The sequence below is a fragment of the Cellulosimicrobium sp. NPDC057862 genome (assembly GCF_042797035.1).
Taxonomy (GTDB): domain Bacteria; phylum Actinomycetota; class Actinomycetes; order Actinomycetales; family Cellulomonadaceae; genus Cellulosimicrobium.
Genome location: NZ_JBHVMH010000015.1, coordinates 56,432 through 107,311 on the forward strand (window position 1 = coordinate 56,432; position 50,880 = coordinate 107,311).

Below are 50,880 nucleotides of genomic sequence, written 5' to 3' on the forward strand. Positions count from 1 at the left end.
GGTCCGCGCCCTCCTGCGCGTCGAGCCACGGGACCGCCACGAGCTGGGGGTTCTGCAGCCCGTCGAGGATGACGATCTCCTCGTCGGTGAGGGTCACGACGTGCGTGACCTCGCCGGCGGCGGCCCGTGCCAGCGTGCGCTCGGCCGCGGCGATGTCCGACGTGGACCACCGCATGGTCTGCTGGGTCACGAGAAGAGCCCTCCGACGAAGTCACCGGCGGCGGAGAGCCCGTCGCCGATCGCGTCCCCGACGTCGGACGCGACGTCCCCGATCGTATCGACCGCGTCGCCCGCGAAGTCGGTCACGTTGTTCCACCCGTCCGCGAGGTACGGGCCGGGGTTGGTGGCGAAGCCCGAGATCGCGTCCCAGTTGTCGACGACGAGGTTGCCCAGCGCCCAGGCGCCCGCGACGACGCCGGCGCCGACCACGATCCCGATGCCCACCGGGTTGGTGAGCATGCCCGCCATCATGAGCATCGTCCCCGCGCCGCCCACGACGGACAGGCCGCCCATGACGCGGTCGACGCCGCCCCGGACGCCGTCGTACTCGGTGTTGAACATCTGGTTGACGCCGCCGATGACGCCGAACAGGCCGCCGACGCCGCCCGCGAGCCGGCCCGCCGTCCCGAGGCCGCCCAGCAGCCCCATGGCGTCGTCGAGGACCATGCCGCGCGCGAAGACCGACGCGCTCGCGGCGGCGTCGGACAGGTCGGCGAGGCGGCTGGCCTGCAGGAACGCGGTGAGCGACTGGCCCACCTTCCAGGTCTTCCACCCGGCGAGGCCGAACGAGATCGCGCCCCACGCCGTCTCGCCGACGTCCCAGATCGACCCGTCGAGCGGGGTGCCGCCGCCGAGCGGCCCGCCGCCGGGACCCGTGGGCACGCCCGGTCCGGGCACGCCGGGGGACGGGATCGCGCCGCCTTCGGTGCTCGTCAGGTACTGCTCGTCGGCGTTGCGCAGGACCGCCTGCGACGCCTCGGCGAGCGTCTGGCTCACCCCCCGCAGCAGCGCCACCGAGGACCCGGTCCACTCGCCCCGGAACTGGTCGGCGTCGCCCCCCTGCCACCTGCCGGCGGCCTCCACGAGGCCGCTGACCTCGGACGTCGTGCTCACGAGCTGGTCGGAGGCGGAGCGCAGCGACTGCGCGAGCCTCCTCAGCTCCGTGACGTCGGCGCCCCACATCCCGCTCACGTCGTCCTCGTCCCCTCGTCGGTCGGTAGGTCGCCCGTCGCGGGCCCCGGGGTCCCGGAGCGCACGAAACGGGCATCCGGGAGGCTATCGCCTGCACCCGCCCTGAGGCGATGGGGAGGACTCCCCGTCTCCTCGGCGCAGGCTCGGCGCGCGTGTTCGGTGACGGCGTCCCCGCGGGTGACAATCGACGCATGCCTGCCGCGGTACCCGACTCCCCTGCCACCCCCGACCGGGCCACCGACGTGCCCGTCCCCGTCCGGGACGCCTCGTTCGAGGAGCACGTGGCGTGGGCCCGCACCGTGCCCGTGGTCGGGTTCGACCTCTCGCCCGTGGCCGACCGTGTCGTCGAGGACGCGCTGCCGTGGGACTACGCCGCGCTCGCGCGCGAGCTGGTCGGCAGCGGCCGCGGCGCCGTGCTCGACCTGGGGACGGGCGGCGGGGAGCTCCTCTCCACGTTCGGACCGTTCCCCGCCGGGTCCGCGGCGACGGAGGGCTGGGCGCCCAACCTTCCCGTGGCCCGACGCCGGCTCGAGCCCCTGGGCGTCGACGTGCGGTCCGTGGAGAGCGACGAGGAGCAGCTCCTGCCGTTCCTCGACGGCCAGTTCGCGGTCGTGCTGGACCGGCACGAGGAGTTCGACCCCGACGAGGTGCTGCGCGTGCTCGAGCCGGGCGGGGTGTTCCTCACCCAGCAGGTCGACACGCGCGACGGCCTGCGGCTCAACACGGCGCTCGGCACCGAGCTGCCATGGGACCCGGACTCGGTGACCCTCGAGGCCGCGGTGGAGGTGCTGCGGGACGCGGGATTCGTCGTCGATGTCGCGCGCGAGCACGAGGGCCTGCGCCGGTTCCGCGACCTGTCGTCCGTGCTCTGGTACCTCAAGATCATCGCGTGGCAGGTGCCCGACCTCGCCTCGCTGTCCCCCGAGGCGATCGCCCGGTACGAGGCGCCGCTGCGCGCGCTGCACCTGCACCTCGCCGCGGGCCACGAGTTCGTCGACGAGGCTCCGCGCTTCCTCGTCGTGGCCCGCAAGCCCTTCTGACCCGCTCCCACCCCATCGCTGTGGGCATGGAAAGGGCCCGGTTCTCGCCGCAGAACCGGGCCCATCTCATGCCCACAGCGGGCCGGGGCGCGGTGGGGCCGCGGAGTCGCGGACGACGAGCACGTGGTCGGTGCGCTTGCGGCGCGGGCGGCCCGACGGCGGCCGGAGCGCCAGCTCGAACGCCGTCGCCCCCATCTCGCTCATCGGTAGCCGCACCGTGGTCAGGGCGGGCGCGAGGTCCTGGGCGACCTGGATGTCGTCGAACCCGGTGACGGACATGTCGCGCGGCACGACGACGCCGCGCTCGCGCAGGAGCGACAGCACCCCGGTGGCCATGGCGTCGTTGAGCGCGAGGATCGCCGTGGTGTCCGGGCGCTGGGCGAGGATGCGCTGCGTCGCGTCACGGCCGCCCTCGCGCGTGAACGGCGCGTGCACGACGAACAGGTCGTCGGGGTCGAGGCCGCGGGCCGCGACGGCGCTCCGGATCCCGGCGGTGCGGTCGGCGACGGTCGTGAGCCGCTCGGGCCCGGCGGCGATGGCGATCCGGCGGTGCCCCAGGTCGAGCACGTGGTCGGTGAGGCTCGCCGCGGCGGCCTCGCTGTCCGGCAGCACGGCGTCGCTGTGCAGGTGGTGGCGACCGATAACGACGACCCGGCCCCCGGCCTCCTGGAACGCCGCGAGCTCGCGCGCGGCGTCGGCCTCCATCGCGGGGTCGACGTAGCCGGAGCCGGCGACGAGGATCGCGCCGACGCGGTGCGCACGCATGAGCCGGATCTGCGTGACCTCGGCGCTGGGCTCGCGCTCGGTGTGGCTGATCTGGACGCTCCACCCGTGCTCGGTCGCGACCCGGACGACGCCGCTCGCGATCTCGGAGAAGTACGGGTCGCCGATCTCGTAGACGAGCAGGCCGGCGACGGAGGTCGTGCCCCCGGCGAGCGTGCGCGCGTGCGGGTTGGCGATGTAGCCCATCTCCGTCGCGACCTCGCGGACGTGCTCTGCGAGCACCTCGGAGACGCCGTCGCTGCCCGACAGCGCGCGCGACGCGGTGGCGAGCGACACGCCCGCCCGCTCGGCGACGTCGACCAGCCGCAGCGCGCTACGACCCTTCGTGGTCCGACCCTCTCGACGCACCCCTGCTCCGCTCGTCCGTGCGTCGTCCGGTCGGTGGCCGAAGGGCCCTCCCCGACGTGACGCTTGCCACATCCGCTGTCCGCACCGTACTCTAGCGGAAGCGCTTACGAAAGCGCTTTCGTAAACATGCGGTCTCGTACGGAGCAGTACGGCCTCAGGTCTTCACTACGACGAAGTAGGGAGAGTCACGTCCATGCATTCTCGGTCGACTCCACGGATGTCCACCCGCACCCGCTCGCAGCGCGCCCTCGCCCTCGCGGCCGGTGCGACCGCGACGGCGCTCGTCCTCACGGCGTGCTCCGGCGGGTCCGACGGCGAGGGCGGAGGCGGCGGGTCCGACGACCCGATCGTCATCGGTATCTCCCTCCCGCTCACCGGCGACTTCTCCGAGCCCGGCAAGGGCGTCCAGCGCGGCTACGAGGCCTGGGCGCAGTTCGTCAACGAGGACGGGGGCCTCCTCGGGCGACAGGTCGAGCTCAAGATCCTCGACGACCAGTCCAACGCGGACCGTGTGGTCCAGGACTACGAGGCGCTCATCGCCCAGGACGAGGTCGACCTCGTGTTCGGGCCGTTCTCGACGCGCCTCGTCGTCCCCAGCGCCCGCGTCGCCGAGGAGTACGGGATGCTCTTCGTCGAGCCGGCGGGCGCCGCGGCCGAGGTGTTCGAGCAGGGCTTCGAGAACCTGTTCTACGCCGCCCCGGCCGTCGCCGACGACCACTACAACTACCTCGCGGACCACATCCTCGACATGCCCGAGGGCGAGCGCCCGCAGACGGTCGCCGTGGCGTCGATGGACGACCCGTTCGCCCAGGGCACGGCCTACGGCCTGCGCGACAAGCTCGCCGACGCCGGGCTCGAGATCGTCGTCGACGAGGTCTACCCGCCCAACACGACCGACTTCTCGTCGATCGCCGCGAAGATCAACGACTCCGGCGCGGACATGGTCATCGGCGGCACGCAGTACCAGGACGCGGTGAACCTCATCGTGGCGCTGCAGCAGCTCAACTACCAGCCCACGCTCGCGGCGTTCTCCACCGCGCCGACCAACCCCGAGTTCTCGGCCGCGATCGGCGCCAAGACCGAGGGCATCCTCTCGCCCACCGGCTACACGGAGACCGCGAGCTGGCCGTCCAACGTCGACTTCGTCGAGCGGTACACGGAGCTGCACGGCAACCCGCCCGGCGAGGACGAGGCCAACGCGTACACGACCGGCCAGGTCGTCGCCGCCGCGGTCGAGGCCGTCGGGTGCGCCGAGCAGGGCGAGTGCCAGCAGGAGCTCATCTCGTGGCTGCGCAGCAACGAGGTCGAGACCGTCGTCGGGCCGCTGACCTGGGACGAGACGGGCAAGCCGCAGGGCGCCCACCTCATCCAGCAGTACGTGGACGGCGAGATCCAGATCGTCCTGCCGCAGGACGCCAAGGAAGCCGACTTCGTCTTCCCCAAGCCGGCCTGGTGATCACCTCGTGACAGGAACGCTCCTCTTCCAGAGCCTCGTGCTCGGCGTGCTGCTGGGAGGGCTCTACGCCCTCCTGGCAGCGGGCCTCACCCTGTACTTCGGCGTGATGCGCGTCGTGATGATCGCCCACTCGGCGTTCCTCATCCTCGCCGCGTACCTCGCCTGGTTCTTCAACCAGCAGACCGGCATGGACCCGCTGCTGTCGCTCGTCATCACGGTGCCGCTGTTCTTCCTCGTCGGCGTGGGCATGCAGCGCCTGCTCATCACGCGCCTGCGGCCCGCGACGCTCACGATGATGTCCGTCCTCCTCACGTTCGCCGTCGCGCTCTTCATCGAGGGCATGATCGGCTTCGTCTGGAGCGGTACCCAGCGGCGCATCCAGCTCCCGTACTCGGGCGCGAGCATCGAGTTCTTCGGGGCGCGGATCGCCGTCGTGAAGCTCGTGGCCTTCGGGCTCGCGGCGCTCTCCCTCGCGCTGCTGTACCTGCTCATGAAGCACAGCCGGTTCGGCCAGGCGCTGCGCGCGACCATCCAGCACCGCGAGGCCGCGCAGCTCGTCGGCATCAAGACCGACCGCGTCGCGGGCTACGGCTTCGGCCTCGGCCTCGCGACCGCCGCGATCGGCGGGACCGCGCTGTCGCTCGACGCGACGATCTACCCGTCGCTGCACTGGCACTGGATCGGCCCGCTCATGGCGATCATCGTCGTCGGCGGCCTGGGGTCCATCCCGGGCGCGGCGATCGCCGCCATGGTGCTCGGCATCGGCCAGAGCCTGCTCCAGGTGCCGCTCGGCACCACGTGGGCGCAGACCATCTTCTACGTCGCGCTGTTCGCGACGCTGATGCTGCGGCCCCAGGGATTCTTCGGAGGTCGCCTTGCCCAACGCTTCTGACACCCGTCCCGCGAGCCGCCGCGGTGCGGCCGCCCGCCCGGTGCCCGACGGCGCCGGCACGGCCTCGGCCGTCGTCGCACCCCCCGCGCGCCGCCCCTGGGGCCGCGTCGTCCGCCTCGCCGCGCTCGTCGTCCTCGCCGTGCTCGTCCTGGCCTTCCCGACGATGGCGCCCAACGCGTACATCCTGTCGGCCGGCATCGTCGTCCTCAGCTACGCGTGCACCGCGACCGCCTGGAACTTCATGGGGGGCTTCACGGGGTACGTCTCGCTCGGGCATGCCGCGTTCTTCGGGCTCGGTGCCTACGGCACGGGCCTGCTGATCCGCGACCTCGGGCTCCCGAGCTTCGTCGCCTGGCTCGTCGCGGGCGCGCTCGTCCTGCTCATCACCATCCCCGTAGGGATCGCGGCGCTGCGCGTGCGCGGCGCGTCGTTCGTCATCGTGTCGATCTCGTTCGTGCTCATCCTGCTGCTGGTCTTCCAGGCGTGGGGGTCCTTCACCGGCGGGTCCGACGGCCTCGTCGTCCCGCGCCCGTTCCCGGACCTGCTGCGGCCCGAGCACCACCGCACGTTCTTCTACCTGTTCGCGGCGCTGCTCGTCGTCATGCTCGTCGCGTGGTGGGCGATCGACCGCTCGCGCTTCGGCACCGGGCTCAAGGCGATCCGCGAGGACGAGGACAAGGCCCAGGCCCTCGGCGTCCCGACGCGCAACTACAAGCTCGTCGCCTACGTCGTCTCCGCGACGTTCACCGGCCTCGCGGGCGGCATGTACGCCCTGTGGTTCGGCGACCTCGACCCGATCTTCCAGTTCTCCATCATGCTCGGCTCCTACATGGTGCTCATGGCGCTGTTCGGCGGCGTCCGGCACCTCTTCGGCCCGCTCCTCGGCGCCGTCGTCGTCGGCACGGGCCTGGAGTACTTCAAGCTCGAGTTTGGCGACACCCAGTTCCACCTCGTCGCCACCGCCCTGCTGCTCGGCGTCGTCGTCCTCTTCATGCCGGACGGGATCATCCCCGCGGCCCAGGCCCTCTTCAAGCGCTTCGGCCCGCAGGACTCCTCGATCCGCGAGATGACCGCGGCCGAGCTTCTCGAGCGCAACCGCGCCGCGGCCGAGCCGGCCGCCGCCGTCGCGCAGCAGGGACAGCACGCGGAGGGTGAGCCGACCGCGGAGGGCACGGGAGAGGAGAAGGACCGATGACGACGACCGCACCCCCGACGACCCGCAACCTCGAGACCGTCGGCCTCACCAAGTCGTTCGGCGGCGTCCACGCCGTCCGCGACGCGACGGTCACGTTCCACCACGGCAAGATCAACGCGCTCATCGGCCCGAACGGGTCCGGCAAGACGACGTTCTTCAACTGCGTGACGGGCATGATCAAGCCGGACTCCGGCACGGTCACCTTCCGCGGCGAGGACATCACGCGGCGCGCGCCGCACAAGATCGCGCGTGCCGGGATCGGGCGCAGCTTCCAGCTCTGCCGCGTGTTCCCGCGCATGACCGTCCTCGAGAACATGCTCGTCGCAGTCCGCCGCACGAAGGTGCGCGAGCTGCTCGCCGGGGCGCGCAACCCCGAGGAGATCGACAAGGCGCGCGCGCTGCTCGTGCGCGTCGGCATCGACCACCTGGAGAACGTCGAGGCGCGCAACCTGTCCTACGGGCAGCAGAAGCTGCTCGAGCTCGCGGGCGTCCTCATGGGCGACCCCGACACGATCATGCTCGACGAGCCGGCCGGCGGCGTGAACCCGGCGCTCATCGGCCGCATCGGGACGCTCGTGCAGGAGCTCAACGCCGAGGGCAAGACGTTCCTCGTCGTCGAGCACAACATGGACATGGTCATGAGCCTGTCCCACCACGTCATCGTGTTCGACCGGGGCCGGCCGATCGCCGAGGGCACCCCCGCCGTCGTGCAAGCCGACCCGCGAGTGCTGGAGGCCTACCTTGGTGTCTGACCCGACCCCCGGGACGGGGGCGAAGCAGGAGTACCTCCTCGAGCTGGACGACATCCAGGCCGGGTACGGCCGCGCGGCGATGGTGCTGCGCGGGCTGACCATCAAGGTCCCCGCGGCGACGGTCGTGTGCCTCGTGGGGCCCAACGGCGCGGGCAAGTCGACGGTGCTCAAGGTCGCGAGCGGGCTGCTCAAGCCGCGCTCGGGGCGCATCCTCGTCGCCGGCCGCGACGTCACGGGCCAGGGACCGCAGGAGATGCTGCAGTCCGGCCTGGCGCACGTGCTCCAGGGCCACAGCGTGTTCCGCGAGATGACGGTCGCCGAGAACGTGCTGCTCGGCGCGTACACCCTGCGCGACAAGCAGAAGATCGCGGAGCGCGTGGCGTTCGTGCAGAACCTCTTCCCCATCGTGGGCGAGCGGTGGAAGCAGCTCGCGGGCCTGCTGTCCGGCGGGCAGCAGAAGCAGGTCGAGTTCGCGCGGTCGCTCATGGTGAGCCCGGAGGTGGTGCTGCTCGACGAGCCGTCGATGGGCCTCGACCCGAAGACGACGTCGACGGTGTTCGAGCAGGTCGTGCGCATGCGCGACGCCGGGGTCGCGGTGCTGCTCGTCGAGCAGAACGCGCGCCGCGCGCTCGAGACGGCCGACATCGGGTGCGTGCTCGACCTCGGCCGCGTGCACATCACCGGCCCCGCGCCCGAGCTCCTCGCCGACCCCCAGCTCTCCGAGCTCTACCTCGGCGGCCGGCCCGCCGAGCGCTCGCTCTCGCAGAACGGATGACCGCCAGCATGACCAGCCAGACCACGGACGCCGCAGGGGGCGACCGACCGACCACCCGCACCGTGCGCATCGTCATGAACGGCGTGACCGGGCGCATGGGGTACCGCCAGCACCTCGTGCGCTCGATCCTCGCGATCCGGGACGACGGCGGCGTCGAGCTCGACGACGGCACCCGCCTCCAGGTGGAGCCCGTGCTCGTGGGCCGCAACCGTGCCAAGCTCGCGGAGCTCGCCGCGCGCCACGGCGTCGCCGAGTACACGACCGACCTCGACGCGGCGCTCGCGGACCCGACGGCCACGATCTACTTCGACGCGCAGGTCACGTCGGAGCGGACCAAGGCGATCCTCAAGGCGCTCGCGGCGGGCAAGCACGTGTACACGGAGAAGCCGATCGCGGAGTCGGTCGCCGAGGGCGAGGAGCTCGCCGAGGCGGCACGAGCGGCCGGGGTGATCCACGGCGTCGTGCACGACAAGCTGTACCTGCCCGGCCTGCTCAAGCTCAAGCGGCTCATCGACGGCGGGTTCTTCGGCCGCATCCTGTCCGTCCGCGGCGAGTTCGGGTACTGGGTGTTCGAGGGCGACTGGCAGCCCGCGCAGCGCCCGAGCTGGAACTACCGTGCCGAGGACGGCGGCGGGATGGTCCTCGACATGTTCTGCCACTGGAACTACGTGCTGGAGAACCTGTTCGGGCCGGTCGAGGCGGTCATGGCGAAGGCCGTGACCCACATCCCCGAGCGCTGGGACGAGCACGGCGAGCCCTACGCCGCGACGGCCGACGACGCGGCGTACGGGATCTTCGAGCTCGCCGGGGCGGACGGCCCGATCCTCGCGCAGGTGAACTCGTCGTGGGCCGTGCGCGTGGACCGGGGGGAGCTCGTGGAGTTCCAGGTCGACGGGACGCACGGGTCCGCGGTCGCGGGCCTGTTCGGGTGCCGCATCCAGTCGCGCGCCCGCACGCCCAAGCCGGTGTGGAATCCAGACCTGCCCACCGACCAGGACTTCCGCGCCCAGTGGGAGCAGATCCCGGACAACCAGGAGTTCGTCAACGGGTTCCGCGCGCAGTGGGAGGAGTTCCTGCGCGACGTCCACGCCGGGCGCCCGCACCCCTACGACTTCGACGCCGGCGTGCGCGGCCTGCGCCTCGTCGACGCGGGGTACACCTCGTCGCGCGAGGGACGACGGGTCGAGCTCGGCGCCTCGCCGTACCCCGGGCCCGAGGCCCTGGGGGGCTCGGCGTCCGGGGCGGGGGCGTGAGCGGGGTGCGGATCCCGTTGCCCGACGGCGGCACGCGGCTCGTCGAGCTGCGCGCGCCGCGGGAGTGGGCGGACCACCCGGGCCCGTACGCGTCGCGCGTCGCGTTCGCCGCGGCGCACGTCGTCGCGGACCCGCGGGGCGAGAACGTGCCGGGCGCGCCGGCCGTCGTCGACTGGGACTCGACGCTCGCGTTCCGGCGGCACCTCTTCCGCTACGGCCTGGGCGTCGCCGAGGCGATGGACACCGCGCAGCGGAACATGGGTCTCGACTGGCCCGCGGTCCAGGAGCTCGTGTCGCGCAGCGCGGCCCAGGCTCACGAGCTGGGCGCACGGATCGCGTCCGGCGCTGGGACGGACCACCGCGCACCCGACGCGCTGCGGACCGTGGACGACGTGATCGGGGCGTACGCCGAGCAGGTCGAGTTCGTCGAGGGCACGGGCTCGCAGGTCATCCTCATGGCGTCGCGACACCTCGCGCGCGTCGCGACGTCGGCCGACGACTACGTGCGCGTGTACGACGCGATCCTGTCCCAGGTGCGCGAGCCGGTCGTGCTGCACTGGCTCGGCGAGGCGTTCGACCCGAACCTGCGCGGGTACTGGGGCTCCGGCGACGTCGACACCGCGACCGCGACGTTCGTCGACCTCGTGCGGGCGCACGCCGACCGGGTCGACGGGGTCAAGGTGTCGCTGCTCTCGGCGGCGCACGAGGTCGGGCTGCGCGCCGTACTTCCCGAGGGCGTCCGGTTGTACACGGGCGACGACTTCCACTATCCCGAGCTGATCCGGGGCGACGGGGAGCGGCACTCCGACGCGCTGCTCGGCGCGTTCGCGGCGGTCGCCCCCGCGGCGTCGGCGGCGCTCGCCGCCCTCGACGACGGTGACCTCGACCGCTACGACGCCGAGATGGCCCCGACGCTCGCGCTCTCGCGGCACGTGTTCGAGTCGCCGACGTACTACTACAAGACCGGGATCGCGTTCCTCGCGTGGCTGTCGGGACACCAGCCCGGCTTCACGATGGTGGGCGGGCTCCAATCGGCCCGGAGCGTCGTGCACCTCGCGCGTGCGTTCGAGCTCGCCAACGAGGCTCAGCTCCTGCCGGACCCGGACCTCGCCGCGCACCGCCTCGGCCTGGTCCTCGCGGCTGCCGGGATCGAGGCGGGCGCCCGTGCCGGTGTCGTGGAGGTGGTCGCATGAGCACCGAGATCTCGGAGTTCCCGTCCACCGGCCCCCGGACCTCCGCCGACCATGCGGTCGTGCCCGCCGAGCATGCGCTCGCATCCCGTCAGGGGGCCGAACCGGGCGACACCAGCATGCTCGGCGGGGAGGTGAGGGCCCTCGACGTGCCGAGCGGGGTGGCGGCGCGGGTGTCGACGCCGTCGCCCGGCGATCCTCGGCTCGCTCGGCTGTCGCTCAACCAGCGGACCACGGCGCACTGGTCGCTGCGCGAGGCGATCGACGGCTGCGTCGCCGCGGGGCTCCCGGCGATCGGGGTGTGGCGCGAGCCCGTCGCGGAGGTCGGGCTCGACACCGCGGTGCGGTGGGTGCGCGACGCCGGTCTGCGCGTCTCGTCCGTGTGCCGCGGCGGCTTCTTCACCGCGAGCGACCCCGACGCGCGCGCGGCGGCCCACGCGAGCAACCTCGCCGCGATCGCCGAGGCGGCCGCGCTCGGGGCGCCGACGCTCGTCCTCGTCCCGGGCGGACTGCCCGACGGCGACCGCGACCTCGTGGGGGCCCGGGAACGGGCGGCCGACGCGATCGCCGCGCTCGTCCCGGCCGCGCGGGACGCGGGCGTGACGCTCGGGATCGAGCCCATGAACCCGATCTTCGCGGCGGACCGCGGCGTGGTCTCGACGCTCGAGCAGGCCCTCGACCTGGCCGAGCCGTTCGCGCCCGAGGAGGTGGGCGTCGTCGTCGACACCTACCACCTGTGGTGGGAGCCGAAGGTCCACGAGCAGATCGCCCGAGCAGGTGCGGCGGGCAGGATCGTCAGCTACCAGGTGTGCGACTGGATCACGCCGCTGCCGGCCGACACCCTGCTCGGCCGCGGCATGATGGGCGACGGTCACGTCGACTTCACCGCGTTCACGCGCTCGGTCGCCCGAGCGGGCTACACAGGCGACGTGGAGGTAGAGATCTTCCACGCCGACGTCTGGGCCGCCCCCGGAACGGACGTCGTGGCCACCCTCGCCCGCCGCTACGTGGAGCTCGTCGAACCCCACCTCAACCCGGCGTGAGTGCATGAAATAGTCGCGATCCGGGCGTCCGGACGCGACTATTTCATGCACTCAGCGGTGTGCGTGCCCTCACGGGCGGGGTCAGAGGTCCTGGAGCGACGCCTCGCGCTCGTCATAGGCGCTGCGCGCGGCGGCGATGCGCTCCTGGTGCGCTTCCGTCCACACCACCAGCGCCTTCGTCGTGGCGTGGAGCGAGCGGCCCATCTCGGTGAGGGCGTAGTCGACGCGGGGCGGGACGGTCGGGTAGACCGTGCGCTCGACGATGCCGTCGCGCTCGAGCTGGCGCAGCGTGCGCGACAGCATGCGCTGGCTGATGCCGTCGATCTCGCGCTTGAGCTCGGTGAACCGCATGACACGGCGGTCGAGCAGCGCGATGGCGAGCAGCGACCACTTGTCCGCGATGCGGTCGAGGATCTGTCGCACCTCGCAGTCCTCGCGGGAGTCCCACTGCCAGACCTCGACGTCGGACTCCCACTTGGACGGCGTGCAGCCGTGGCGGTCCTCGGGCAGCGCGGGCGTGTCACGGGTCGCCGTGGGGCCTCCTCGCGCCGCCACGGTATCCGCGGTGATACCAGGTGTGCCGAATGTGCCGTCTTCCATGCCTCCCGATCCTGTCCCACGATGGGCTCGGTATCAAGAGGTAACCGAGTACCGGAAGGTGCTCAGGAGAGGGGACGCCATGACCGACCTGCCCACCATCCGGGCCGACGCGGGCGCACGGGCCGCCGCGCGCTTCACGCTGCGCGACTGGGGGCTGCTCCTCGTGCTGTGCGGGGCGATCTTCCTCGAGGGCAGCGACATCGCGATGCTCTCCGTCGCGCTCCCGGGCATCCGCACCGACCTGGGTCTCGCGACGGGCGAGCTCGGCGGGGTCGTGACGGCTTACGTCGTCGGGTACGGCGGGTTCATGCTCCTCGGCGGGCGCGCGGCCGACCTCTACGGCCGACGCCGCATGTTCGTCCTCTGGCTGCTCGTGTTCCTCGTGTTCTCGGGGCTCGGCGGGTTCGCGACCGACGGGTGGATGCTCCTCCTGTCGCGCTTCGTCACGGGTGTCGCGGCCGGGTTCCTCACGCCCGCGGGCATGTCGCTCATCACGACGTCGTTCGCCGAGGGCCCGCGCCGCAACCGTGCGCTGGTCATCTACGGCGCCGCGGGAGCAGCGGGCTTCTCGCTCGGCCTCGTCGTCGGGGGTCTGCTCGCCGCGATCCACTGGCGGTGGGTCTTCTTCGCGCCGGTGATCCTCGCCGTCGTGCTCCTCGTGCTCGCCCTGGCGACGGTCCCGCGCGACGCGGCGACCCGCGACCGCGGCACGCTCGACGTGCTCGGCGCGGTCCTCGCGACGGGCGCCATGGTCCTGCTCGCCGTCGGCATCGTGCGGCTCGAGCACCCGGGCGAAGGGGTCGCGTGGACGGTCGCCGCGCTCGGGGGCGGGGCCGTGCTCCTCGCGACGTTCGTCGCCCGCCAGCGCCGGGCCCCGCACCCGCTCCTGCCGCTGCGGCTCTTCCGCTCGACCGAGCTCGTGCGCGCGAACGTCACGGCCGTGCTCTTCGCGGGCGGGTTCTACGGGTTCCAGGTGCTCCTCACGCTCTACCTCCAGGAGCTGCGCGGCTGGACGCCGCTCCAGACCGGGCTCGCGATGCTCCTCATGGCGATCGACGTCGTGCTGGCGCCCGTCCTCACGCCGCGCCTCGTGGAGCGCTTCGGCGTGCCGCGCGTGATCGTCGGGGGTCTCGTCGCCGGGACGCTCGCCGCGGCGTGGTTCCTCGCGTCCGGGCTCGACTGGACGTACGCCGTCATGGTCCCGTCGATGGCGCTCGTCGGGGTCGCGTTCGCGCTGGTCTACGGGCCGATCGCCATCGCCGCGACCACGGGCGTGACCGACGCGGAGCAGGGCGTCGCCGGCGGGGTGCTCAACACGGCGTTCCAGCTCGGCGCGGCGATCGGCATCTCTGCCGCGACGGCGGTCAGCGTCCTCGCCCTCGGCGACGGCACGGGCCGGGAGGCCGGCCTGGCCGCGTTCCACACCGCGCTCTGGGTGCCCGTCGCGGCGTTCGCCCTCGCCGCCGTGGCGATGGGAGCCCCGCGCCGCCGGCGGGTGGTCGACGACGAGGCGGCACCGCCCGCTGCCGACGGCGTCCCAGCCCCCGCTCCGGCCCCCGCCGCCCGCTGAGTGCATGAATTAGTCGCGTCCGGCGAGCCCAGACGCGACTAATTCATGCACTCAACGTGGGGGGTGGGCAGCAGGAAGCCCGCGGGCTGGAGGGTTCCTCCTGTCGTGCTGGACGAGGGCACGACACCCGCGGGCTCCGGTGGTTGCGTGGTACTCGCTCGCCGTCGGGCGTCTCCCCTCGGGAGACCCCGCCCGGTTCACGGGCTCACCGCATCCGGTCCGTTGCTGGATCGGTTGCGCGACGACTAGCGCGCAACCACCTCACGAGTCCGAAGAATCTTCACTTCCAGGACCACCTCCTTTCGCGTGTACGACGACGGTACGTCCGCCCCCGCGGACCGCGCCAGAGGTTTTCGCGCACGGCGTGGAACCGCCGAGATCGGCCCGCCCGTCACCAGGTCGACCCACCGAGGGTCGATCTCGGACGCACGGGTCGATCTCGCGGGGTGCGCGCCGAGCGGTGGCGCGCCAGGTTCAAGCGGGACGCAGGTGCGCCCACTCCTCGGGGTAGTCGTCGAGCCACGCGGCGAACGACTGCGCGGGGCGCTCGACGAGCCGGGGGACGGTGTCGCTCACGTGCGCGAGCTCGCCCGCAGCGATCGCCGTGTACGACGACACCCAGCCGTCGACCTCGAACCGCGGCACCCCGTAGCGCTCGCGCGACGCGTACGCCTCGTCGAGCGTCTCGGCGTGGTAGGTGATCTCGCGACCCGTCGCGGCGGTCAGGGCCTCCGCGACCTCGCCGAGCGTCTGGGCCTCGGGCCCCGTGACGTCGTAGGTGGCGCCGTCGTGGCGGTGCGCGTCGGCGTCGAGCAGGACGACGGTCGCGACGTCCGCGATGTCGTCGTGCGACACGGACGCGACCCGCCCGTCGCCCGCGGGCCCGCGGATCACGCCGTCGTCGCCGACCATGAGCGCGAGCCCGCGGTGGTAGAGGTTGTCGCGCAGGAACGTGTGGCGCACCCCTGTCGCGCGGATGTACTCCTCGGTGCGCCAGTGGTCGCGCGCGAACGTGAAGACGGCGTCCGGCGCCGCGCCGACGAACGACACGTAGACGATGTGCCCGACCCCGGCGGCGATGGCGGCGTCGACCGCCGCGCGGTGCTGCGCGACGCGGTCGAGGTCCTCGCGGGCGGACACGAGGAACACGGTGTCGACGTCCGTGAACGCCGCGACCATCCCGCGCGTGTCGGTGTACCCGCCGACGACGGCGACGTCCGACTCCGGGAGCGGGTCGTCGCCGAGGCTGGGCGCCCGCGCCGCGTCGCGCACGACGAGGCGCTGCGTCGCGCCCTCGGCGGCGAGGCGGAACGCGAGCTTCGACCCCAGGAGCCCGCTCGCGCCCGTCACGGCGATCCGCCCCGACCCCGCCCCGATCATCATGTCCTCACGGTAGACGCGGCGGTCGCGGGGCGCCCGACGACCGGCGCGTACGGAGCGGCGCGTGCGGGTCCCGCAGAATGGGCCCATGACCAGTGCCGAGGCCCCCGCGCCCTACCGCGTCATGACCGTCTGCACCGGCAACATCTGCCGGTCCCCCATGGCCGAGGTGGTCCTGCGCGACCGTCTCGAGGCGGCCGGGCTCGGCGACCGTGTCGTCGTCGACTCGACGGGGATCAGCGACGAGGAGCGGGGGAACCCGATCGACCGCCGCGCGCGCGCCGTCCTCGCCGAGCACGGGTACGCCGTCGACGGGACGCACCGTGCCCGCCAGGTGCGCTCGGGCGACCTCGCCGCGCGGGACCTCGTGCTCGCGATGACGTCCCAGCACGCGCGCGCCCTGCGCAGGCTCGACGCCGCCGGCCCGGTGCGGATGTACCGCTCGTTCGACCCGGCCGCACCGCGCGTCGCACCGGGCGAGCCCGAGCACGTGCTCGACATCGCCGACCCCTGGTACGGCGGTCAGCAGGACTTCGAGGACTGCCTGGCCGAGGTGGAGGCCGCCGCGGACGGGATCGTGGACTTCGTGCGGGCGCAGCTCGCCACCTGACGCGTCGCGGGCGGAGAGACGGCCTGGTTCAGGCCGTGGGCCCGGGTCCGTGTCCCGACCACCACCATGACGGCTCGGGTGCAGACCGTCAGCGGGCGCGGGACCGCCGACCCCGCACCGTCCCGACGGCGGAGCCGACCGTGCGCGCCACGACCCGCCCGGCGCGGTGGGCGCCCGCGCCGAGGCGGGTGAGCAGCCGGCCCAGACCGCCCGACGCCGATGGTGCGACGTCCGGCGCGGGTGCCCGGTCGTCGTCGGGCACGACGGGCGCGGGACGCGGGAGGTAGGCGCTCGCCCACTGCGCGATGCGCCCGTACGCGAGCGCGCGCACGGGCCGGGCCGAGAGGACGACGTCGTGCAGCGCGCCGTCGAGGCGCGCGACCGTCACGAGGTCGCCGAGCTGGACGGACCGCTGCGCGACGCCGTCCACGTCGATCGCCGTGTCCGTGTGCATCATCTCCGGCGTCCAGCGCGGGAGCAGCGTGCTCCGCGCGGAGAGCAGCACGAGCACCGGCGCCCCGATGGACAGGCCGCGCGCGACGGTCTGCTGCCCGCGGAACACGGCGGACAGCCAGGCGGGCGTGGTGCGGAACCCGTGCTGGGGGCGCCACGCGAGGTCGTACGTCCACTCGCCGTCGAAGTCCTTGCTCACCGAGCGCGTGTAGAAGCCGAGGTCGACGTTGGGCAGCGGCCGCGTCGGCGTGAGACGCGCCCGGGCCCCGATCACGGGCTCGAGCAGCAGCCGCCCCACCTCGCGCGTCTGGAACTCGAGCCACGGGCTGTTGAGGACGAGCGCCGCCGCGCGGCCGGGGTGCCGGCCGAGCCAGAGGCTGAGCGTCAGGCCGCCCGTCGAGTGGCCCATGAGCACGAGCTCACGCGGCGAGCGCCCGTCGCCGCGGTGGCCGATCGCCGTGAGCGCGGCCTCGATGTCCTCGTCGTACGTCGCGAGGTCCGTGACGAACCCCGGCGTCTGGCCGGGGCGCAGGCTGCGCCCGTACTTGCGCAGGTCGAGCGCGTGGAAGCGCGCGCCGTGCGCCTCCCAGAAGTCGGCGAGCTCGGTCTGGAAGAAGTAGTCGGACCACCCGTGGACGTACAGGACGTCGAGGTGCTGGCCGGTCCCGTCCGCGTCGTCTCCCCCGGCCCGACGGCGGCGCACGAGCGTCGCGACGACGTCGCCCTCGTCGTCGGGGGCGAGCGGCAGCGTGAGCTGCTCGTAGTCGTCCCCGAGGACGTCGGGCTGCCAGTCGGCCATGCCGCCGACCCTAGGCGCGCGCGCCGAAGGGCGCTCGGTGCGAGCGGGGCGGCGACGTGCCGCAAGCCCGTTCCGCGGGCGCCAGGAGGTCCGGGACCACCCGTACTCCGCGTGGCTCCGCGCCCCCGGCGAGCGGTGCGGATCGTGTGGTTCCCCCTCATGCGCGACGCCGTCGGGCACTTGCAGACTGGCGGGATCATCGGCCGACGGTGCCCGCCTCGGCCGCCGTGCGACCGAACCCGAGGTGCCCCGTGAGATCTCGTCCGACCCCGCTGCTCGCCGGAGCGGCCACCGTCGCCCTGGCGGCGGTCTTCGTGGGCAGCGCCGTCGTCGTCCAGGGTGCGCTCGCTCCCGCGGCCGCGGCCCAGTGCTCGACCACCGTCTGGGCGGAGGGCTCCACGTACGCCGCCGGCGCCCAGGTCACGTACGGCGGGCGCACGTACACCGCGCGCGTCACGCACACGGCCTACGTCGGCACCGGCTGGAACCCCGCGTCGACCCCGACGCTGTGGACCGACGGCGGGGCGTGCGACCCCACTGACCCGACCGATCCCACGGACCCGACCGACCCGACGGATCCCACCGATCCCACGGACCCGACCGACTGCGCGGTGCAGGGCAAGCCGACGGACAAGGTGCTCCAGGGGTACTGGGAGAGCTGGGACGGCGCGTCCAACGGCGTGCACCCGAGCCTCGGGCACATCCCGGTCGACGACGCCCGGATCTCCGCGCACGGCTACAACGTGGTCACCCTCGCGTTCCCGGTGATCCTCTCTGACGGCACCGTACTGTGGCAGGACGGCATGGACACCGGGGTCGACGTGCCCACTCCCGCCGAGATGTGCGCGGCGAAGGCGGACGGCACACGCCTGCTCCTGTCGATCGGCGGCGCGACCGCCGGGATCGACCTGTCCAGCCCGGCCGTCGCGGACCGCTTCGTGGAGACGGTCGTGCCGATCCTGCGCGACAACCACTTCGACGGCATCGACATCGACATCGAGACGGGGCTGTCGGGCAGCGGGAGCATCAGCACGCTGTCGACGTCGCAGTCGAACCTGATCCGCATCATCGACGGCGTCCTCGCCGAGATGCCGAGCGGATTCGGCCTCACCATGGCGCCCGAGACCGCGTACGTCACGGGAGGCAGCGTCGTGTACGGCTCGATCTGGGGCTCTTACCTGCCGATCATCAAGAAATACGTCGACAACGGCCGCCTGTGGTGGCTCAACATGCAGTACTACAACGGCTCGATGTACGGGTGCAGCGGCGACTCCTACGGCGCCGGGACCGTCCAGGGCTTCCAGAAGCAGACCGACTGCCTGAACGCCGGGCTGACCATCCAGGGCGTCACGGTGACGGTGCCCTACGACAAGCAGGTCCCTGGGCTGCCTGCCCAGGCGGGCGCCGGCGGCGGCTACATGGCACCGTCGCTGGTCACGCAGGCGTACCAGCCGTACGCGTCGCGACTCAAGGGCCTCATGACATGGTCGATCAACTGGGACGGCTCGAAGGGCTGGACGTTCGGCGACAACGTCCGTGCGCTCCAGGGCCGCTAGCCGATCCGACGCCCGCTTCCCGCCGAACACGACATGGGGGCCGCTATCGGCCCGATAGCGGCCCCCATGTCGTGCTCGACGGCGGGCAGTCGGGCCGCGGGCGGGCGAGATCCTCGGGCTAGGCGATCCGGCCGCGCCGTGCGCGCCAGCGCGCGACCTCGTGCTCGACGTCGCGCGTCGGCGTGACGACGGGCGGGCCGCCCAGGAGCTGGCGGCGGGCGTCGACGACCCGCGCGTTGAAGTCCGTGAGAATCTCGCGGACGATCGTCTCGTCGAGCTCGCGGTCGAGCCGGTCGTCGAGCTCGCGGTCCTCCTGCTTGAGCAGCATCGCGGGCGGACCCAGCCCGGTGAGCTGCTCCCGCTCGATGACCGACTTGAGCCACCAGTCCGGGTCGTGCGTCCCCGTGAGCCCGGGGATCGGCCTGCCCGCGAGCGGGAGGTCGTCGAACTCCCCGCGCCGGATCGCCTGCTCGATCACCGTGTCGACGTACATCGCCCGGTCCTCGGGTCGTACACGGCGCGGGCCGCGCGGAGCGACCTCGTCGTCGGGCGCCGGGGACTCGGCGGCGGGCGCCTCGCGGCCAGCCGGACCGGGCACGTCCGCGCGTCCCGGGTCGTCGCGCTCCGACTCCTCGCGCGCGGTCTCGCGGTCGACCCGGTACTGCGCGGCGCGGCGGACCGGGTCGTCGTCGGGTGTGCTGCGGGACCGTCGTCGGAACACGCGAACCTCCTCTGTCGGCGTTCCCCCACCCTAGGCACGCGTCGCTGCACCCGACGAGCGGGCGCTCAGCCGTCCAGGAGCGGGTGGTAGCGACGTTGCAGCCCGCGGTCGACGGCGGCGACCACCCCGGCAACGGACAGCACGGTGTTCGCGGAGGCGGGCAGGTCGGGTACGAACGGCGGCGTCCAGCCGGTGAACCCGGAGACCAGGTCGAGGAGCTGCGGCACCTGCGTCACGAGCGCGACCACGAGCACGACCCACGCGGCGACACCGACGGCGCGGCTCGCCGTCGGGCGCTCGCGGTCCATGCGGTCCCGCCACGCCTCGGCGGTCCCGGCCATCGGCGGGACGTCCCGGACGTCTCCCACGGCGTCGACGACGCGGACGTACCGCATCCCGTAGAGGCTCATCCGTGCCTCGATCCGCACACCGGGGAGGTCGAAGCGCGCCCGGGACCGCTGCTCGTCGACGAGGCGGCGGTCGCGGTAGAGCCGGATCCGCTCGTCCCAGTCGAGGAAGTCCACGTCCACGACGTACTCGTGCCCGCCGTGCCACAGCACGAACGCGCTGCGCCACAGGACGCCCCATCCCCGGACCGGCCGGAACGCCTCGTCGCGGCCGTCGGGCCCACGACCGCCCCCAGCGCCATCGCCCCGCGCCCGGTCGTCGGAGCCGTCGTCCCACACGTCCTCGGTCATGCCGTCCATCCGACCTCGCCGCCCGACGACCGCGCGTCGCCCGGACGACCGACCCCGCGCGCTGAGGCAGGTTGCCATCCCTCGAAGGAATGACCCGCTCCGCGTCGAACCCGGGGCTGTGGGCGTCTCGGCCGTCGAGCCCGGCCGCAACCCCGGGTTCGGCGCCGTGGGGCGCCCCCAGCACCAGGTTGGGCGGCGGTCGGCGGCGGGGGAACCGGCATGATGGCTTCATGTCTGGGTCGATGAAGGTCTCGCGCCGGTCGCACGTGCCGCCGTTCGCGGTGATGGAGGTGCTCGCGGAGGCGAACCGGCTGCGCGACGCCGGGGCGTCCGTCCTCAACCTGTGCGCGGGCGAGCCGTCGACGGGAGCGTCGGACGTCGTCCGCCGGCGGGCGATCGAGCTGCTGGAGCACGGCGACCTCGGCTACACGGAGTCGCTCGGCGTCCCGGCCCTGCGACGGGCGATCGCGGAGCACTACGACCGCTGGTACGGCGTCGAGGTCGACCCGGAGCGCGTCGCGGTGACGACCGGGTCCTCCGGTGGGTTCCTCCTCGCGTTCCTCGCGGCGTTCGACGTCGGCGACCGCGTCGCGCTGGCCCGCCCCGGCTACCCCGCGTACAAGAACATCCTGCGCGCGCTGGGCTGCGAGGTCGTCGAGCTCGACTGCGGCCCCGAGACGCGCTACCAGCCCACGGTGTCCCAGCTCATGGAGGCGTACTACGACGGCGGCCTCGACGGCCTGGTCGTCGCGAGCCCGGCGAACCCGACGGGGACGATGATCCTGCCCGCCGAGCTCGACGCCGTCGCGACGTGGTGCGCCGACCACGACGTCCGGCTCGTGAGCGACGAGATCTACCACGGCATCACGTACGGCGACGCGGCGGATGCCGCTCTCGCGACGCTGCCGACCGCGGCGCGGTACGTCGGCGAGGGTGCGGTCGTCGTCAACTCGTTCTCCAAGTACTGGGCCATGACGGGCTGGCGCCTGGGGTGGCTCGTGCTGCCGGACGAGCTCGTCGGCCCGGTCGACGCGCTCGCCGGCAACGTCGCGCTGTCTCCGCCCGCGCTCGCGCAGCACGCGGGCGTCGCGGCGTTCTCGCCCGAGGGGTACGCGGCCGCGGCCGAGAACGTCGCGCGCTACGCGGCGTCGCGCGAGCTCGTGCTGTCGCGGCTCGACGACCTGGGGTGGTCGCGCGTCGCCCCGGCAGACGGCGCGTTCTACGTCTACGCGGACGTCTCCGGAGACGGGCTCGACTCCGTGACCTGGTGCGAGCGCCTGCTCGCCGAGGCGGGCGTCGCGCTCACCCCGGGCACCGACTTCGACGGCGTCCGGGGCGGCGACTGGGTGCGCCTCTCCTTCGCGGCGGCCCCGGCGACGGTCGACGAGGCCGTGGAGCGGATCGTCGCCTGGCGCCGCACCTTCTGACGCGCCTGGTCGCGACCGTCGTCGGCTCACGCGAGGATCGTGCGGTGCCGACCGACTCCGCCTCTCCCGGACTGCCCCCGCGACCCGACGGCGCGCTGCGCCTCGCGACCTTCAACGCCCTGCACGGCGCCGCGCTCGACGGGACGGTCGACGTCGAGCGGTTCGCCCGGGCGGTCGCGTACCTCGACGCGGACATGCTCGCGCTGCAGGAGGTCGAGCGCGACTCGCCGCGCTCGCACCGCGCCGACCTCGTCGCCGTCGCCGCGGAGGCGCTCCGCGCGGACCACCGGCACTTCTCCCCGACCCTGCGCGGCGTCTCCGGCGCCTGGGTGCGCGCAGGCCGACCCGGATCGGGGGTGCGGCGCGTGCCCGGCGTCGCGTCCTACGGGATCGGGCTGGTCAGCCGGTTCCCGGTCGCGGGGTGGTCGCGGCTCGAGCTCGACCGGATGCCGTGGCGCTCGCGCGTCCGGCGCCGGACGCTCGGGACGACCACGGGTGCCGCGCGCCTCGTCCCGTTCCGCGTCGTCCCGGACGAGCCGCGCGCGGCGCTCGCGGCCGCCGTCGTGACGCCGTGGGGGCCGCTCACCGTCGTCACGACCCACACGACCTCGCGCCCCGAGTTCACCGCGGACCAGCTCCGGTCCCTCGTCCGGGCGTGCGCGCCGCTCCCCCGCCCGCTCGTGCTGCTGGGCGACCTCAACCTGCGCGCCCCGGAACCCGCGGAGATCACCGGGTTCACGTCGCTCGCCGACGTGCTGACCCACCCCGTCGACCGGCCCGTGCGACAGATCGACCACGTGCTCGTCGATGCGGCGCCCGGGGCCGCGACGATCCGCGCGGTCGGCACCGCGACCGCCGTCGACACCGGACTGTCCGACCACCGCGCGGTCGTCGTGGACGTGGTCGTCGGCCCGCAGGCGGGCGCCACCGCCTGAGCGCTACGCTCCGAGCGACGGCGTCGACGCGAGGGAGCGGTCCGATGGTTCCGGAGATCAACTACTGGGCGGTGCTGGCCGCGACGGTGTCCAGCATGGTCGTGGGCTCGGTCTGGTACACCCCGAAGGTGTTCGGCACCTACTGGATGCGCGTCGCGAAGGTCGACCCGTCCGGCGAGGGGCGCGACGCGGTCGTGCCGATCGTCGTGACGCTCGTGGTCAGCTTCGTCACCGCGTGGGTGCTCGCGGGCGCGACCTATCTCGCGTGGTCCTTCTACGGGGGTGGCTACCTCGGCAACGCGCTGCTGACCGCCGTCGTGCTGTGGGCGGGGTTCACCGCCGCGCGGTTCGTCACGCACGACGCGTTCGAGGGTCGGCCGGCGGGGCTCACGGTCCTCAACGCCGCGCACGAGCTGGTCACGGTGCTGGTGATGGGCCTGCTCGTCGGGCTCATCACGCCCGCCGGGGTGTAGACGCGGTTCGCGAGAGACGCACCCGTGCTCGACGGATGCACGGACGGGCGCCCCTCTCGGCGCGGAGTGCGACTCTCGGCGGGCGGGTGGGTCGTCAGGCGGCGAGCCCGACCTCACGCGGCGAGGGGTCGCCGTCGGGCAGGACCGCGTCGGGGACGGTGGTCGTGACGGCCCCCGGAACGACCGCGGCCGCTGGGGCCGCCACGTCGTCGACGGTCGCGCGGCGGCGCGCCCGTGCCCGGACGATCACGACGATCGCCTGCACGCCGATGAGGATCCACACGATGTTGGCGGCCACCGACGGCCACACCCCGTTCGCGGCGGCGACCATGCCCATGAGGCCGGCGGCCGTGAGGTTGGTGAGCTGGAACGGGGCGGACGACGCGGCCCAGCGGCCGCGGCTGACCATCGCGTAGGCGACGACGCCGGCGGCGGCGCCGATCCAGCCGAGGAACATGACGAACGCGTCGAGGGTGACGGGCACAGCGGTACTCCGGTGACGAAGAGGGGTGGAGGGGGGTACCGCGACGCTGCGGTGGCTGTGCGCTCCGGGCCGGTGGCTGGTGGCGCGGGTGGTGCGGGTGGTGCGGAAGCTCGGGCGCCGACCCGTAAGGAGGAGGAGGTAACCGACCGGCGCCACGACAAGTGTGAGGGTTCTCGGGCTTCAGCACAATCGAAGGATTCTGCACCGGCCGTTTAGCATCTCTACATGGCGACGGACCCACGCAGACTTGGTTTCCTCCTTGCCGTGCACCGCGGTGGGGGCATTCTCGCGGCAGCAGATCTCCTGCACGTCACCCCGTCCGCGGTCTCCCAGCAGATCCAGCGCCTCGAGGCGGAGGAGGGCGTCGTCGTGCTCGACCGCGGCCCGCGCGGCGTGACCCTCACCCCGGCCGGCCGCGTGCTCGCCGAGACGGCCGAACGTATCGAGACCGAGCTGGTCGAGGCGCGCAAGGCGCTCGCGGCGCTCGGCGACGAGGTCAGCGGCCGCGTCGCGGTCGGCTCGTTCCAGACGGCGATCCGCGCCGTCGTCGCACCCGTCGCCGGACGGCTGGCGGAGACGGCGCCGGGCATCGAGCTCGACGTGCAGGAGCGCGAGCCCACCGAGGCGCTGCGCCTCCTGCGCGCGGGCGAGCTCGACGTCGTCCTCCTGGAGCGCGACTACGAGGCCGACTCCCCCGCGCCGCGCGGGACGCGCGAGATCGTGCTGCTCGACGAGCCGTGGCGGCTCGTCGTCCCGGCCAGCATGCCCACCCCGACCCGCCTCGACGACGTGCGCGACGTCGTCTGGCTCGGACCCGAGCCGGGCACCGCCGCGGCGCGTGCCCTGCGCCGGCTGGCCCGCGGGCTCGGCGGGACCGTGCGCACGCGGCACAACTACTACGACTTCGACGTCGCGCTGTCGCTCGTCGCGGCCGGGCTCGGCGTCGCGATGCTCCCGGCGCTCGCGGTCGAGGGCGGCGCGTCGGACGAGGTGCCCGACGGCGTCACGGTCGTCGGCCTGCCCGGCCTCGGCTCCCGCCGCCTCGTCGCGCGCCACCGCGCGACCCGCCACGAGCCCCGCCCGGTCGTCTCCGCGGTGCTCGACGAGATGGTCGCCGCCGCCGCGGAGATCGCCTTCGCCTGACGCCGAGGTAGAGCCGTGGTCACGACCACGCCTCTACCTCGTCCGACCAGGCCTCTACCTCGCGCAACCAGGCCTCTACCTCGCGTGACCAGGCCTCTACCTCGGCGGGAGGTCGAAGCGGGTCGCGCCGTAGGGCTCGGCGGTGCCGAACGCGAAGACCCGCTCGGGGAGCAGGCGGTAGACCGCCCATGGCGGTGGACCGGCGGACGGTGCGCTGAACTCCGCGGTGAGCGCGTCGCCGTCGACGGTCGCGGGCCAGCCGTCGGCGCGGAACCCCGCCGCCGCGCGTTCCAGGGTCTCGGGGTCCGTGACGCGCTCGGCCCGGCCCTCGACGGTGAGGTCGAAGGGCTCTGTCGCGACGGTGAGCGTGCAGCGCGGGTCGCGGTGCAGGTTGCGGTTCTTGCGCGTGCCCTCGCCGGAGCACAGGAAGATCTCCTCGTCGAGCGCGAGCGCGCCGAACGGCACCACGTGCGGCTTCCCGTCGGGGTCCGTCGTCGCGAGCCACGTCGTGTGCCGGTTCGGGCCGCCGGCACCGGGCTCCTGCGGGAGCCGGCCGAACAGCGTGTCGTGCACGCGCGCCCACTCGATCGGCGGCGTGCCGTAGCCGTCGAGGTTCTTCACCGTCGGGTCGGCGGTCGTCATCGTCCTGCTCCTCTCGTCCCCGCTGCGTCGCGATGGTCCACCCGTCCTCACCGGTCGTGACCCGCCTCGGCGCCCGGACTCATCGGTCGGGACGTAGCCTGCCGGGGTGGACGTAGCGGTGGTGGGGGCGACGGGAGACGTCGGCCGGCAGGTGTGCACGCAGATCGTCGAGCGGCGGGTGCTGCCGCCGACGGCGCGGCTCCAGCTCGTCGGGCGCGCGGGCGGGGCGTCGGGGCGCGCCGTGCACGGGCTGCGCGCGGACCTGGTCGACGCGTACGACGAGCACGCGCCGCTCCTCGACGTCGCGCACTCCCCCGAGGACGTCACGGCCGACGTGATCGTCGTCGCCGCGGGCCTGACGCCTCCGGCCCGCACGGGCGCGGACCCCGACCGCCGTGTCCTCGCCGCCGCGAACGGCGCCGTGCTCGCCGAGTACGCCGACGCGATCGCGCGGCACGGCTCGGGGCACGAGGTCGTCATCGTCGTGACGAACCCCGTGGAGCTCGGCGTCGCCGTCATGGCGGAGCGGCTCGGGCGGCACCGCGTGCTCGGGATGGGCGCGTGGCTCGACACGCTGCGGTTCCGGCGCGAGCTCGCGGTGGAGCTGGGCGTGCGGCGGCACCGCGTCGGCGGGTTCGTCGGGGGCCAGCACGGCGAGGACGCCGTGCCGCTGTGGTCGACGGTCCGGGTGAGCGGGCTCGACGCCGACGAGCGCGCGCGGGCCGTCGCCGCGCTGCGGCGGGGCCGCACGCTCGACGCGCTGCCCGCCGAGATCGCCGCGGCGAAGACCGAGCTGGCGCGCGTCGCCGCCGAGGACATGGGTGCGGCGTTCGACCTCATCGACACGTGGCCGGCCGACCTGCGCCTCGTCACGCGCCCGTGGATGACGCACCAGTCCGGCGCGAAGACGCCCGCGGGGACGGCCAGCGCGACGGTCGACCTGCTCGAGGTGATCCTCGACGGCCGCGAGATCGTCGTCGCCGGGCAGGTGGCCCTCGACGGCGAGCTCGACGGACGGCTCGCCGGCCCGACGGGCGGCCGCGGGGCGCCCGACGCCGGCCCGTTCCGTGGCGTCCTCGGCGTCCCGGTGGTCCTCGGGCCCGGCGGGTGGACGCGGGTGCTCCTCGACGACCTGCCCGACGACGAGGCGCGCCGCCTCGCGCACGCGGCCGACGGCGTCGAGCGCATGGTCGCCGCGACCACGGTGCCGCGGGACGACCGGTCGACCGGCCGGGAGCAGGCCGGGACCGGTGCGCCCGTCCCGGGTGCGTCGACCGCGACCGGCGACCGGGCGCCGTCGGCCCGGGGCGGGGCGGAGACCGCGTGGGTCGCGACCGTGCACGGCCTCGACCAGCCGGGCACGCTCACGGCGCTGACCGGGGTGTTCTCGACGCGCGGGGTGAGCTTCGACTCGCTCGCGACGGAGCCGGTGGACGACGACGGCCGGGCCGGGCGGATCGTCGTGACCTTCCGCGCGACGCCGCGCCGCACGCGGGCCCTCGAGCGCGCGGTCCGGCGGCTCGCGACGGTCCGGTCCGTCACGGTCGAGCCCGCGCCGGGTACCGAGTTCTCACAGGGCGACCCTGCGCGCTGAGCGACCCCGGTAACGAGGTCGCTCCCCGGCGGGAACGCGGTCGAAACCGCGGGTTCCTAGCGTGGGACGCGCCGTCGGGCGCTCCCCTGCCGCGACGTCGCCTCAGAGACCGGAGCCCGCCCATGTCCTACGTCAAGCCTGCCGAGCTCGTCCCGACGATCATCGACGCCGGCGCCAACAAGGTCCTGCTGTCCACGCGCGACACGCTCGTCCGCTCGACGATGGGTGGCGCGATCCTCGCGATCGCCGCCGCGTTCGCGGTGACGGTCACGGTCACCACGGGTCACGCGATCCTCGGCGCCGTCCTCTTCCCGGTCGGGTTCATCCTGCTGTACCTGCTCGGGTACGACCTGCTCACCGGCATGTTCGTCCTCGGCCCGCTGGCCTGGCTCGACAAGCGGCCGGGGATCACGGTGCGCGGCGTCCTGCGCAACTGGGGTCTCGTGTTCGTGGGGAACTTCCTCGGTGCGTTCGCCGTCGCCGTGATGATGGCGATCGTCGTCACGTACGGGTTCGACACCCCGCCCAACGAGGTCGGTCAGGCGATCGGGCACATCGGCGAGGGCCGCACGGTCGGGTACGCGGAGCACGGGGCGTCGGGCATGCTCACGCTGTTCGTGCGCGGCATGCTGTGCAACTGGATGGTGTCCATGGGCGTCATCGGCGCGATGGTCGCGAAGGACGTGCCCGGCAAGGCGATCGCGATGTGGATGCCCGTGATGCTGTTCTTCTTCATGGCGTTCGAGCACTCGATCGTCAACATGTTCCTGTTCCCGTCCGGCCTGCTGCTCGGCGGCGAGTTCACGATCATGGACTACCTGATCTGGAACGAGATCCCCACCGTGCTCGGCAACCTCGTCGGCGGGCTGCTCCTCACCGGCCTCCCGCTCTACCTCACCTACGGCCGCCCCGCGTCGCGCCGCGCGGCCCAGGAGCCCCAGCCCGGCCCGACGGCGGAGCGCGAGCTGGTCTCCGAGCCCGCCTGACGCGATCCCGCCCGACCTGAGCGCGCGTCAGCGGCTGCGGTCGGCCTCGCGCCGCACGGCGCGGGTCCCGACGACGAGCCCGCCTTCCGCGAGGGCGAGCGTCAGGCCCGTCGCGACCAGCACCACGACGAGGCCCGCGTCGTCGCCGACGAGGAACAGCACCGGCGCGGCAGCGACGAGCACCCAGCCCGCGGCCTCGCTCAGCGGTCGCGCCGCACGGTGGGCGGTCTGCCACGCCTCGTCGCTCGCGAGCGTCGTCGCGGTGCGGATCCCGGCGACCTGGTTGCGTCCCACACGCCCGGACGCCGTCGCCCGGGCGCACCAGACGAGCAGGACCCCGGCGCCCGCGAGCACGAGCAGGAGCACGACGTCGGCGATCGTGTCGGCGGTCATGTCCCCACCCTGTCAGACGGCCGTCAGCGGTAGGCGCGAGCCTGGAGCGCGTACATCTCGGCGTAGGCCCCGCCCGCTGCGGCGAGCTCGTCGTGGGTGCCGAGCTCGGCGACGCGGCCGCCGTCGAGCACGACGATGAGGTCGGCGTCGCGCACTGTCGAGAAGCGGTGCGAGACGAACAGCGTGACGCCGCCGGACGTGGTGCCGGTCCGCCGCGCGGTCTCGGTGAACCGCTCGAAGAGCGCGTGCTCGGCGGTCGCGTCGAGCGCGGACGCGGGCTCGTCGAGCGCGAGCAGGAGCGGGTCGGTGCGCAGGAGCGTGCGGGCCAGCCCGAGCGTCTGCCACTGGCCGCCCGAGAGCTGGGCGCCGTCGGCGTAGCCCGTGCCGAGGACCTGGTCCAGGCCGTCGGGCGAGCGCTCGACGATCGGGCGGGCGCGGGCCTCGTCGAGCGCGACCCACAGGACGTCGTCGTCGTGGAGCGCGTCCACGCGCCCGATCCCGACGTCCTCGCGCAGCGAGAGCTCGAGTCGCGCGAAGTCCTGGAACAGCGTCGCGACGCGCGACTGCCACGCGCCGGGCGCCACCGCGGCGAGGTCCACGCCGTCCGCGAGGATGCGGCCCGACGTCGGCCGGTACAGCCCGCACAGGAGCTTGACCAGGGTGGACTTCCCGGCGCCGTTCTCCCCCACGAGCGCGACGGTGGCCCCGGCGGGCAGGTCGAGCGTGACGCCGTCGAGCACGGGTCGGTCCGCGCCGGGGTAGGTGAACGTGAGGTCCTGGACGCGCACGCCCTGCTCGAGGCGAGCGGGGAGCCTCTCGACGGCGGGCGCGACCTCGGCGGGCGCCGCGCCCGGGGCTGGGACGACCCGGCCCGGGGCCGTCGGGGTCCCGCGCAGCTCGAGGAGCTTCTCGACCGTCCGCCCGGCGTCCTGGAGGCTGCCGAACAGCGACAGCGCGCCCGCGACCTGGGTGCTGACCTGGATGGCGAGCGTGACGACGAGCACGACCTGGCCGATGGCCGCCGTGCCGGACGCGGCGCTGCGGAGCACGAGGAGGACCGCTGCCCCGTAGGCGAGTGCGAACCACACCTGGCCCGCCGCGCGCAGCAGCGCGGAGCGCCGGTGCGCGCTCCACAGGACCGCCGTCGTGCGGTCCCACGCCGCGCGCTGCCGGTCCCCGACGAGGTGGCGCGCGCCGAAGAGCCGGATCTCCTTGGCCGACGAACCCGTGGTCCCGGCGCTGACGAGGTGCCGGGAGAGCCGCACGTCGTCGGCGGTGACGTCGCGCGCCGCGTCGAGCACCCGCTGCGCGCGGTCGGCGAGCCAGACGGGCGGCAGGGCCGCGAGGGGCAGCAGGAGCAGCCACGGCTCGACGAGACCGAGGATGACCGTGGTGACCAGGACCTGGAGCACCATCCCGCCGAGCTGGAGCGTGCCCTCGAGCGCCAGCCGGACCCGTTGCAGGCCCTCCGTCACCGACGTGAGGAGACGGACGCGGTCCGGGTCCTCGAGGGCGGCGAGGTCCGTCGAGCCGTGCGTGAGCTCGGCGACCTCGTCCAGCAGGCGGAGCTGCTGGAGGTCCGCGACCTCGAAGTACGACAGGTGGGCGAAGTGGCCCAGCATGAGCTCGGCGATGACGAGGACCGCGACCGCGCACGCGAGCCCGACGGCGCGCGCGACGTCCGTGTCGACGAGCGCATCGGTGAAGAGCCCCAGCCCCACGCCGACCAGAGGACCGGCGAGGAACCCGATCGTGAGCAGCACGACCGCGACCAGGAGGCGGCGCCGGTCCGTCTGCCAGGCGAGCGAGAGCATGAACCGGGCGGCGAGCGCGACGCGCCTCATCGGGCACCTCCGGAGGTCAGGGCCGTCGTGGGGCTGGTCGCGTCGGGGTCGGGGTCGTCGGGCGAGTCGCTGCGGAACCGGCGGGCTTGGAGGACGAAGAGCTCGGCATACCGGCCCTCGGCCGCGAGGAGCTCGTCGTGGGTGCCCTGCTCGACGACGCGGCCCTCCGCGAGGACGACGATCTGGTCGGCCGGCCGGACCGTCGAGAAGCGGTGCGAGATGACGACGGACGTCACCGCGCGCTCGCGCGCCACCGATGCGACCGCACCGTGGGCGAGGAAGCGCTCGAAGAACTCGGCCTCGGCCCGGACGTCGAGCTGCGCCGTCGGCTCGTCGAGGACGAGGACGTCCGCCCCGCCCGCGACGGCGAGCAGGGCGCGCGCGAGCGCGATGCGCTGCCACTGCCCGCCCGACAGGTCGCGGCCGCCCGCGTACCCGCCCGAGAGCACCGTGTCGAGGCCGTCGGCGAGGCCGTCCACGACGTCGTCCGCCCCCGCGGCGGCGATCGCCTCACGCAGCCGGTCGGCGTCGTCGCGCAGCTCGGGCGCGCCGAGCCCGACGTTGTCGCTGACCGAGAGCTCGAGGCGGACGTAGTCCTGGAAGATCAGGGCGAGGCGGCGTCGCCACGCCTCGAGCGGGAGGTCGCGCACGTCCACGCCGTCGACCGTGATGCGCCCCCGCGTCGGCTCGTACAGGCGCGCGAGGAGCTTGGTGGTCGTCGTCTTGCCGGCACCGTTGAGCCCGACGATCGCCGTCGAGGTGCCCGGGACGAGCGTGAGGTCGAGGCCGCGCAGCACCCACGCGCCGTCGTCGGAGTACCGGAACCACACGTCCTCGAAGCGGATCACGCCGTGCGGGACGCGGGCGCCGTCGTCCTCCCCGCCGCCCTCGGGAGTGGCGGACCGCAGGCGCTGCTCGAACGTCTCGAGGGCGTCGAACGACAGCAGGCCGAACTGCGTCCGCACGTCGCACTCGGGGAAGTACACGCCGAACCGCAAGGGGATGAGCACCGCCTGGATCGCGACGCCGAGCGCGAAGAGGTCGAGCGTGTTGTCGAGGGCGACCAGGACCAGGACGATCGTGCCGCCGACCAGGCCGATCGCCGAGAACCCCACGAACGGCCAGAGCTGGAGCCGACGGTTGACCGTCCACTGCGGCTCGAGGTAGGCCATCGTCTCCCGGCGCAGGCGCTCGCGCAGCCACCCGAGCACCCCGAGGAGGCGGACCTCCTTGGTGATCCCGGGCGTGGTCGCGAGCTCCCGCAGGTAGTGCATCCGGCGCCGCTGGGGGTGGAGGGTCTTCCAGATCGGGGTGAGCTTGCTGAACGTGCCCCGCACCCCCGCCCGCATGACGAGGGCCGTCGCGAGGATCACGGCGCCCGCGAGCGGCGAGACGACGACCGTGACGAGCACGGCCGCGCCGACGAGCTGCACGTAGCGGCCGACGAGCGGGACGAGCGCCCCGGCTGCGTCGCCGGGGCTCATGCTCTGCCGTGCGAACGCCGCGCGGGCGTCGGCGACGACGTCCAGCACCTCGGAGTCGTCCAGGAGCGCGAGCGGGGCGTCGGACAGCGCCGCGTCGAGGAGCCGGTCGATGCAGCGCTGGTCGACCCGACGCCCGATCGTCTCGACGATCCCGGTCTGGAACGGCGCGAGGAGCTGCTGCGCGACGAGCGCCCCGACCGCGACGCCGAGCACCGCGAGCAGGTCGTCCCACCCGGCGCTCGCGGCGCCGTCGGTCATGCTCGGCAGGAGGTAGAGCACGCGGCCCAGCGCGACGATGGACACGAGCGGCAGGAGCGCGAGGAGGACGCTCAGCGAGAGGCCGACCGCCACGAGGGGGACGCCCGCGTGCCGCAGCAGCCCCCACATGGTCGTCCAGCGTCGGACCCGCTCCCCCAGCGACGGCTGCGAGGCCGCACCTTCGGTCGTCATGACTCCCCCACCCACGTCGCGTCGTCGCTTCGTCCGCGGCGACGCTAGCGCGGATCGTTCGGGGTCCGTAGTTATTAGCTGTCACATGAGACGACGGCGGGAGGGATGTGGCGGCGCGCGCCGCGCCTCGACCGGTAGGATCGAGGCACAACTGCAGTACTGCCGCCCGAGCCACGACGGGAGAGCTCGGCGCCACGGTCCCCCGGACCGGCGCCGGCGCCGAAGGAGCAAACCCTCCCCGGGAATCTCTCAGGCCCCCGTACCGTCGAGGTGAGGCAACTCTGGAAAGCGGCCGTGCGCCCGTCGGACCTCCGGCGGCCTCGGCCCACCGACGGTGCAAGTCGGCGCGCCCCGGCCCTCGCGGCACGGCGGACCGGCAAAACTCTCAGGTCGACGCGTGCGTCCGATGACAGAGCGGGGAGGGACCCGCCGTCGTCCCCTCCACCGGGAGTCCCTCGTGACCCAGCCGTCCTTCGACCCCAGCTCGCGGCACAACGCCGCGACCGGTGCCTTCGCACCGCGCCACCTCGGCCCGCGCGGGCGCGAGGTCGGCGCGATGCTCGACCAGCTCGGCTACGCCTCGCTCGACGCGCTCGTCGACGCGGCCGTCCCGGCGTCGATCCGCACCGAGCGCCCGCTCGACCTGCCCGCGGCGCGCACCGAGACCGAGGTGCTGGACCACCTGCGCGCGCTCGCCGGCAAGAACGTCGTCAAGACGCAGATGATCGGGCTCGGGTACTACGGCACCGTCACTCCCCCGGTGATCCGCCGCAACGTCCTCGAGTCCCCCGCCTGGTACACCGCGTACACGCCGTACCAGCCGGAGATCTCGCAGGGCCGACTCGAGGCGCTCCTCAACTTCCAGCAGGTCGTCGAGGACCTCACGGGCCTCGACGTCGCGAACGCGTCCCTCCTGGACGAGGCCACCGCGGTCGCCGAGGCCGTCGCCCTCATGTGGCGCGCGTCGCGCGCGAAGAGCGGCTACGTGGCCCTCGACGCCGACCTGTTCCCGCAGACGCTCGCGGTGACGCTGGGCCGCGCGCACGCCGTCGGCCTGCCCGTCGTGGTCGCGGACCTCTCGGGCGGCCTGGACGCCGGCCTCGCCGCGGCCCGGGCGGCGGGGGCCTTCCCCGCCGGGGTGGACGACGACGCGCAGCTCGTGGGCGTCGTCGTCCAGCAGTCCGGGGCGTCGGGACGCGTCGTGGACTGGCGCCCGGTGGTCGCGGAGGCCAAGGCCGCGGGTGCGCTGGTGACGGTCGCGAGCGACCTGCTGGCCCTGACGCTGCTGGTCTCCCCCGGCGAGCTCGGCGCCGACGTCTCGGTCGGCTCGGCCCAGCGGTTCGGCGTCCCGCTGTTCTACGGCGGCCCGCACGCCGCGTTCATGGCGGTCCGCAAGGGTCTCGAGCGCTCGCTCCCCGGCCGCCTCGTGGGCGTCTCGATCGACGCCGACGGCGACACCGCCTACCGGCTCGCGCTCCAGACGCGCGAGCAGCACATCCGCCGCGAGAAGGCGACGAGCAACATCTGCACCGCGCAGGCGCTCCTCGCCATCGTGGCGTCGATGTACGCCGTCTACCACGGCCCCGACGGCCTCCGCGCGATCGCCGAACGTACCCACGCGCGCGCCACGGCCCTCGCCGACGCGCTGCGAGCGGGCGGCGTCACCGTCGAGCACGACGCCTTCTTCGACACCGTCCGCGCCGTCGTCCCCGGCCGGGCGGACGCCGTCGTCGCAGCAGCAGCGGCCGCAGGCGTGAACCTGTACAACCCTGACTCGGACCATGTACAGATCGCCTGCGACGAGACCACCACTCCCGGGACCCTCGCCGCGGTGCTGAGGGCCTTCGGCATCCCCGACGGGGCCGCCCTCACCGCCGGAACCCCGGTCGCTCTGCCGACCGAGCTCCGACGCGAGACGACCTACCTGCAGCACCCGATCTTCCACCTGCACCGCTCCGAGACCTCGATGCTGCGCTACCTGCGCCGGCTCTCGGACAAGGACCTCGCGCTGGACCGCACGATGATCCCGCTGGGCTCGTGCACCATGAAGCTCAACGCGACGGCGGAGATGGAGGCGATCTCCTGGCCGGAGTTCGCGGACCTCCACCCGTTCGTGCCCGCTGACCAGGCGCTCGGCTACGCGGAGCTCATCGGCGGCCTGGAGTCCGCGCTCGCGGAGATCACGGGCTACGGGGGGGTCTCGGTGCAGCCGAACGCGGGGTCGCAGGGCGAGTTCGCGGGCCTGCTCGCGATCCGCGACTACCACGTGTCGCGCGGCGACACCGAGCGCGACGTGTGCCTCATCCCGGCATCGGCGCACGGGACGAACGCGGCGTCGGCGGCCCTCGCCGGCCTGAAGGTCGACGTGGTGCGGACGGCCGAGAGCGGCGAGGTGGACCTCGACGACCTGCGCGCCAAGCTGGCCGACCACGGCCCGCGCGTCGCCGCGATCATGATCACCTACCCGTCGACGCACGGCGTCTACGAGGAGCACGTGCGCGAGGTCTGCGATCTGGTACATCAGGCTGGTGGTCAGGTGTACATCGACGGCGCCAACCTCAACGCGCTCGTCGGCCTCGCGCGGCCGGGCGAGTTCGGGGGCGACGTCTCGCACCTGAACCTCCACAAGACGTTCTGCATCCCGCACGGCGGGGGAGGGCCCGGGGTCGGCCCGGTCGCCGTCGCCGAGCACCTCGTCCCGTTCCTCCCCGGCGACCCGCTCGCTCCGGACGCGTCCGCCGCGACCCCCGTCTCGGCGACGCGGTACGGGTCGGCCGGGATCCTGCCGATCTCGTACGCGTACGTCGCGCTCATGGGTCCCGACGGGCTCACCGAGGCGACGAAGACCGCGGTCCTCACCGCGAACTACGTCGCGAGCCGCCTCGCCGACAACTACCCGGTGCTCTACACCGGGCCGAACGGGCTCGTCGCGCACGAGTGCATCCTCGACCTGCGCCCGATCACGGCGGAGACCGGCGTCACGGCGGAGGACGTCGCGAAGCGACTCATGGACTACGGGTTCCACGCGCCGACGCTGTCGTTCCCGGTCGCAGGCACGCTCATGGTCGAGCCGACCGAGAGCGAGGACCTGGCCGAGCTCGACCGGTTCGTCGACGCCCTCGTCGCGATCCGCGGCGAGATCGACGCCGTCTCCTCGGGCCGCTGGAGCGTGGAGGAGTCACCGCTGCGCGGCGCCCCGCACACGGCGGCCGCGCTCGTCGCGGAGACGTGGGACAAGCCGTACTCGCGCGAGCTCGCGGCGTACCCGGTCGCGAGCCTGCGCGCCGGGAAGTACTGGCCGCCGGTGCGCCGCATCGACGGTGCGCGGGGCGACCGCAACCTGGTGTGCTCGTGCCCGCCTGTGGAGTCCTACGTGACGGGAGACCTCGCATGACCGACCAGCCGACCGACCCGATCGACCGGCCCGCCGACCAGCCGACCGACAGGCCGACCGACAGGCACAGCCCGCTGCACGACGAGCACGTCGCGCTGGGCGCGAACCTCACGAGCTTCGGCGGCTGGCTCATGCCGCTGCGGTACACGTCCGACCTCGCGGAGCACCGCGCGGTCCGGGAGGCCGCGGGCCTGTTCGACCTCTCGCACATGGGCGAGATCGAGGTCGCCGGTCCGCAGGCGGCGGCCGCGCTGGACCACGCGCTCGTCGGCAACCTCACGGCGGTCGCGCCGGGCCGGGCGCGGTACACGATGATCTGCCAGGAGGACGGGGCGGTCCTGGACGACCTCGTCGTGTACCGGCTGGGTGAGGAGCGGTTCCTCGTCGTCGCGAACGCGGGGAACGCGGACCTCGTCGCGCGCGAGCTCGTGGCCCGCGCCGCGGGGTTCGACGCCACCGTCACGGACCAGGGTGCGGACACGGCCCTCGTCGCGGTGCAGGGCCCCCACGCGGAGGAGATCGTCGCGGGTCTGACGGACGCCGCCGACCCCGCCGCGGCGCAGGCGGTGCGCGACCTCAAGTACTACGCCGCCGTACCCCTGGCGCTGCGGACCGACGACGGAGCGGTCGACGCGCTCGTCGCGCGCACCGGGTACACGGGGGAGGACGGCTTCGAGCTGTTCGTGCCCGCGGACCGTGCCGCCGACCTGTGGCGCACGGTGCTCGCGGCCGGAACGCCGCTGGGCCTCGTGCCGGCCGGTCTGTCCGCGCGCGACTCGCTGCGCCTGGAGGCGGGCATGCCGCTGTACGGGCACGAGCTCGACACGACGACCACGCCGTACGAGGCGGGACTCGGTCGCGTGGTGAAGCTCGACAAGGTCGCCGCCGACGGCTCGCCGCTCGAGTTCGTCGGGCGGGCCGCGCTCGCGGCGCGCCGGGCGTCCGCGCCCGCGCGCGTGCTCGTCGGCCTGAAGGGCCTGGGGCGCCGTCCCGCCCGGGCGGGCTACGCCGTCGTGCGCACCGACGCCGAGCCCGGGGGAGCGGTGGGGGAGTCCGCGCGCCGGGTCGGCACCGTGACCTCGGGGGCGCCCTCGCCGACGCTGGGCCACCCGATCGCGCTCGCGTACGTGACGCCCGAGCTCTCGGCGGAGGGCACCGAGCTCGCGGTCGACGTGCGCGGCCGCGCGGAGCCCGTGGTGGTCGTGCCGCTCCCGTTCTACCGTCGTCCCCAGCAGTCCTGACCTGCCCAGCCGTCCCAGAGAGCTCGAAGGAGAACCCCATGACCGAGGCCCAGTTCCCGGCCCACCTGCAGTACACGGCGGAGCACGAGTGGATCGACGGCTCGAACCCGGCCGTCGTCGGCATCACGGCGACCGCTGCCGAGGCGCTCGGTGACATCGTCTACCTGGAGCTGCCGGCGGTGGGCTCCGAGGTGACCGCGGGCAGCGTCATCGGTGAGGTGGAGTCCACCAAGTCCGTGTCGGAGCTCTTCTCGCCCGTCACGGGCACCGTCGTCGAGGTGAACCAGGCCGCGATCGACGACCCGGCGGTCGTCAACTCCGACCCGTACACCGACGGCTGGCTGTTCAAGGTCGACGTCGTGGAGACAGGCGACCTGCTCACCCCGGACCAGTACGCGGCGCACGTCGGGAACTGATCTGCTCGACAGAGTGTGACGTAGATCACACTGTAGAACCGGCGTCAGACGGCGCGTGGAGCCCCTCCACGGCGCTGTCCGGCGCCGGTTCTGTCTGTCCGGAAAGACCCTCTGAACTGCGAAGACGTGTCTACAGGGGATCCGCGCGACCCGCTTCTGACGGTCGGTCAGATCTCGGGGTGAAAACTCGCGTCATGAACGGGACGTTGGTCCATCTCTTCTTGTAGCAACACACCGGAACTCGCCACGTGGGGATGACGTGACCGGAGAGCACCTGGAGGAGAACATGAGCACCATCGAGCTGGTCCGCCCCATGGCGGCCCCGTCGGAGCTGATCGCCACGCCGATCGCCCCGCTGACCCGCCGCGAGCGGGTCGTCCTGTCGAACCTGTCTGAGGACGTCACGCTCGAGCAGATCGCCACCAAGCTCTTCGTCACGCGCAACACGGTCAAGTCGCAGGTCCGCAGCCTCTACCGCAAGCTCGGGGTCTCGACGCGCGCCGAGGCCGTGGCCTGGGCGCGGGCGGCCGGCCTGCGCTGACCGACGGGCTCGACGGCCCTGGCGGGCCGTGGGCGTGACCGCGTCACCCGCACGACACGACGCCGTGCGACACTCCGCGTATGACTCTGCGCAGACTGGTGGTGGCCGCGGCGATCGTCGACGATCTCGTCGCTCCGCGGCTCCTGCTCAGCGCGCGCCGGTCACGACCGTCGCACCTCGCAGGTCGCTGGGAGTTCCCCGGGGGCAAGGTCGACCCCGGGGAGACGCCGACCGAGGCGCTGCACCGCGAGCTGCGCGAGGAGCTGGGCGTCGCCGTCGAGCTCGGTGACGAGCTCGAGGGGCCGGACCACGGGACGTGGATCATCACGGACCGCCACGTCATGCGCCTGTGGTTCGCCCGGATCACCGCCGGGGACCCGCAGCCGCTCGTGGAGCACGACGCGCTGACCTGGCTCGACGCCGGGAGCTGGCTGACCGTGCCGTGGCTCGACGCCGACGTCCGCATCGTCGAGGCGCTCGCGCGCCAGGTGGCGGCCGAGGCGGTCTGACAGCGGTCTGACCGGTACCCCGTGCCGGCGTCGTGAGGTGTCGTCAGGGGCCGTCGACGACGGGGAGCGCGGCGAGCCAGCGCTCGACCTCGCGCCGCGACCGCAACCGGACGACCAGCACGTCTGGGGCGTCCCGTGCGACCTCTTCCGGCAGGTCGCGGTACTTGTGGCGCGTCGTCCAGGCCCACCGGACGATGTTCTCCTCGGGTGCCCGGTACCAGGTGCGCCACAGGGGTGGCTCGACGTTCCCGTTCCACAGCACCTCGCGTCGGGCCGACCGGCGCAGCGTCCGCGCGACCACCTGCCGCATCGTGACGCGCGTGGGCAGGTCGAGCCAGACGACGACCTCCGCCCGCGCGAGGAGGAGCGGTCGAGCGGCTGCGTACTGCCACTCCGTGACGAACGCGTCCTGCGCGGCGAGCGCGCGCACGTCGTCGAGGAACGCGGGCCGTGGCGTCCACGCGGGCCCGTGGTGGAGCGCGTCGAGCTCGGTGAACGGGATCCCGAGCCGCGAGCCGAGCCGGCCCGCGAGCGTCGTCTTCCCGGCGCCGGACACCCCGGCCACCGCGATCCGCCGCGGCATCCGCCCGAGGCGCGCGACGACGTCGTCGTCCGGTCCGAGGATCACCGGGGGACCCTACCGGCCCGCCCACCGCGTGAGTGCATGAAATAGTCGCGGCCGGACCGTCCGACCGCGACTATCTCACGCACTCAGCGGGGTGGGGTCAGCCGACCGGCTGGACCCAGGGGGACGGGGCCGGGGGAGCGACGACCGGCGGGCGGTCGTTGCAGCTCGGCGCGCTGGGGACGAACCGGCCGAGCCAGTTCACGGTGCCCGGCTCCCACGGGCTGAGCGACGTGCCGTCGTTGCCGCCGAGATCGGTGAGCGTGAACTCCGTGCCGCCTGCCGGGAAGTTGAACGCGCCGCAGTTGTTCACGCCCGCCCAGCCGACGTTGCGCGCGTCGACGTTCTCGAACGACGCACCGCCGCGCACGCGCGCGCTCACGACCGACGTCCCGGTGCCGTCGACCCGCACGTCCTGGAAGGCGACGCCCTCGATCGCGACCTGGTCCTTCACGCCCCAGTCGGAGACCAGCATGATCGCGTTGTAGGTGCTGTCGAGGTAGTGGTCGCCGGTGACGCGGACGTCGGCGTCGATGTCGCGGTCGAGCGCGTAGAACCAGATCGCGCCGAGCCCGATGTTCCAGTTGAGCTCGTACGTGCCCGCCCGGACCGCCGTGTTGTCCGTGAGGTGGAGGTAGCCCGCGAACGGCTCCGCCCCGAACCGCGACCCGACGTGCAGCCCGCTGCCCTCGCGCACGGGGTCGGCGACGAGGTTCGCGCGGACGGTGTTGTCCGTGCCGCCGTAGATCGCGATGCCGTTGGCGAGGGTGTTGGACTGGATCGTGTTGTTCTCGAACACGTTGCCGGTGTTCGCCAGCTTCTCGGACCACATGGCGAGGCCGTCGTCGCCGGTGTTCCGGACGAAGACGTTCCGCACGACCGAGTTCGTCACGCCCCCGTGGAAGTTCAGCGCGTCGGCGATCTGGTCGACGATCACGGTGTTCTCCACGCGCAGGTTGTCCATCGGCCCGTCGAACCACAGGCCGACCTTGGTGTGCTGGAGGTACAGGCCGGAGATCGACGAGTCGCTGAGCGCGCCGCCGATGCCGTTGACCTGGTCGGTGTCGACGCGCTCGCGCACGTCCCCGACGATCGCGAAGTCGCGCAGGTGCACGTTCGAGCTGCCGCCCTCGTCGGCGTACCGCCCGTAGAACCCGACCCCGGTGTGCACGGACCCGTCGGGGGCGGGCGTGTCGAGCGCGACCTCCTTGCCCCGGAAGACGGTGTACCAGCTCCCGGCGCCCTGGATGGTCACGCCGTCGACGAGGACGTGCCGGTTCACCTGGTAGACGCCCGGCGGGACGTACACCTCGAGCCGGTGCTTCTTGGCGAAGGCGATCGCCTTGTCGAGCGCGTCGGCGGAGTCGCGCCGGCCGGTGGGGTCGGCCCCGAAGAGCAGCGCGTTCGCGGCGAGCAGGCGCACCTTGGGGGGCGCGACCTTCTCCGAGTCGAGCAGGTCGATCACGGTCCACTCGGCGGCTCCGCGCGCCGGGACCGTGAGGCGGACGACGTCGCCCTTCTTGTACGTCTGGCCGAGCAGCAGCCGTTGCTCGTCGTAAAACTTCATGGGGCGGAACGGCTTCTCGAACGTCGGCGTCGGCGTCGTCTCCGCGGGGACGCACGCGCACTCGGTGACCCACCAGCCGGGCTGGAGGAGGCCCGCCGCCGGGTCGTTGGTGAACGGGTACTGGTTGTACAGGTAGGAGTACGCCGACGTGAGCGTCATGCGCCGGTCCAGGCCGACCTTCTTGCCCTGGCGCAGGACCGACACGTCGAGCGGCGACGTGATCCCGCCGCCCCTGGGGGAGTCGGGGATCGAGTACCGGACCGTGACCGCGTTCGCGTCCGCGGGGAGCGTGAACTCCACGTTCTGCCCCGCCGCGAGACGGACGGCCGAGCGACCCGACGCCTCGGCCTCGATCGTGTAGGCGTCACGGCCGGGCCCGATCACGGTCCCCGTCGTCACGGCGTTCTCCGCCTCCTGCTCGAGGAACGGGACGGCGGCGCCGCGGCCCTCGACGAGCGCGGGGTCGACGGCGGCCCGTGTCACCACGGCCGGGGTCGGCGGCTGGGGCTTGCCGTGCGCGAGGGCCGTCGACGCGGTGCCCGCCACGAGCGTGAGGGCGACGGCCGTGGCGGTCGCGACCCGGGCGCGTCGCCGCGCCCCGAGGTGGTTCGTGCTGCGAATCATCGTTGACCCGTCTTCTCTCGGGAGGCGGTCCGCCTCCGTGCTCACCGGAGGGCGTGCTGACCCTCCGGCCCGCTGCGCGGTCGCACCTCCGCGCAGGGTCGTTCGTGCCGAACACTAGAGCGCCGTCGAGACGAGCGCAAGGCTCTGTAATGATATTGCGATCTTCGGTTGAGTTCTTGCGTTCGCGGCCGGCCCTCGGTCGGGCGGCGCGAGCCATGGACATCGGCGACGCCGGCTCGACGCCCTCCTCGAGCTGTACGGGATCGAGGTCGAACCCTTCACGCCCCAGCACGCCGAGATCGCCCGCGAGGCGTACCGCGAGTTCGGGCGGGGGAGCGGCCACCCCGCGCGGCTGGACCTCGGCGACTGCTTCGCGTACGCGCTGGCCGCCTCGACGCGCGACCGGCTCCTCTTCGTGGGAGACGGCTTCTCGCGCACCGACCTGCCCCGCGCACGAGGCCGCACCGCCGGCCTGAGCCGGGACCGCGCGCCGCACTCGACCTCGGTCGACGCGCGGACCGGCACCGCGCCCGATACGTTCGCCGCGTGAGCCGCCTCGGAGCCAGGATGCGTGCATCCGCCGCCACCGCGGGGGAGAGGGTCCCTCCGTGGGTGTCCGTCACGCTCGGCGTCGTGTGCACGGTCGTCGGCGCGGTCCTCGTCCTGCGCCCGTTCGCGTCGCTCGCGCTGCTGGTGGTCGCGGTCGTCGTCGGAGCGGTCGTCCTCGGCGTCACGGAGCTCGTCGGTGGCCGGTCGCCCGGCAAGGGCGACGACCCCGGCACACCGCCGGCCCCGCGCTGGCCGCACGTCGCACGTGCCCTGGTGTTCCTGGCGCTCGCGGTCGCGGTCGTCGTGTGGCCTGCGCCGTCGATCGTCGTCGTCGCGGTCCTCGTCGGTGTCGGGCTCGTCGTCGCGGGCGTCCTGGACGGGTTCGAGGGGGTGCGGTCGGTCGGCGTCGACCGCTGGACGCGCCTGGCGCTCGGGGCGGCCTCGGTCGTGCTGGGCGTCCTGGCTCTCGCGTGGCCGGACGTCACCGTGCTCGTCGTCGCCGTCGTCTTCGGAGTCCGCGTGGTGGTCCTCGGCGTCCGCCTCGTCGTCGCCGGGGTCCGCCGGACTCGGACCCAGGCCGGGGTCGCACGCGCCGTCGCTCCGGGAGGCACGTCCACAGCGCCTGACCCGCCCGGGCCCCGACGCCACGGACGGGTCGCGCTCGTCGGCGCGGTCCTCGCCGTCGTCGCGGCGGGGGCGCTCGCGGTCGTGAGCGTCGGTCTGCATCGTGCGGCGCCGCAGGTCGACGCGTTCTACGACCCGCCCGCGTCGGTCCCGGGCGAGCCCGGCCGCCTCGTGCGCGCCGAGCCGTTCACGCGGCAGATCCCCGACGGCGCGACGGCGTGGCGCATCCTCTACACGACCACCCGCGACGAGGGCGAGCCCGCGGTGGCGAGCGGGATCGTCGTCGTGCCGGACGCCCTCCGGGACGACGCCGCGCCGCCCGTGATCGCGTGGGCCCACGGCACGACGGGCTCCGCGCGCGGCTGCGCGCCGTCGGTCCTCGCCGAGCCGTTCGAGTCCGGCGCGTTCTTCCTGCTCGACGACGTCCTCGCGCACGGCTGGGCGCTCGTCGCCACGGACTACGTGGGCCTGGGGACCGACGGCCCGCACCCCTACCTCGTCGGCCAGGGCGAGGCGCGGTCCGTCCTCGACGCCGTCCGCGCCGCGCGCGAGCTGGACGGCACGACGCTCGGCGAGCAGACCGTCGTCTGGGGCCACTCGCAGGGCGGCCACGCCGCCCTGTGGACCGGGGCCGTCGCCCCGGAGTACGCGCCCGACGTCCCCCTCGCCGGCGTCGCCGCGCTCGCGCCCGCGAGCGACCTCACCGGCCTCGTGTCCCACCTGGAGAACGTCGCGGGCGGCAGCGTCTTCGCGTCGTTCGTCGTCGAGGCGTACGACGCGATCTACCCGGACAGCGATGCCGCTGGGTACGTCCGGCCCGGTGCGCGGTTCGTCGTGCGGGAGATGGCGTCGCGCTGCCTGTCGGAGCCGGGCGCGCTCGTCTCGGTCGCCGAGGCGCTGTCGATGGACCAGCCGCTGTGGACGACCGACCCGACGACCGGCCCGCTGGGTGAGCGCCTGGCCGAGAACGTGCCGACGGGTCCGGTCGCCGCGCCGCTGCTCGTCGCCCAGGGGGCCTCCGACACGCTGATCCTCCCCACGGCGCAGGAGGCGTACGTGGGCGCGCGGTGCGCCGCCGGGCAGCCGGTCGACTACCGCGTTTACCAGGGACGGGACCACGTCGGGCTCGTGCAGACCGACTCCCCGCTCGCCCCGGACCTCGTGCGGTGGACCGAGGCGCGCCTGGCGGGCGAGGCGCCGACCCCCACGTGCGCCGCGGGGTGACCCGCCCTCAGGGGGCGACCAGGCCGCCGTCGGGCGCGCGGACGCCCGCGGCCCACGCGTCGTGCCCGGCGAGGTCTGCCGGGTAGCGGGCCGCGGCGCGCTCGTCGAGGTCGACGCCGAAGCCCGGCGCGTCGTGCGGGCGCAGCCAGCCGTCGACGATCCGCAGCGTGCCGGGGAAGACCTCGTGCACGGCGTCGGAGTACACGTGGCCCTCCTGGATGCCGAACGCGGTCGACGTGACGTCGAGCGCGACGTTCGCCGCCGCGCCCACCGGTGACGTGTCGCCCGGCGCGTGCCACGCCGTGCGCACCCCGACCAGCTCGGCCGCCGTCGCGAGCGCCCGACCCGCGCTGAGCCCGCCGATCGCGCTGATGTGGCACCGGATCAGGTCGACGCCGCCGCCCAGGACGAGCCGCGCCGCGTCGGGGAACGACGTCGCGAGCTCGCCCACCGCGATCGGGACCGGCGACGCGGCACGCACCTCGGGCAGGCGGTCCCAGTGCTCGGGCGCGAGGACGTCCTCGAGGAAGAACGGGTGGTACGGCTCCAGCGCACGAGCCAGCATCACGGCCTGCTTGGGCGTGAGGCGCGAGTGGACGTCGTGCAGCAGCTCGACCTGCTCGCCCAGCGCCTCGCGCGCGGCGGCGAAGAGCCGCGGCGTGCGGCGCAGGTACTCCTCGACGCTCCAGCCGCGGGGGTTGGGCGCGTCGGGGTACCCCGGCTCGGGGTCCTGGGCCGTGCCGTAGTGGCCGATGCCCGGCTGGCCGGTCTGGATCCGCACGTGCCGCCACCCGGCCTCGACGATCCGGGCGGCGTCGTCGATCGTCTCCTCGACGGTCCGTCCGCTCGCATGGAGGTAGGTGTCGGCGGCGTCGCGCACCTTCCCGCCGAGCAGCTCGTGCACCGGCATTCCTGCGCGCTTGCCCGCGATGTCCCACAGCGCCATGTCGAGGCCGGAGATCGCGTTGTTCCCCACGGGCCCCTCGCGCCAGTAGGGCGCCAGCCGCGCGAGGCGCACGAGGTCGCCGATGTCGCCGGGGTAGCGGCCGACGACGATCCGCTCGAGGTGCCGCTCCACGTACGCGGCCACGGCGTGCCAGCGTTGCGTGTACGTCGCGCAGCCCAGCCCGTAGAGGCCGGGCACGTTCGTGTCGACGCGCACGACGACGAGCGGGATGCCGTCCGGCGCGGTGACGATCGCGCGGACGCCGGTGATGCGCGTGCCGTCGCGCGCGGGCCACGGGTTCGCGAACGCCGGGTCCACGGGGTCGACGGTGGGCAGCGGGGTGGGCGGGACGTCGGTCACGGGGTCTCCGGGGTGGGTCGGGCGTCGGGGCGGTGGATCGAGTGCCGTGGGCGGAAGCCGAGCAGCTCGCGCGCGCGGCGTGTGTCGACGAGGCCGTCGTGCGGTCCGATCGCGCGGGTGAGGAGGACCTCGGGCGCGTACCGGGCGAGGAGCTCCGGGGTCGGGGCGTCCAGGAGCGTGTCGTCCGCGGCGAGCCCGACGACGTGCGCGCCCGTGAGGCTCGCCGTCAGCCCGGCCTCGATCGCCCCGGCCGCGTCGCGCAGGTCCAGGTAGGCCCAGCCCTCGCGCGCCATGACGCGCGGGTCGCGCGCGACGGCGGCCGCGGTCTCCCGGAGGCCGGCGGCGTCGCGCACGTGCGGGAAGCGCAGTGCGACGACGTCGAGACCCCAGCGTCGCCACGCGGCCCGGGCTGCGGCCTCGTCCGCCTGCTTCGACAGCGAGTAGGCGTCGGCGACGTCGGCGGGCACGTCCTCGTCGAGCGGGTAGTAGGCGGGACGGACGTCGTGCGGGTTCATGGGCACGCCGAACGCGTTGATGCTGCTCGCGATCACCGCGCGCCGCACGCCCCGCTCGCCCGCGAGCGAGAGCACGGCCCAGGTCGCGGTCGTGTTGGTCGCGTACACCTCGAGCGGGGTGCCCAGGTTCGGGTGCGGGATCGCCGCGAGGTGCACGACGGCGTCCGCGTCCTCGAGCCCGCGGCTCACGTCCTCGGAGGAGCGGGCGTCGCCGACGACGAGGCGGTCGGCGGGGGACGGGTGCTCGAACGCGGTGGACAACGCCGTGACCTCGTACCCGCGGTCCAGGAGGTGGCGCACCGTCGCGCGGCCGATGCCGCCGTCGGCGCCGGTGACGAGGACGCGCGTCATGCCCCCACCCTATGCCCCGGTCAGACGTGCTCGTCGCGTTCTTGCGGGTCTTCTGTCGAGGTCTTGCTCTCCGAGACGGTCGCGGTCGCTCGCGCGCGCAGCATGCTCGCGACGTCCGCGAGCGTGCTGCCCACCGCGCGCGGCGCGCGCTCGGGGCGGAGGTAGCGGGCGTCGTCGTCCTGGTCGTCCGTCTCGGCGAGCGCCGCGGCGGCGCCGGTCGAGGCTCGCGGTGCGTCGGCCGGGGCGGGTGCCGCCGTCGTGCCCGGGACCACGCGACCCCCGCCCGCGCGCCATGCGAGCGTCGCGTCGACGAGGCGCCGGTACACGCCCGCGTCGAGCGGGTCGCGGAGCCACGCGTCCGCCGCCTCGGCGACGTGCCGCGCGAGTCGCGCGTCCTGGTTCGTCACGTCGCCTCCTGCGGGGTGGTCGTCAGCCTGCGCACCGAACCATCCTCCCGCGCCCGGTGCCGACCTGCTTGCGTGCGCCCGCTCCCCGCGCGACGGTGGCGAGCGGAGGTGGTCGCCGTGGCCGACGTGTTCCCCCGGATCGCCCAGGTCGTGCTCGACACGACCGACGCCCGCGCGCTCGCGGAGTTCTACCGCGCGCTGTTCGGGCTCGAGTACCGCGTGGGCGACGAGTCGCCACCGGCGGGCGAGCCGGACCCGGCGGGTGCGGACTGGCTCGTGCTGCGTGCCGCGCCGGGCGGAGTCCAGCTCGCGTTCCAGCAGGTCGGCACGCTCCCGCCGTCGACGTGGCCGGACGACGGCGTGCCGCAGCAGCTCCACCTCGACTGCACCGTGCCGGACGTCGCGGAGCTCGACCGGCAGCACGAGCGCGCCCTCGCGCTCGGGGCGCGCCTGCTCCACGACCGGTCGGACGACCCGGAGGAGCCGCTGCGCGTCTACGCCGACCCGGCGGGCCACCCCTTCTGCGTCTTCGTGGGGTGACGGCGCGTGCTCGGTGTGTGACCCAGGGCTCTCATCGTGCCGTGCGGCCACGGGCCCGAGTTCGCCCCCGGCCACCGGTCGCGCGATCATGCGTGCATGACCGCGACCCCGCTCACGACCGCCGAGCTCACCGACGTCTACACCGACCTCCACCGGCACCCCGAGCTCGCGTTCGCCGAGCACCGCACCGCGGGCATCGTCGCGGAGCGGCTGCGCGGGTGGGGCTACGAGGTCCACGAGGGTCTGGGCGGGACGGGCGTCGCGGGCGTCCTCGCGAACGGCGCCGGCCCGCGCGTCCTGCTCCGCGCTGACATGGACGGCCTTCCCGTCACCGAGCGCACCGGCCTGCCGTACGCGTCCACGGACACCGCGACCACGCCCGACGGGCAGGAGTCCGGGACGATGCACGCGTGCGGGCACGACGTGCACGTCACGTGCCTGCTCGGCGCCGCCGCAGAGCTTGCCGCCCACCGCGACACGTGGCGCGGCACCCTCGTCGTCGTGTTCCAGCCTGCCGAGGAGGTCGGCGGGGGAGCGCGCGCGATGGTCGCCGACGGCCTGTTCGACCGCACCGGCGGGCGGCCCGACGTCGTCCTGGGCCAGCACGTCATGCCGCTCCCGGTCGGCGTCGTCAACCTCACGGCCGGGCCCGCGATGGCCGCCACCGACTCCTTCCGCGTGACCCTGCACGGGAAGGGCGGGCACGGGTCGAGCCCGGAGTCGACGGTCGACCCCGTCGTCATGGCGGCCGCGACCGTCATGCGGCTTCAGGGGGTCGTGTCCCGGGAGGTGGGGGCGGGGGAGTCCGCCGTCGTCACGGTCGGGGCTCTGCGCGCGGGCACCCAGGCGAACATCATCCCCGGCTCCGCCGAGCTCCTGGTCAACGTGCGGTCGTTCACGCCGGACGTCCGCCGCCGCGTGCTCGCCGCGATCCACCGCATCGTCGACGCCGAGGCCGCTGCCTCCGGCGCACCCGCGGCGCCCGAGTTCGAGGAGGTCTCGACGTTCGACCTCATGGTGAACGACCCCGTCGCCGCCGAGCGGACGCGGGTCGTCCTCGCGCGCACGCTCGACGAGCAGCGGGGACGCATCGAGGCCGCCGGCGGCCGGCCCGCCGTCGTCGCGCTGCCCCCGCTGCCGGGCTCCGAGGATGTCGGCGACCTCGCCACCGCAGCGGACGTCCCGCTCGTCTACTGGAACCTGGGCGGGTTCGACCCGGCGCTCTTTGCCGCGTTCGACCTCGCGACCGCGACGGGCATGGGCAACCTGCCCGACGGCGTCGCGCCGAACCATTCCCCGTACTTCGCCCCGGTGCCCGAGCCCACGCTCGACCTGGGCGTCGCCCTGCTCGCCGCCGCGGCGCGCGAGTGGCTGGCGGGCGACGACCGCGACGTCCGCGCGTGAGCTCGGCCCGGTCGGTCCCGGACGGTGCGCCCGCGCAGGGATCCTGGGTGCCCGACGGCGACCGCCCCTTGGTCCTGCCCCTCGCCCGGCGGCGGCCGTTCCTCCTCGTCGTCGGGCTCGCGCTGATCGCCGCGGCGGTCCTCGTCGTGCGCCAGGTCGTGGTCTACCCGGAGTCGGTACGGGTGCCGGTCCCCGTCGCGGTGGTGCTCCTGACGCTCGTCCTCGCGTTCCTCGGGGGGCTCGGCGGCGCCACCGTGTGGGGCTTCGTGCGGGCTCCCCGGCACTCCGTGACGATCGGCCCCGAGGGTCTGGTGCTCGGCTCCGGAACGCTGCGGCTCGACTGGGCCGGCCTGGAGGCCGTCGCGGTCCACGTCACCGCCGTCCGGCCCGCGAGCACGCACCTCATGCCGAAGGGCCCGGCCAGCTCCGTCACCGTCGCGCTCCTGTGGCGCCCGCGCGCTGGCTCCGACGCCGCCGACGACCCGTCGCCCCTCGCCCGGCTCGTGCTTCCCGAGCCGTTCACGCACGAGCGCCTGCTGTCGACCGTCCCGTTCACGGCTGACCTCGACGTCCCCGTCGCGCGCGACCTCGACACCGCCCTGCGGCACTTTGCCGGCGCGGCCTACCGCCCTCCGGTGCTGCCCACGTAGTCCCGCACCGTGCACGGTGGGGGATCCTGGCGATTCTCGCCGATGCGCGAGGCGCAGACTTCGCCCACCTCGAGCGCGCGCTTACTGACCGACGGCAACCTCGGGCGACACCTCGAGGCGGTGGTGAACACGAGCCGAGGCGACGGAGCTCGTGCGCCGCCGGTAGCCGTCCGGTGGACGCTCAGTCCCCGTAGGGCTCTGCCCACCAGTCGTGGTAGAGCGACACGTGAGTGTCGCCGTCACCCGTGAGGCGTAGCACCATGTACACGTCCCACCGGAGCTCTTCGTGGTCGAACCCGTCGGCTGGTTCCCGGAGCCGGGCCAGGTGCTGCGCGGGCATTCCGAGGGCATCGCCCACGCACTCGACGTCCGCCCAGGTCGGACCGAGCCCGGTCTCGACGGCGTCGAAGTCGATCGACCCGTTGGCTCGGTCGAGGCTCGCACCCGAGGCGTCGAGGTCGCAGTCCTCGAACGCTGCCGACACCGCCTCGATGTTCGCCTGGCGCTCGAGGCGTGGGCGCAGGATGAGGTAGCCGACGAGCGCAGCGCCAGCGACGAGGGCCAGGACAAGGCAGAGCGCGAGCACCAGGGGGCGGCGTCCTCGAGCCCTGCTCGTGTCCGGCGGGCCGGACAAACCGTTGGTGGGCTGGTCGGGCGGCAGCGTCACGGTTCCCCTCGGGAATCGGCGTCGGTGTCGGTCGGAAGGGCGGGCAATGCCGACCCCTCTCACCCTAGATGCTCACCGCGCCGTGCCCGCGCGGCGTCCAGGCGCTCCTCGCGGCCCGCGGGCGCTCTTGTGCGGAACCCGCCTTCGCACTCGAGCTCTCGGCCATCGCGCCGGGTCGCACTGGCGTCCGACTCCGCAGCTTCCCGAGCTTCTGATGCTCTTGCTCGACTCGTCGCCGATGGGGGCGCGGGTGCTTCTAGCGCGCCAGGGGGGCGCGGTAGGCAGGTCCGGCGAAGTGGTGTAGCGCGGTGTCCAGGTCGCGGGCGATGGGCACATCGAGGTCCGTCGTGTACGGGACGGTCGTCAGAGGCCGTGTGTGCGTGAACTGCTGAGGGAGCTTGCGGCGGGCGAGGTGCTTGGCGCCGTGCCCGGCGTCCGCGTGGTCGTGCAGGCACCACACCAGCGAGACGATGACAGAGCTCGCGCGCTGTCGAGGCAGGTACTCCGTGCTCACGGGTCGGGTAGCGGTCACGTGGACCGCGATCCTCTTCACGTCCGTCCAGTCGAGCCGCAGCGCCCCGGAGCCAAGGGTCAACGCATCGGGCCCGATCGTCACCGTCCGACGGTGCGCTCGGAAGAAAGCCCACAGGCTCGCGACACCGACCCCGATGAGGAACGTGAGGAGAGCTGTCATGGCCACGACCGCGACAGGGAGGGACACCTCCACCTTCTCCGGGTACAGCAAGACGTGGCGCATGACCACGACGGCTTCCGTCAGGAGTGCCAACCCGAAGACCAGGACAAAGGGTCTCCTGCGGGCAAGCCTCAAAGTGACGGGCTCGCCGTCGCCGCCTTGTGCGAAAGCACCTGGCAACGGGTCGGACAACGTGGATCCGCGCTCGGCCGCGCTGCCCGATCGACTGCGCGAAGGTTCCTCGTTCATGGCGTCCAACCTTCTCCCGCGATTCTCCTTCGGCCGACCGGGGTTCTACCCCGGCGGGCAGCAGGTCAGGCGGACTTCTCCCGCGGGGTACGGCTGCGCGCGGTCGAGGTGCGCGGCACGATCGTGGGGTTCACGTTGTCCAGCACGACCTCACGCGTGATCACGACCCGCTCCACGTCATCACGCGAGGGCACGTCGAACATCACCTGCTGCAACACCTCCTCCATGATCGCCCGCAACCCCCGCGCCCCCGTCCCACGCAACAACGCCTGCTCCGCGACCGCCTCCACCGCACCAGAGGTGAACTCCAGCTCCACCCCGTCGATCGCGAACATCCGCTGATACTGCTTCACCAACGCATTCCTCGGCTGCGTCAAGATCCGCACCAACGCCTCAGAGTCCAACGCCGACACCGACGCGATCACCGGAAGACGCCCGATGAACTCCGGGATCAACCCGAACCGGTGCAGATCCTCCGGACGCACCTGCGCGAACAGATCCTCCCCCGCACCCGTCTCGATCGGCGCCCCAAACCCCACACCCCGCTTACGCGCCCGCGCCGCCACGATGTCGTCCAACCCCGCAAAAGCCCCCGCCACGATGAACAACACGTTCGACGTGTC

The 50,880-nt window shown here is 73.7% G+C and carries 47 protein-coding genes, 2 pseudogenes and 1 riboswitch (1 of these 50 running past the window's edge); of the genes and pseudogenes, 28 read left to right on the plus strand and 21 right to left on the minus strand.

From position 1 onward, the window contains the following. Positions 1-190 carry the 5' portion of a hypothetical protein gene (locus tag ACFVN3_RS16540; protein WP_378234020.1) on the minus strand. The gene continues 626 nt to the left of window position 1, outside the view, so only the first 190 of its 816 coding nucleotides appear in the window; it begins with the start codon at positions 188-190; its stop codon lies off the left edge, out of view. Next, positions 187-1,191: a hypothetical protein gene (locus ACFVN3_RS16545; protein ID WP_378234021.1), complete on the minus strand. Its 1,005-nt coding sequence runs from the start codon at positions 1,189-1,191 to the stop codon at positions 187-189. The genes ACFVN3_RS16540 and ACFVN3_RS16545 overlap by 4 nt, the downstream gene beginning before the upstream one ends. A gap of 191 nt (positions 1,192-1,382) precedes the next feature. Here ACFVN3_RS16545 and ACFVN3_RS16550 point away from each other — a divergent pair, with 191 nt between their 5' ends. Then, the gene (locus ACFVN3_RS16550) at positions 1,383-2,231 is read left to right on the plus strand and encodes a class I SAM-dependent methyltransferase (RefSeq protein ID WP_378234022.1); all 849 of its coding nucleotides are present in this window, start codon (positions 1,383-1,385) and stop codon (positions 2,229-2,231) included. Between the two features lie 66 nt (positions 2,232-2,297). Here ACFVN3_RS16550 and ACFVN3_RS16555 read toward each other — a convergent pair whose 3' ends face one another. After that, the gene (locus ACFVN3_RS16555; RefSeq protein WP_378234023.1) at positions 2,298-3,362 is read right to left on the minus strand and encodes a LacI family DNA-binding transcriptional regulator; all 1,065 of its coding nucleotides are present in this window, start codon (positions 3,360-3,362) and stop codon (positions 2,298-2,300) included. A gap of 217 nt (positions 3,363-3,579) precedes the next feature. Here ACFVN3_RS16555 and ACFVN3_RS16560 point away from each other — a divergent pair, with 217 nt between their 5' ends. From ACFVN3_RS16560 to ACFVN3_RS16595, 8 genes are read left to right on the plus strand one after another with little or no spacing between them, the layout of a single operon-like run. Continuing rightward, positions 3,580-4,818 (plus strand): amino acid ABC transporter substrate-binding protein, encoded by a 1,239-nt coding sequence (locus tag ACFVN3_RS16560; RefSeq protein WP_154797345.1) that lies wholly within the window; start codon positions 3,580-3,582, stop codon positions 4,816-4,818. 7 nt (positions 4,819-4,825) lie between these two features. Further along, positions 4,826-5,710: a branched-chain amino acid ABC transporter permease gene (locus ACFVN3_RS16565; protein WP_024841626.1), complete on the plus strand. Its 885-nt coding sequence runs from the start codon at positions 4,826-4,828 to the stop codon at positions 5,708-5,710. Beyond that, a complete protein-coding gene (locus ACFVN3_RS16570; protein ID WP_378234024.1) occupies positions 5,694-6,905 on the plus strand; it encodes a branched-chain amino acid ABC transporter permease in 1,212 nt (403 codons plus the stop codon). The genes ACFVN3_RS16565 and ACFVN3_RS16570 overlap by 17 nt, the downstream gene beginning before the upstream one ends. Beyond that, complete coding sequence (locus ACFVN3_RS16575; protein WP_378234025.1) at positions 6,902-7,657, plus strand: ABC transporter ATP-binding protein; 756 nt, start codon at positions 6,902-6,904, stop codon at positions 7,655-7,657. Before ACFVN3_RS16570 ends, ACFVN3_RS16575 begins: the two co-directional genes overlap by 4 nt. Then, positions 7,650-8,432: an ABC transporter ATP-binding protein gene (locus ACFVN3_RS16580; protein WP_378234026.1), complete on the plus strand. Its 783-nt coding sequence runs from the start codon at positions 7,650-7,652 to the stop codon at positions 8,430-8,432. Before ACFVN3_RS16575 ends, ACFVN3_RS16580 begins: the two co-directional genes overlap by 8 nt. Positions 8,433-8,440: 8 nt before the next feature. Then, positions 8,441-9,685 carry a Gfo/Idh/MocA family protein gene (locus tag ACFVN3_RS16585; protein WP_378234027.1) on the plus strand — a complete coding sequence of 415 codons (1,245 nt, stop codon included), beginning with the start codon at positions 8,441-8,443 and terminating at the stop codon, positions 9,683-9,685. Further along, positions 9,682-10,878 (plus strand): dihydrodipicolinate synthase family protein, encoded by a 1,197-nt coding sequence (locus tag ACFVN3_RS16590; RefSeq protein WP_378234028.1) that lies wholly within the window; start codon positions 9,682-9,684, stop codon positions 10,876-10,878. Before ACFVN3_RS16585 ends, ACFVN3_RS16590 begins: the two co-directional genes overlap by 4 nt. Further along, entirely contained in the window at positions 10,875-11,918 is a 1,044-nt protein-coding gene (locus ACFVN3_RS16595) for a sugar phosphate isomerase/epimerase family protein (protein WP_378234029.1), read from the plus strand. Before ACFVN3_RS16590 ends, ACFVN3_RS16595 begins: the two co-directional genes overlap by 4 nt. An 81-nt stretch (positions 11,919-11,999) precedes the next feature. On the opposite strand, the gene ACFVN3_RS16600 is transcribed toward ACFVN3_RS16595, so the two are convergent. Continuing rightward, positions 12,000-12,518: a winged helix-turn-helix transcriptional regulator gene (locus ACFVN3_RS16600; protein ID WP_378234030.1), complete on the minus strand. Its 519-nt coding sequence runs from the start codon at positions 12,516-12,518 to the stop codon at positions 12,000-12,002. Between the two features lie 79 nt (positions 12,519-12,597). On the opposite strand from ACFVN3_RS16600, the gene ACFVN3_RS16605 reads away from it, so the two are divergent. Continuing rightward, complete coding sequence (locus ACFVN3_RS16605; RefSeq protein ID WP_378234031.1) at positions 12,598-14,088, plus strand: MFS transporter; 1,491 nt, start codon at positions 12,598-12,600, stop codon at positions 14,086-14,088. Between the two features lie 474 nt (positions 14,089-14,562). Here ACFVN3_RS16605 and ACFVN3_RS16610 read toward each other — a convergent pair whose 3' ends face one another. Beyond that, complete coding sequence (locus ACFVN3_RS16610) at positions 14,563-15,471, minus strand: SDR family oxidoreductase (RefSeq protein ID WP_378234032.1); 909 nt, start codon at positions 15,469-15,471, stop codon at positions 14,563-14,565. An 85-nt stretch (positions 15,472-15,556) separates the two neighbouring features. On the opposite strand from ACFVN3_RS16610, the gene ACFVN3_RS16615 reads away from it, so the two are divergent. Continuing rightward, positions 15,557-16,078 (plus strand): low molecular weight protein-tyrosine-phosphatase, encoded by a 522-nt coding sequence (locus ACFVN3_RS16615; RefSeq protein ID WP_378234033.1) that lies wholly within the window; start codon positions 15,557-15,559, stop codon positions 16,076-16,078. An 88-nt stretch (positions 16,079-16,166) separates the two neighbouring features. On the opposite strand, the gene ACFVN3_RS16620 is transcribed toward ACFVN3_RS16615, so the two are convergent. Next, a complete protein-coding gene (locus ACFVN3_RS16620; RefSeq protein ID WP_378234034.1) occupies positions 16,167-17,330 on the minus strand; it encodes an alpha/beta hydrolase in 1,164 nt (387 codons plus the stop codon). 251 nt (positions 17,331-17,581) lie between these two features. Here ACFVN3_RS16620 and ACFVN3_RS16625 point away from each other — a divergent pair, with 251 nt between their 5' ends. Continuing rightward, positions 17,582-18,886, plus strand: a complete 1,305-nt coding sequence (locus ACFVN3_RS16625) for a carbohydrate-binding protein (RefSeq protein WP_378234035.1) — start codon at positions 17,582-17,584, stop codon at positions 18,884-18,886. A 118-nt stretch (positions 18,887-19,004) separates the two neighbouring features. Here ACFVN3_RS16625 and ACFVN3_RS16630 read toward each other — a convergent pair whose 3' ends face one another. Further along, positions 19,005-19,607 (minus strand): DUF1992 domain-containing protein, encoded by a 603-nt coding sequence (locus ACFVN3_RS16630; protein WP_378234036.1) that lies wholly within the window; start codon positions 19,605-19,607, stop codon positions 19,005-19,007. A gap of 65 nt (positions 19,608-19,672) precedes the next feature. Further along, on the minus strand, positions 19,673-20,305 hold the full coding sequence (locus ACFVN3_RS16635) for a hypothetical protein (RefSeq protein WP_378234037.1): 633 nt from the start codon (positions 20,303-20,305) through the stop codon (positions 19,673-19,675). 242 nt (positions 20,306-20,547) lie between these two features. Between ACFVN3_RS16635 and ACFVN3_RS16640 the strand changes: the two genes are divergently transcribed. Genes ACFVN3_RS16640 through ACFVN3_RS16650 form a run of 3 tightly spaced genes read left to right on the plus strand, consistent with a single transcriptional unit; the run spans position 20,548 to position 23,140 of the window. Beyond that, positions 20,548-21,732 carry a pyridoxal phosphate-dependent aminotransferase gene (locus ACFVN3_RS16640; RefSeq protein ID WP_378234065.1) on the plus strand — a complete coding sequence of 395 codons (1,185 nt, stop codon included), beginning with the start codon at positions 20,548-20,550 and terminating at the stop codon, positions 21,730-21,732. A gap of 44 nt (positions 21,733-21,776) precedes the next feature. Further along, entirely contained in the window at positions 21,777-22,667 is an 891-nt protein-coding gene (locus ACFVN3_RS16645) for an endonuclease/exonuclease/phosphatase family protein (protein WP_378234038.1), read from the plus strand. A gap of 44 nt (positions 22,668-22,711) precedes the next feature. Next, positions 22,712-23,140: a DUF1761 domain-containing protein gene (locus ACFVN3_RS16650; protein WP_141389743.1), complete on the plus strand. Its 429-nt coding sequence runs from the start codon at positions 22,712-22,714 to the stop codon at positions 23,138-23,140. Positions 23,141-23,234: 94 nt separating this feature from the next. On the opposite strand, the gene ACFVN3_RS16655 is transcribed toward ACFVN3_RS16650, so the two are convergent. Beyond that, a complete protein-coding gene (locus ACFVN3_RS16655; RefSeq protein ID WP_378234039.1) occupies positions 23,235-23,624 on the minus strand; it encodes a hypothetical protein in 390 nt (129 codons plus the stop codon). A 225-nt stretch (positions 23,625-23,849) separates the two neighbouring features. Between ACFVN3_RS16655 and ACFVN3_RS16660 the strand changes: the two genes are divergently transcribed. After that, positions 23,850-24,767 carry a LysR family transcriptional regulator gene (locus ACFVN3_RS16660; RefSeq protein ID WP_378234040.1) on the plus strand — a complete coding sequence of 306 codons (918 nt, stop codon included), beginning with the start codon at positions 23,850-23,852 and terminating at the stop codon, positions 24,765-24,767. Between the two features lie 96 nt (positions 24,768-24,863). Here ACFVN3_RS16660 and ACFVN3_RS16665 read toward each other — a convergent pair whose 3' ends face one another. Continuing rightward, positions 24,864-25,409, minus strand: a complete 546-nt coding sequence (locus ACFVN3_RS16665) for a pyridoxamine 5'-phosphate oxidase family protein (RefSeq protein ID WP_378234041.1) — start codon at positions 25,407-25,409, stop codon at positions 24,864-24,866. 106 nt (positions 25,410-25,515) lie between these two features. On the opposite strand from ACFVN3_RS16665, the gene ACFVN3_RS16670 reads away from it, so the two are divergent. Beyond that, entirely contained in the window at positions 25,516-27,003 is a 1,488-nt protein-coding gene (locus ACFVN3_RS16670) for a lactate dehydrogenase (RefSeq protein ID WP_378234042.1), read from the plus strand. 122 nt (positions 27,004-27,125) lie between these two features. Then, complete coding sequence (locus ACFVN3_RS16675) at positions 27,126-27,989, plus strand: formate/nitrite transporter family protein (protein WP_378234043.1); 864 nt, start codon at positions 27,126-27,128, stop codon at positions 27,987-27,989. Between the two features lie 27 nt (positions 27,990-28,016). Here ACFVN3_RS16675 and ACFVN3_RS16680 read toward each other — a convergent pair whose 3' ends face one another. Genes ACFVN3_RS16680 through ACFVN3_RS16690 form a run of 3 tightly spaced genes read right to left on the minus strand, consistent with a single transcriptional unit; the run spans position 28,017 to position 32,160 of the window. After that, positions 28,017-28,382 carry an SdpI family protein gene (locus tag ACFVN3_RS16680; protein WP_378234044.1) on the minus strand — a complete coding sequence of 122 codons (366 nt, stop codon included), beginning with the start codon at positions 28,380-28,382 and terminating at the stop codon, positions 28,017-28,019. A gap of 23 nt (positions 28,383-28,405) precedes the next feature. Next, entirely contained in the window at positions 28,406-30,226 is a 1,821-nt protein-coding gene (locus ACFVN3_RS16685; RefSeq protein ID WP_378234045.1) for an ABC transporter ATP-binding protein, read from the minus strand. Continuing rightward, entirely contained in the window at positions 30,223-32,160 is a 1,938-nt protein-coding gene (locus ACFVN3_RS16690; RefSeq protein WP_378234046.1) for an ABC transporter ATP-binding protein, read from the minus strand. The genes ACFVN3_RS16685 and ACFVN3_RS16690 overlap by 4 nt, the downstream gene beginning before the upstream one ends. Positions 32,161-32,327: 167 nt before the next feature. After that, a riboswitch (glycine riboswitch) is annotated at positions 32,328-32,435 on the plus strand. Positions 32,436-32,566: 131 nt separating this feature from the next. Here ACFVN3_RS16690 and gcvP point away from each other — a divergent pair. The 5 genes from gcvP (at position 32,567) to ACFVN3_RS16715 (ending at position 38,261) form a co-directional block, all read left to right on the plus strand. Then, entirely contained in the window at positions 32,567-35,554 is a 2,988-nt protein-coding gene (gene gcvP, locus ACFVN3_RS16695) for an aminomethyl-transferring glycine dehydrogenase (RefSeq protein WP_378234047.1), read from the plus strand. After that, positions 35,551-36,795, plus strand: coding sequence for a glycine cleavage system aminomethyltransferase GcvT (gene gcvT, locus ACFVN3_RS16700; RefSeq protein ID WP_378234048.1), 1,245 nt, complete (start codon positions 35,551-35,553; stop codon positions 36,793-36,795). The genes gcvP and gcvT overlap by 4 nt, the downstream gene beginning before the upstream one ends. A 38-nt stretch (positions 36,796-36,833) precedes the next feature. Continuing rightward, positions 36,834-37,211 (plus strand): glycine cleavage system protein GcvH, encoded by a 378-nt coding sequence (gene gcvH / locus ACFVN3_RS16705; protein WP_378234049.1) that lies wholly within the window; start codon positions 36,834-36,836, stop codon positions 37,209-37,211. Between the two features lie 286 nt (positions 37,212-37,497). Next, a complete protein-coding gene (locus ACFVN3_RS16710; protein ID WP_082140876.1) occupies positions 37,498-37,752 on the plus strand; it encodes a helix-turn-helix transcriptional regulator in 255 nt (84 codons plus the stop codon). A gap of 80 nt (positions 37,753-37,832) precedes the next feature. Then, on the plus strand, positions 37,833-38,261 hold the full coding sequence (locus ACFVN3_RS16715; RefSeq protein WP_378234050.1) for a (deoxy)nucleoside triphosphate pyrophosphohydrolase: 429 nt from the start codon (positions 37,833-37,835) through the stop codon (positions 38,259-38,261). A 43-nt stretch (positions 38,262-38,304) separates the two neighbouring features. On the opposite strand, the gene ACFVN3_RS16720 is transcribed toward ACFVN3_RS16715, so the two are convergent. Both ACFVN3_RS16720 and ACFVN3_RS16725 read right to left on the minus strand, forming a co-directional pair. Further along, positions 38,305-38,889: an AAA family ATPase gene (locus tag ACFVN3_RS16720; protein WP_378234051.1), complete on the minus strand. Its 585-nt coding sequence runs from the start codon at positions 38,887-38,889 to the stop codon at positions 38,305-38,307. A gap of 97 nt (positions 38,890-38,986) precedes the next feature. Then, a complete protein-coding gene (locus ACFVN3_RS16725; RefSeq protein WP_378234053.1) occupies positions 38,987-41,077 on the minus strand; it encodes a glycosyl hydrolase family 28-related protein in 2,091 nt (696 codons plus the stop codon). A 223-nt stretch (positions 41,078-41,300) separates the two neighbouring features. Between ACFVN3_RS16725 and ACFVN3_RS16730 the strand changes: the two are divergent. Together ACFVN3_RS16730 and ACFVN3_RS16735 are read left to right on the plus strand one after the other, a co-directional pair. Continuing rightward, positions 41,301-41,627 (plus strand): annotated as a pseudogene (locus ACFVN3_RS16730) (PIN domain-containing protein); the annotation flags it as partial. 62 nt (positions 41,628-41,689) lie between these two features. After that, positions 41,690-43,474 carry a lipase family protein gene (locus ACFVN3_RS16735; protein WP_378234054.1) on the plus strand — a complete coding sequence of 595 codons (1,785 nt, stop codon included), beginning with the start codon at positions 41,690-41,692 and terminating at the stop codon, positions 43,472-43,474. Between the two features lie 7 nt (positions 43,475-43,481). Here ACFVN3_RS16735 and ACFVN3_RS16740 read toward each other — a convergent pair whose 3' ends face one another. From ACFVN3_RS16740 to ACFVN3_RS16750, 3 genes are read right to left on the minus strand one after another with little or no spacing between them, the layout of a single operon-like run. Further along, positions 43,482-44,780, minus strand: a complete 1,299-nt coding sequence (locus ACFVN3_RS16740) for an enolase C-terminal domain-like protein (protein WP_378234055.1) — start codon at positions 44,778-44,780, stop codon at positions 43,482-43,484. After that, positions 44,777-45,646 carry an NAD-dependent epimerase/dehydratase family protein gene (locus ACFVN3_RS16745; RefSeq protein ID WP_378234056.1) on the minus strand — a complete coding sequence of 290 codons (870 nt, stop codon included), beginning with the start codon at positions 45,644-45,646 and terminating at the stop codon, positions 44,777-44,779. The genes ACFVN3_RS16740 and ACFVN3_RS16745 overlap by 4 nt, the downstream gene beginning before the upstream one ends. Positions 45,647-45,666: 20 nt before the next feature. Then, entirely contained in the window at positions 45,667-46,053 is a 387-nt protein-coding gene (locus tag ACFVN3_RS16750; protein WP_378234057.1) for a hypothetical protein, read from the minus strand. 117 nt (positions 46,054-46,170) lie between these two features. Between ACFVN3_RS16750 and ACFVN3_RS16755 the strand changes: the two genes are divergently transcribed. From ACFVN3_RS16755 to ACFVN3_RS16765, 3 genes are all read left to right on the plus strand, one after another. Next, positions 46,171-46,593, plus strand: coding sequence for a VOC family protein (locus ACFVN3_RS16755; RefSeq protein ID WP_378234058.1), 423 nt, complete (start codon positions 46,171-46,173; stop codon positions 46,591-46,593). A gap of 96 nt (positions 46,594-46,689) precedes the next feature. After that, positions 46,690-47,997: an amidohydrolase gene (locus tag ACFVN3_RS16760; RefSeq protein WP_378234059.1), complete on the plus strand. Its 1,308-nt coding sequence runs from the start codon at positions 46,690-46,692 to the stop codon at positions 47,995-47,997. Continuing rightward, positions 47,994-48,647 carry a hypothetical protein gene (locus ACFVN3_RS16765; protein WP_378234060.1) on the plus strand — a complete coding sequence of 218 codons (654 nt, stop codon included), beginning with the start codon at positions 47,994-47,996 and terminating at the stop codon, positions 48,645-48,647. Before ACFVN3_RS16760 ends, ACFVN3_RS16765 begins: the two co-directional genes overlap by 4 nt. 181 nt (positions 48,648-48,828) lie before the next feature. Here ACFVN3_RS16765 and ACFVN3_RS16770 read toward each other — a convergent pair whose 3' ends face one another. The 3 genes and pseudogenes from ACFVN3_RS16770 to ACFVN3_RS16780 form a co-directional block, all read right to left on the minus strand. After that, the gene (locus ACFVN3_RS16770) at positions 48,829-49,314 is read right to left on the minus strand and encodes a hypothetical protein (RefSeq protein ID WP_378234061.1); all 486 of its coding nucleotides are present in this window, start codon (positions 49,312-49,314) and stop codon (positions 48,829-48,831) included. A 256-nt stretch (positions 49,315-49,570) separates the two neighbouring features. After that, positions 49,571-50,257, minus strand: a complete 687-nt coding sequence (locus ACFVN3_RS16775; RefSeq protein WP_378234062.1) for a hypothetical protein — start codon at positions 50,255-50,257, stop codon at positions 49,571-49,573. Between the two features lie 65 nt (positions 50,258-50,322). Continuing rightward, positions 50,323-50,880, minus strand: a pseudogene (locus ACFVN3_RS16780) (ATP-dependent Clp protease ATP-binding subunit ClpX); the annotation flags it as partial.

What these genes read in the sequence shown, in the direction of transcription:
- ACFVN3_RS16585 (WP_378234027.1), top strand. Translation starts at nt 8,441, where the DNA reads ATGACCAGCCAGACCACGGACGCCGCAGGGGGCGACCGACCGACCACC.
- gcvP (WP_378234047.1), top strand. Translation starts at nt 32,567, where the DNA reads ATGACAGAGCGGGGAGGGACCCGCCGTCGTCCCCTCCACCGGGAGTCC.
- gcvT (WP_378234048.1), top strand. Translation starts at nt 35,551, where the DNA reads ATGACCGACCAGCCGACCGACCCGATCGACCGGCCCGCCGACCAGCCG.
- ACFVN3_RS16775 (WP_378234062.1), bottom strand. Translation starts at nt 50,257, where the DNA reads ATGAACGAGGAACCTTCGCGCAGTCGATCGGGCAGCGCGGCCGAGCGC.
- ACFVN3_RS16640 (WP_378234065.1), top strand. Translation starts at nt 20,548, where the DNA reads ATGAAGGTCTCGCGCCGGTCGCACGTGCCGCCGTTCGCGGTGATGGAG.
- ACFVN3_RS16710 (WP_082140876.1), top strand. Translation starts at nt 37,498, where the DNA reads ATGAGCACCATCGAGCTGGTCCGCCCCATGGCGGCCCCGTCGGAGCTG.
- ACFVN3_RS16690 (WP_378234046.1), bottom strand. Translation starts at nt 32,160, where the DNA reads ATGACGACCGAAGGTGCGGCCTCGCAGCCGTCGCTGGGGGAGCGGGTC.
- ACFVN3_RS16660 (WP_378234040.1), top strand. Translation starts at nt 23,850, where the DNA reads ATGGCGACGGACCCACGCAGACTTGGTTTCCTCCTTGCCGTGCACCGC.
- ACFVN3_RS16620 (WP_378234034.1), bottom strand. Translation starts at nt 17,330, where the DNA reads ATGGCCGACTGGCAGCCCGACGTCCTCGGGGACGACTACGAGCAGCTC.
- ACFVN3_RS16745 (WP_378234056.1), bottom strand. Translation starts at nt 45,646, where the DNA reads ATGACGCGCGTCCTCGTCACCGGCGCCGACGGCGGCATCGGCCGCGCG.
- ACFVN3_RS16760 (WP_378234059.1), top strand. Translation starts at nt 46,690, where the DNA reads ATGACCGCGACCCCGCTCACGACCGCCGAGCTCACCGACGTCTACACC.
- ACFVN3_RS16715 (WP_378234050.1), top strand. Translation starts at nt 37,833, where the DNA reads ATGACTCTGCGCAGACTGGTGGTGGCCGCGGCGATCGTCGACGATCTC.
- ACFVN3_RS16675 (WP_378234043.1), top strand. Translation starts at nt 27,126, where the DNA reads ATGTCCTACGTCAAGCCTGCCGAGCTCGTCCCGACGATCATCGACGCC.
- ACFVN3_RS16650 (WP_141389743.1), top strand. Translation starts at nt 22,712, where the DNA reads ATGGTTCCGGAGATCAACTACTGGGCGGTGCTGGCCGCGACGGTGTCC.
- ACFVN3_RS16600 (WP_378234030.1), bottom strand. Translation starts at nt 12,518, where the DNA reads ATGGAAGACGGCACATTCGGCACACCTGGTATCACCGCGGATACCGTG.
- ACFVN3_RS16725 (WP_378234053.1), bottom strand. Translation starts at nt 41,077, where the DNA reads ATGATTCGCAGCACGAACCACCTCGGGGCGCGGCGACGCGCCCGGGTC.
- ACFVN3_RS16550 (WP_378234022.1), top strand. Translation starts at nt 1,383, where the DNA reads ATGCCTGCCGCGGTACCCGACTCCCCTGCCACCCCCGACCGGGCCACC.
- ACFVN3_RS16680 (WP_378234044.1), bottom strand. Translation starts at nt 28,382, where the DNA reads ATGACCGCCGACACGATCGCCGACGTCGTGCTCCTGCTCGTGCTCGCG.
- ACFVN3_RS16595 (WP_378234029.1), top strand. Translation starts at nt 10,875, where the DNA reads ATGAGCACCGAGATCTCGGAGTTCCCGTCCACCGGCCCCCGGACCTCC.
- ACFVN3_RS16575 (WP_378234025.1), top strand. Translation starts at nt 6,902, where the DNA reads ATGACGACGACCGCACCCCCGACGACCCGCAACCTCGAGACCGTCGGC.
- ACFVN3_RS16685 (WP_378234045.1), bottom strand. Translation starts at nt 30,226, where the DNA reads ATGAGGCGCGTCGCGCTCGCCGCCCGGTTCATGCTCTCGCTCGCCTGG.
- ACFVN3_RS16605 (WP_378234031.1), top strand. Translation starts at nt 12,598, where the DNA reads ATGACCGACCTGCCCACCATCCGGGCCGACGCGGGCGCACGGGCCGCC.
- gcvH (WP_378234049.1), top strand. Translation starts at nt 36,834, where the DNA reads ATGACCGAGGCCCAGTTCCCGGCCCACCTGCAGTACACGGCGGAGCAC.
- ACFVN3_RS16665 (WP_378234041.1), bottom strand. Translation starts at nt 25,409, where the DNA reads ATGACGACCGCCGACCCGACGGTGAAGAACCTCGACGGCTACGGCACG.
- ACFVN3_RS16635 (WP_378234037.1), bottom strand. Translation starts at nt 20,305, where the DNA reads ATGACCGAGGACGTGTGGGACGACGGCTCCGACGACCGGGCGCGGGGC.
- ACFVN3_RS16610 (WP_378234032.1), bottom strand. Translation starts at nt 15,471, where the DNA reads ATGATGATCGGGGCGGGGTCGGGGCGGATCGCCGTGACGGGCGCGAGC.
- ACFVN3_RS16615 (WP_378234033.1), top strand. Translation starts at nt 15,557, where the DNA reads ATGACCAGTGCCGAGGCCCCCGCGCCCTACCGCGTCATGACCGTCTGC.
- ACFVN3_RS16560 (WP_154797345.1), top strand. Translation starts at nt 3,580, where the DNA reads ATGTCCACCCGCACCCGCTCGCAGCGCGCCCTCGCCCTCGCGGCCGGT.